General features: G+C 68.5%; 58 protein-coding genes and 1 pseudogene (2 of these 59 cut by a window edge). 38 read left to right on the top strand and 21 right to left on the bottom strand.

What is annotated here, in order from left to right; translation table 11 throughout:
- Window positions 1-615, top strand: the end of a protein-coding gene (locus RUR_RS12575; protein WP_283135180.1) for a M14 family zinc carboxypeptidase. Its footprint begins 720 nt before the window's first position; the window shows 615 of its 1,335 coding nt (coding positions 721-1,335); its start codon lies off the left edge, out of view; the stop codon is at window positions 613-615.
- A gap of 33 nt (window positions 616-648) precedes the next feature.
- Here the strand turns inward: RUR_RS12575 and RUR_RS12570 are convergent, their stop codons facing one another.
- Window positions 649-825, bottom strand: a complete 177-nt coding sequence (locus RUR_RS12570; RefSeq protein WP_283135179.1) for a hypothetical protein — start codon at window positions 823-825, stop codon at window positions 649-651.
- 211 nt (window positions 826-1,036) lie between these two features.
- Between RUR_RS12570 and RUR_RS12565 the strand changes: the two genes are divergently transcribed.
- Window positions 1,037-1,618: a TIGR03086 family metal-binding protein gene (locus tag RUR_RS12565; RefSeq protein ID WP_283135178.1), complete on the top strand. Its 582-nt coding sequence runs from the start codon at window positions 1,037-1,039 to the stop codon at window positions 1,616-1,618.
- A gap of 160 nt (window positions 1,619-1,778) precedes the next feature.
- The gene (locus tag RUR_RS12560; protein WP_283135177.1) at window positions 1,779-2,309 is read left to right on the top strand and encodes a hypothetical protein; all 531 of its coding nucleotides are present in this window, start codon (window positions 1,779-1,781) and stop codon (window positions 2,307-2,309) included.
- A 98-nt stretch (window positions 2,310-2,407) separates the two neighbouring features.
- Here RUR_RS12560 and RUR_RS12555 read toward each other — a convergent pair whose 3' ends face one another.
- Window positions 2,408-3,274 (bottom strand): SDR family NAD(P)-dependent oxidoreductase, encoded by an 867-nt coding sequence (locus tag RUR_RS12555; protein WP_283135176.1) that lies wholly within the window; start codon window positions 3,272-3,274, stop codon window positions 2,408-2,410.
- A gap of 62 nt (window positions 3,275-3,336) precedes the next feature.
- Here RUR_RS12555 and RUR_RS12550 point away from each other — a divergent pair, with 62 nt between their 5' ends.
- From RUR_RS12550 to RUR_RS12500, 11 genes are all read left to right on the top strand, one after another.
- Window positions 3,337-3,747: a winged helix-turn-helix transcriptional regulator gene (locus tag RUR_RS12550; RefSeq protein WP_283135175.1), complete on the top strand. Its 411-nt coding sequence runs from the start codon at window positions 3,337-3,339 to the stop codon at window positions 3,745-3,747.
- Window positions 3,748-4,368: 621 nt separating this feature from the next.
- Window positions 4,369-5,571 carry a dipeptidase gene (locus RUR_RS12545; protein ID WP_283135174.1) on the top strand — a complete coding sequence of 401 codons (1,203 nt, stop codon included), beginning with the start codon at window positions 4,369-4,371 and terminating at the stop codon, window positions 5,569-5,571.
- Entirely contained in the window at window positions 5,568-7,205 is a 1,638-nt protein-coding gene (locus RUR_RS12540; protein ID WP_283135173.1) for an ABC transporter substrate-binding protein, read from the top strand. Before RUR_RS12545 ends, RUR_RS12540 begins: the two co-directional genes overlap by 4 nt.
- A gap of 30 nt (window positions 7,206-7,235) precedes the next feature.
- Window positions 7,236-8,189, top strand: a complete 954-nt coding sequence (locus RUR_RS12535) for an ABC transporter permease (protein WP_283135172.1) — start codon at window positions 7,236-7,238, stop codon at window positions 8,187-8,189.
- Window positions 8,186-9,058 carry an ABC transporter permease gene (locus RUR_RS12530; RefSeq protein ID WP_283135171.1) on the top strand — a complete coding sequence of 291 codons (873 nt, stop codon included), beginning with the start codon at window positions 8,186-8,188 and terminating at the stop codon, window positions 9,056-9,058. Before RUR_RS12535 ends, RUR_RS12530 begins: the two co-directional genes overlap by 4 nt.
- Window positions 9,059-9,062: 4 nt before the next feature.
- Entirely contained in the window at window positions 9,063-10,238 is a 1,176-nt protein-coding gene (locus tag RUR_RS12525; protein ID WP_283135170.1) for a M24 family metallopeptidase, read from the top strand.
- Window positions 10,235-11,131 carry an alpha/beta fold hydrolase gene (locus RUR_RS12520; RefSeq protein WP_283135169.1) on the top strand — a complete coding sequence of 299 codons (897 nt, stop codon included), beginning with the start codon at window positions 10,235-10,237 and terminating at the stop codon, window positions 11,129-11,131. The genes RUR_RS12525 and RUR_RS12520 overlap by 4 nt, the downstream gene beginning before the upstream one ends.
- Window positions 11,128-12,117, top strand: coding sequence for an ABC transporter ATP-binding protein (locus tag RUR_RS12515; RefSeq protein ID WP_283135168.1), 990 nt, complete (start codon window positions 11,128-11,130; stop codon window positions 12,115-12,117). The genes RUR_RS12520 and RUR_RS12515 overlap by 4 nt, the downstream gene beginning before the upstream one ends.
- Window positions 12,104-13,114: an ABC transporter ATP-binding protein gene (locus RUR_RS12510; protein ID WP_283135167.1), complete on the top strand. Its 1,011-nt coding sequence runs from the start codon at window positions 12,104-12,106 to the stop codon at window positions 13,112-13,114. Before RUR_RS12515 ends, RUR_RS12510 begins: the two co-directional genes overlap by 14 nt.
- Before the next feature lie 49 nt (window positions 13,115-13,163).
- Window positions 13,164-14,369 carry a dipeptidase gene (locus RUR_RS12505; protein WP_283135166.1) on the top strand — a complete coding sequence of 402 codons (1,206 nt, stop codon included), beginning with the start codon at window positions 13,164-13,166 and terminating at the stop codon, window positions 14,367-14,369.
- 87 nt (window positions 14,370-14,456) lie between these two features.
- The gene (locus RUR_RS12500; protein WP_283135165.1) at window positions 14,457-15,179 is read left to right on the top strand and encodes a GntR family transcriptional regulator; all 723 of its coding nucleotides are present in this window, start codon (window positions 14,457-14,459) and stop codon (window positions 15,177-15,179) included.
- Window positions 15,180-15,322: 143 nt separating this feature from the next.
- On the opposite strand, the gene RUR_RS12495 is transcribed toward RUR_RS12500, so the two are convergent.
- Window positions 15,323-16,120 (bottom strand): TetR/AcrR family transcriptional regulator, encoded by a 798-nt coding sequence (locus tag RUR_RS12495; RefSeq protein ID WP_283135164.1) that lies wholly within the window; start codon window positions 16,118-16,120, stop codon window positions 15,323-15,325.
- A gap of 70 nt (window positions 16,121-16,190) precedes the next feature.
- Here RUR_RS12495 and RUR_RS12490 point away from each other — a divergent pair, with 70 nt between their 5' ends.
- From RUR_RS12490 to RUR_RS12480, 3 genes and pseudogenes are all read left to right on the top strand, one after another.
- Window positions 16,191-17,135, top strand: coding sequence for an ATP-binding cassette domain-containing protein (locus tag RUR_RS12490; protein WP_283135163.1), 945 nt, complete (start codon window positions 16,191-16,193; stop codon window positions 17,133-17,135).
- Window positions 17,132-17,986: an ABC transporter permease gene (locus RUR_RS12485; protein ID WP_283135162.1), complete on the top strand. Its 855-nt coding sequence runs from the start codon at window positions 17,132-17,134 to the stop codon at window positions 17,984-17,986. The genes RUR_RS12490 and RUR_RS12485 overlap by 4 nt, the downstream gene beginning before the upstream one ends.
- A 5-nt stretch (window positions 17,987-17,991) precedes the next feature.
- Window positions 17,992-18,177 (top strand): annotated as a pseudogene (locus RUR_RS12480) (cytochrome P450); the annotation flags it as partial.
- 78 nt (window positions 18,178-18,255) lie between these two features.
- Here the strand turns inward: RUR_RS12480 and RUR_RS12475 are convergent.
- A complete protein-coding gene (locus tag RUR_RS12475; RefSeq protein ID WP_283135161.1) occupies window positions 18,256-18,675 on the bottom strand; it encodes a MarR family transcriptional regulator in 420 nt (139 codons plus the stop codon).
- A 63-nt stretch (window positions 18,676-18,738) separates the two neighbouring features.
- Here RUR_RS12475 and RUR_RS12470 point away from each other — a divergent pair, with 63 nt between their 5' ends.
- The 3 genes from RUR_RS12470 to RUR_RS12460 all read left to right on the top strand — a co-directional run bounded on the left by RUR_RS12470 (window position 18,739) and on the right by RUR_RS12460 (window position 20,205).
- A complete protein-coding gene (locus tag RUR_RS12470; RefSeq protein WP_283135160.1) occupies window positions 18,739-19,203 on the top strand; it encodes a MarR family winged helix-turn-helix transcriptional regulator in 465 nt (154 codons plus the stop codon).
- A 135-nt stretch (window positions 19,204-19,338) separates the two neighbouring features.
- Window positions 19,339-19,488, top strand: a complete 150-nt coding sequence (locus RUR_RS12465) for a hypothetical protein (protein WP_283135159.1) — start codon at window positions 19,339-19,341, stop codon at window positions 19,486-19,488.
- Window positions 19,489-19,497: 9 nt separating this feature from the next.
- The gene (locus tag RUR_RS12460) at window positions 19,498-20,205 is read left to right on the top strand and encodes a GNAT family N-acetyltransferase (protein WP_283135158.1); all 708 of its coding nucleotides are present in this window, start codon (window positions 19,498-19,500) and stop codon (window positions 20,203-20,205) included.
- A gap of 334 nt (window positions 20,206-20,539) precedes the next feature.
- Here RUR_RS12460 and RUR_RS12455 read toward each other — a convergent pair whose 3' ends face one another.
- Both RUR_RS12455 and RUR_RS12450 read right to left on the bottom strand, forming a co-directional pair.
- Complete coding sequence (locus tag RUR_RS12455; protein WP_283135157.1) at window positions 20,540-21,193, bottom strand: response regulator transcription factor; 654 nt, start codon at window positions 21,191-21,193, stop codon at window positions 20,540-20,542.
- Entirely contained in the window at window positions 21,181-22,290 is a 1,110-nt protein-coding gene (locus tag RUR_RS12450) for a sensor histidine kinase (RefSeq protein WP_283135156.1), read from the bottom strand. The genes RUR_RS12455 and RUR_RS12450 overlap by 13 nt, the downstream gene beginning before the upstream one ends.
- A 345-nt stretch (window positions 22,291-22,635) precedes the next feature.
- On the opposite strand from RUR_RS12450, the gene RUR_RS12445 reads away from it, so the two are divergent.
- The 4 genes from RUR_RS12445 to RUR_RS12430 all read left to right on the top strand — a co-directional run bounded on the left by RUR_RS12445 (window position 22,636) and on the right by RUR_RS12430 (window position 26,496).
- Window positions 22,636-23,298 (top strand): tetratricopeptide repeat protein, encoded by a 663-nt coding sequence (locus RUR_RS12445; RefSeq protein WP_283135155.1) that lies wholly within the window; start codon window positions 22,636-22,638, stop codon window positions 23,296-23,298.
- Between the two features lie 369 nt (window positions 23,299-23,667).
- Window positions 23,668-24,573, top strand: coding sequence for an ABC transporter ATP-binding protein (locus RUR_RS12440; protein WP_283135154.1), 906 nt, complete (start codon window positions 23,668-23,670; stop codon window positions 24,571-24,573).
- Window positions 24,573-25,511: a hypothetical protein gene (locus RUR_RS12435; protein ID WP_283135153.1), complete on the top strand. Its 939-nt coding sequence runs from the start codon at window positions 24,573-24,575 to the stop codon at window positions 25,509-25,511. Before RUR_RS12440 ends, RUR_RS12435 begins: the two co-directional genes overlap by 1 nt.
- 457 nt (window positions 25,512-25,968) lie before the next feature.
- Complete coding sequence (locus RUR_RS12430; RefSeq protein WP_283135152.1) at window positions 25,969-26,496, top strand: DinB family protein; 528 nt, start codon at window positions 25,969-25,971, stop codon at window positions 26,494-26,496.
- 210 nt (window positions 26,497-26,706) lie between these two features.
- Here the strand turns inward: RUR_RS12430 and RUR_RS12425 are convergent, their stop codons facing one another.
- Window positions 26,707-26,976, bottom strand: a complete 270-nt coding sequence (locus RUR_RS12425; protein WP_283135151.1) for a hypothetical protein — start codon at window positions 26,974-26,976, stop codon at window positions 26,707-26,709.
- Window positions 26,977-27,289: 313 nt separating this feature from the next.
- Here RUR_RS12425 and RUR_RS12420 point away from each other — a divergent pair, with 313 nt between their 5' ends.
- Window positions 27,290-27,610 (top strand): hypothetical protein, encoded by a 321-nt coding sequence (locus RUR_RS12420; RefSeq protein ID WP_283135150.1) that lies wholly within the window; start codon window positions 27,290-27,292, stop codon window positions 27,608-27,610.
- A gap of 118 nt (window positions 27,611-27,728) precedes the next feature.
- Here the strand turns inward: RUR_RS12420 and RUR_RS12415 are convergent, their stop codons facing one another.
- The 8 genes from RUR_RS12415 to RUR_RS12380 form a co-directional block, all read right to left on the bottom strand.
- On the bottom strand, window positions 27,729-28,169 hold the full coding sequence (locus tag RUR_RS12415; protein WP_283135149.1) for an acyl-CoA thioesterase: 441 nt from the start codon (window positions 28,167-28,169) through the stop codon (window positions 27,729-27,731).
- A gap of 1 nt (window position 28,170) precedes the next feature.
- On the bottom strand, window positions 28,171-28,803 hold the full coding sequence (locus tag RUR_RS12410; protein ID WP_283135148.1) for a TetR/AcrR family transcriptional regulator: 633 nt from the start codon (window positions 28,801-28,803) through the stop codon (window positions 28,171-28,173).
- 349 nt (window positions 28,804-29,152) lie between these two features.
- Window positions 29,153-30,001, bottom strand: coding sequence for an ABC transporter permease (locus RUR_RS12405; RefSeq protein ID WP_283135147.1), 849 nt, complete (start codon window positions 29,999-30,001; stop codon window positions 29,153-29,155).
- A complete protein-coding gene (locus tag RUR_RS12400; protein WP_283135146.1) occupies window positions 29,998-30,927 on the bottom strand; it encodes an ABC transporter ATP-binding protein in 930 nt (309 codons plus the stop codon). The genes RUR_RS12405 and RUR_RS12400 overlap by 4 nt, the downstream gene beginning before the upstream one ends.
- A gap of 243 nt (window positions 30,928-31,170) precedes the next feature.
- On the bottom strand, window positions 31,171-31,653 hold the full coding sequence (locus RUR_RS12395) for a Clp protease N-terminal domain-containing protein (protein WP_283135145.1): 483 nt from the start codon (window positions 31,651-31,653) through the stop codon (window positions 31,171-31,173).
- A 2-nt stretch (window positions 31,654-31,655) separates the two neighbouring features.
- Window positions 31,656-31,886, bottom strand: a complete 231-nt coding sequence (locus RUR_RS12390; protein WP_283135144.1) for a hypothetical protein — start codon at window positions 31,884-31,886, stop codon at window positions 31,656-31,658.
- Window positions 31,887-32,419: 533 nt separating this feature from the next.
- Window positions 32,420-33,904, bottom strand: a complete 1,485-nt coding sequence (locus RUR_RS12385) for an alpha/beta hydrolase (protein WP_283135143.1) — start codon at window positions 33,902-33,904, stop codon at window positions 32,420-32,422.
- A 485-nt stretch (window positions 33,905-34,389) separates the two neighbouring features.
- A complete protein-coding gene (locus RUR_RS12380; protein WP_283135142.1) occupies window positions 34,390-35,229 on the bottom strand; it encodes a TetR/AcrR family transcriptional regulator in 840 nt (279 codons plus the stop codon).
- A gap of 51 nt (window positions 35,230-35,280) precedes the next feature.
- On the opposite strand from RUR_RS12380, the gene RUR_RS12375 reads away from it, so the two are divergent.
- On the top strand, window positions 35,281-36,963 hold the full coding sequence (locus RUR_RS12375) for a right-handed parallel beta-helix repeat-containing protein (protein ID WP_283135141.1): 1,683 nt from the start codon (window positions 35,281-35,283) through the stop codon (window positions 36,961-36,963).
- A 162-nt stretch (window positions 36,964-37,125) separates the two neighbouring features.
- Here RUR_RS12375 and RUR_RS12370 read toward each other — a convergent pair whose 3' ends face one another.
- Together RUR_RS12370 and RUR_RS12365 are read right to left on the bottom strand one after the other, a co-directional pair.
- Window positions 37,126-37,632: a hypothetical protein gene (locus RUR_RS12370; protein WP_283135140.1), complete on the bottom strand. Its 507-nt coding sequence runs from the start codon at window positions 37,630-37,632 to the stop codon at window positions 37,126-37,128.
- A 190-nt stretch (window positions 37,633-37,822) separates the two neighbouring features.
- Window positions 37,823-38,548 carry a PP2C family protein-serine/threonine phosphatase gene (locus tag RUR_RS12365; RefSeq protein WP_283135139.1) on the bottom strand — a complete coding sequence of 242 codons (726 nt, stop codon included), beginning with the start codon at window positions 38,546-38,548 and terminating at the stop codon, window positions 37,823-37,825.
- A gap of 158 nt (window positions 38,549-38,706) precedes the next feature.
- On the opposite strand from RUR_RS12365, the gene RUR_RS12360 reads away from it, so the two are divergent.
- The gene (locus RUR_RS12360; RefSeq protein ID WP_283135138.1) at window positions 38,707-40,704 is read left to right on the top strand and encodes an ATP-binding protein; all 1,998 of its coding nucleotides are present in this window, start codon (window positions 38,707-38,709) and stop codon (window positions 40,702-40,704) included.
- 50 nt (window positions 40,705-40,754) lie between these two features.
- Here the strand turns inward: RUR_RS12360 and RUR_RS12355 are convergent, their stop codons facing one another.
- Genes RUR_RS12355 through RUR_RS12340 form a run of 4 tightly spaced genes read right to left on the bottom strand, consistent with a single transcriptional unit; the run spans window position 40,755 to window position 44,144 of the window.
- A complete protein-coding gene (locus tag RUR_RS12355; RefSeq protein ID WP_283135137.1) occupies window positions 40,755-41,141 on the bottom strand; it encodes a universal stress protein in 387 nt (128 codons plus the stop codon).
- Entirely contained in the window at window positions 41,138-42,637 is a 1,500-nt protein-coding gene (locus RUR_RS12350; RefSeq protein ID WP_283135136.1) for a tripartite tricarboxylate transporter permease, read from the bottom strand. Before RUR_RS12350 ends, RUR_RS12355 begins: the two co-directional genes overlap by 4 nt.
- Window positions 42,637-43,146: a tripartite tricarboxylate transporter TctB family protein gene (locus RUR_RS12345; protein ID WP_283135135.1), complete on the bottom strand. Its 510-nt coding sequence runs from the start codon at window positions 43,144-43,146 to the stop codon at window positions 42,637-42,639. The genes RUR_RS12350 and RUR_RS12345 overlap by 1 nt, the downstream gene beginning before the upstream one ends.
- Window positions 43,143-44,144 (bottom strand): Bug family tripartite tricarboxylate transporter substrate binding protein, encoded by a 1,002-nt coding sequence (locus RUR_RS12340; RefSeq protein WP_283135134.1) that lies wholly within the window; start codon window positions 44,142-44,144, stop codon window positions 43,143-43,145. The genes RUR_RS12345 and RUR_RS12340 overlap by 4 nt, the downstream gene beginning before the upstream one ends.
- 97 nt (window positions 44,145-44,241) lie before the next feature.
- Between RUR_RS12340 and RUR_RS12335 the strand changes: the two genes are divergently transcribed.
- From RUR_RS12335 to RUR_RS12285, 11 genes are all read left to right on the top strand, one after another.
- Complete coding sequence (locus tag RUR_RS12335) at window positions 44,242-45,876, top strand: sensor histidine kinase (RefSeq protein WP_283135133.1); 1,635 nt, start codon at window positions 44,242-44,244, stop codon at window positions 45,874-45,876.
- Complete coding sequence (locus tag RUR_RS12330) at window positions 45,873-46,550, top strand: response regulator (protein WP_283135132.1); 678 nt, start codon at window positions 45,873-45,875, stop codon at window positions 46,548-46,550. The genes RUR_RS12335 and RUR_RS12330 overlap by 4 nt, the downstream gene beginning before the upstream one ends.
- A 234-nt stretch (window positions 46,551-46,784) precedes the next feature.
- Entirely contained in the window at window positions 46,785-47,810 is a 1,026-nt protein-coding gene (locus tag RUR_RS12325) for an alpha/beta hydrolase family protein (protein WP_283135131.1), read from the top strand.
- Between the two features lie 351 nt (window positions 47,811-48,161).
- The gene (locus RUR_RS12320) at window positions 48,162-49,010 is read left to right on the top strand and encodes a PaaX family transcriptional regulator C-terminal domain-containing protein (protein ID WP_283135130.1); all 849 of its coding nucleotides are present in this window, start codon (window positions 48,162-48,164) and stop codon (window positions 49,008-49,010) included.
- 681 nt (window positions 49,011-49,691) lie between these two features.
- A complete protein-coding gene (locus RUR_RS12315) occupies window positions 49,692-50,720 on the top strand; it encodes a M23 family metallopeptidase (protein ID WP_283135129.1) in 1,029 nt (342 codons plus the stop codon).
- A gap of 48 nt (window positions 50,721-50,768) precedes the next feature.
- Window positions 50,769-52,232 (top strand): N-acetylmuramoyl-L-alanine amidase, encoded by a 1,464-nt coding sequence (locus RUR_RS12310; protein WP_283135128.1) that lies wholly within the window; start codon window positions 50,769-50,771, stop codon window positions 52,230-52,232.
- An 841-nt stretch (window positions 52,233-53,073) separates the two neighbouring features.
- The gene (gene tsrT, locus RUR_RS12305) at window positions 53,074-54,798 is read left to right on the top strand and encodes a tryptophan 2-C-methyltransferase (protein WP_283135127.1); all 1,725 of its coding nucleotides are present in this window, start codon (window positions 53,074-53,076) and stop codon (window positions 54,796-54,798) included.
- A gap of 367 nt (window positions 54,799-55,165) precedes the next feature.
- A complete protein-coding gene (locus tag RUR_RS12300; protein ID WP_283135126.1) occupies window positions 55,166-55,318 on the top strand; it encodes a hypothetical protein in 153 nt (50 codons plus the stop codon).
- A gap of 90 nt (window positions 55,319-55,408) precedes the next feature.
- Window positions 55,409-55,573 (top strand): hypothetical protein, encoded by a 165-nt coding sequence (locus tag RUR_RS12295; protein ID WP_283135125.1) that lies wholly within the window; start codon window positions 55,409-55,411, stop codon window positions 55,571-55,573.
- A gap of 82 nt (window positions 55,574-55,655) precedes the next feature.
- Window positions 55,656-55,820 carry a hypothetical protein gene (locus tag RUR_RS12290; RefSeq protein WP_283135124.1) on the top strand — a complete coding sequence of 55 codons (165 nt, stop codon included), beginning with the start codon at window positions 55,656-55,658 and terminating at the stop codon, window positions 55,818-55,820.
- Between the two features lie 44 nt (window positions 55,821-55,864).
- Window positions 55,865-55,932, top strand: partial view of an MvdC/MvdD family ATP grasp protein gene (locus RUR_RS12285; protein ID WP_283135123.1) — the start only. It continues 925 nt past the right edge of the window; the window shows 68 of its 993 coding nt (coding positions 1-68); it begins with the start codon at window positions 55,865-55,867; the stop codon falls past the right edge of the window.

The raw sequence follows: 55,932 nt of genomic DNA, 5'->3' as shown, positions 1-55,932 counted from the left end.
CTGGAATCCCTAGGCCAAGACCCCGCCGAGCACATCACCGGCGCGGCCAGCGACTCCTACATCAAGAAGTACGGCACGCTGAGCGTGGTCGCCGAACTGCCCTACTGGTCCAACGCCGCGGCCGACGACCCCACCCCCGTCGAGCGCAGCTACCGCGACGTACTCCTGGCCCAGGCCGCGGAGACCCGCGCCACCCACGAGATCCTCGACCGCACCCTGGCCGGGGTCTCGCGCGACCTGGTGACGGACTCACCCTTCGTCCGGGCCAGCCGCTCCTTCATCCCCATGTTCGCGGGCCTTGCCGACCTCGACGAACGGCGGGCCAAAGCCGAGGAGAACGACCGGCCCGCCACCGTCGCCGAGGTGTTCTCGCTCCGCAGCAACCTGGACAGCTTCCGGCTGCGCTTCGGCGGCATCCTGCTGCGCGCGCTCAACGGCGAGCTGGCCATCGGGAACGGCACCCCCGCGATCAGAGCGCATGCACGAGCGCTCGACGAGGTCTACACCCGGTGGTGCGACGAGGCGGAAACGGGCAGCGGCGACGAGATCATCCCGATCCGCCACCTCGTCGCCATCCAGTACGGGGCCATCCTGGCCGGTGCCCGACGCGCCTGACATCCGTTCCGCCGTCGCCGACGAACCCGGCGATCACCCGGTCGATGTTTCGGCGGGCCTGTCCCGGCTGAGCCGGGCCTCGCCCGCCACCCGATCGGGGATCGGCCCGAAGGCGACCACCGCGGGCGGCGGCCGTACTTCTTTCACCGGCTCCGCGGTGAACGGCTCCGCCCGATCCGCCGCGAAGAGGTTCACCGGGTGGCCGAGCATGCGATCGGACGCCTCAGGCCCGCAGCCTGCGCTCGCCGTACCACGACATCCTGGTCAACCCCGGCCTCGGCCCGCCCAGCGCCGTACCGGATGTCGCGGCCCACCGCAGGCCGCCACTCAGGGGTACGGATCAGCCGGCTTCCCGCCGAACGGATTCTGTCGTAGGCGTCCGATAGCTTTCCCTGGCACATCGAGCCGGAAGAGGTATGCCATGAGTGAGATCGCGGACCGCTATCGGAAACGCGCCGACGTGTTCGCGGCCAAGATCACCGCTGTCGAGCCCGGCCGGTGGTCCAACCCGTCCCCGTGCGAGGAATGGACCGCGGCGGACGTGGTCGGCCACATCGTCGACATGCACGGGGCGATGCTCCACCCTCTGGGCAGGGCGCTGAGTCCGGCTCCGTCCGCCGCCGAGAACCCCGTGGCCGCCTTCACCTCGGCCCGAGCCGACGTCGAAGCCCTGCTCGCCGACCCGGACACCGCCGCGAGCATGGTGGACACCCCCGGTGGCCGGGTCTCCGTGGAAGAGCACATCGACCGGGTGGTCAGCGAGGACATGGTGCTGCACGGCTGGGATCTCGCCCGGGCCACCGGCCAGGACGACACGATCGACCCAGCCGAACTCGAAAGAATGTGGCCGACCGCCCAGCAGATCCCCGACGAGATGCGCATCCCCGGACATTTCGGCCCCGGCATCGTCGTCCTCGGCCCCGAGGTCAAAGTCCCCGAAGACGCTCCCCTCCAGGAGCGCATCCTGGGCCTCCTCGGCCGCGACCCCCACTGGACCCCCTGACGGATACTCCGGTACGGCCTTCGGCGGCTCCACCTCAAAGCCGTAAGAGCCCATCACGGAACGCAGCGAGGACGCCGGATAGCGAATGATCATCCGCGATAGCCCTGAAGCCATCCGGCTCCAACCCGTTTACAAGTAGGGCAGGCCATGCTCCTGAACCATGAGTGACGACAACGCCGAAAGGGAGGAATCGCGCGGCCGGGTGCGGATCGGCCGGTGGAGCCTCCCCTGGCATCGCGCCTGGTGGTTCACCGCCGCTTTCCTGACGATGGCCATGGCGGGCGTCTACCTCCGGATAGTGCTTGAAGAGGACGAGTACGATCTGGCCCCGCGCAAATACACGATCTTGGTCTTGCTCGCGCTGGCAGCCTACTTCTGGGCCTACGGTCAATGGCGCCGCCGCCGCGACTTCGAACTGGTGTCATCCGAAGCGCAGCACTGGCTGGTCCTGCTCTTTGCGGTAATCCTGGCAAGAACCTTGTGGCCGCTCGGGTGGAGCGACATAGACAGCTGGACATGCACGCCTATCTCGACAGTGCTCCCGTTCGTTGATGACATGCCCAGGGCTTGCCAGGACGACCTGGGAGTCAGGACAACCGAGATAGTGGTTCTAGGCCTGCTCGCCATTCCCCTGGCGATCGCCACGGCCGTCAACCGCACCCGCGAGCGGCTCTCCCTCGACGACTCGTGACCGACTCGCCATCCTCCGGCGGGCGCACCCGCCGACCGTGCACGGAACTCATCCTCGTCGCCACGCCTCCCGGATCATCCCCGAGACGCCGGGGGTTGTCAGCGATCCGGTGAGCCCGGCCGGCGGAGACGGTGAAGAAGGTCCTCGGTATAGGCGGCCAGACGCATGGCATCGGCACGGTTGAGGGTTTTCAGGGACTTGTCGACCGGCTTGCCCCGGTCAATCGCCGAAAGCGGGTCGGGCGGCGGATGATCGATCCACTCGACGATCGGCCGGACCGCGTCGGGAACCGGGCGCGCGAAGACGGCCGCGAGCAGCTTGAGCACCCTGCGGATCACCGGATTCGGATAGCCGTCGACCCCGCTGCGCGTGAAACCGGGGTGATAGAGAACATAGCGCGCCTTGTTCTCGGCCTGCGCGGCGAAAGCGACGCCCAGCAGGTCGTTCGCCCGTCCGCCCTGGAGTTGGGCGCGCACCTGGCCGTACTTGCGCGTCAGCTGGACGTCCTCCCAAATGATCCCGCCCGCGGTGTTGCCGACTCCGGCGATGTTGATGACAACCGGAGCGGGAGCGGCGTTCAGCAGCGGACTCAACAGCGAACCCAGCAGATAGCGGCTCAGGTAGTACAGGGCGAAGCTGGACTCCAGCCCGTCCACCGTCTCGATGCGCTTGGGGTTCACCCGATTGGCGAACAAGGCCAGTGCGTCGACGGCGTCGTGGTGCTCGACGATGTCGGCGACGACCCGCTCTACCTCGGCGATCGAGGACAGGTCCGCCCGCAGGAACCGCAGGTTCGGATTCCCGGCCTGGCTGAGTAGTGCGCGCCCCTTGGCCTCACTGCTGCCGATCACAGTGACGCGGTCGCCCCTCGCCAGCCGTTCCAGGGCGGTCGCCCGCCCCATCCCGTCGGTCCCCCCACTTATGATCACTGTTTTCTTTCTTTGGCCTGGCAACGCGTCCTCCATAGGCTGACAATCGGCGTGTCCATCCTCGGACTGCCGCGTCATAGGCGAAAGAAGGCAGTTTCATGTCCGATACGCACACCGGTGTTCCCTCGGTGCTCGCTTTCGACTTGCCTCGTCCGGTGCCCGTCGACGACCTCGACGCGTGCCCGGTCGGGGACTTGTTCCGCCGCCTGGGTGACAAATGGAGCATGCTGGTCCTGATCCTGCTCGGCAGCCGTCCCCACCGGTACAACGAACTGCACCGCGCGATCGCCGGCATCAGCCAGCGCATGCTGACCCGTACGGTCCGCGCGCTGGAAGCCGACGGCCTGGTACGACGCGAGGTACTCCCCACCGTGCCCCCCAGCGTCGAGTACAGCCTGACCCCCCTCGGCCAGACCTTGCTGGAACCCCTGTCGGCCCTGGCCGACTGGGCGGTACGCCACGGGGCCGAAATCAGCGAAGCCCGCTCCCAGCGGGCCAAAAGCGCCTGATCCTGTGATCGCGGTTTGCATACCAAGCCATAGGTGCTTGATCCGGTGCGGGTACGGCCTGCGGCTTAAGTGATATCCGGTACGGCCGCAGTCGGCCTGGGCTGTGTCCCAACGGCCTGCGGCTTGAGCTGTGCTCTGTATCGCCTTCGGCGGGCTGCCCCGAAGCCTTACCGGCTCCCTTCAGAGGCAGCGTAGCCCGTACCGGACCCGGGTCTGGCCGTCGTGGGCGGTTCACGGGCGGGTGAGCGTGAGCAGTCTCGTGAGAATCGTCACTGGGCTGCGACTCGACGGGCTTCCGTGAGGTTCGCCGCGGACGCCATACCGAATGTGGGGAACAATCGCGGTTCGCCCGGGCAGCGTTGTAGTGGTTGAACCTCTCGCCGGGCCTGCGAACCATGACGATCCGGTTTCGCCGTTGTCACCGATCGTGGTCGACAAGACGGGCACCTCTCTATCGAACCCCCGTTTCAACAGCGAAAACCACTCGTGGTAAGGGGATCGATACCAGAGCCCTTGTAATCAGAACGTGACCAAACCAGCAGAAACCGGACTTGTAGGATCCTCGTGCCGAATGAGAGATTCAACCTCTGACGTATAAGGTCCAACCTCTAGGAGCGGTCTATGCAGCCCCCCAATCCCCGTTACCGCGGGTACAGGTCGTTTGACTATCTGGAGCCACACGTCGACTACAAGGTCTTCGAGCTGGCCCCCGAGATCGACCGGGTTCCCGCGTACGACCTGGGGCTGTCGGAGGAGCAGGCCGCACGGGTGAGCCGGATCCTGACCGAGCACATGGCGATCTCGCTGCACGAGCACCCCAAGGTGCTCACCGCGGACGTGTCGCTGCTCCGTGACTACAACCGGACCGGCCGGAACGCACTCGGGTACGAGGGCCTGGCCCGCTCGGGCATGACGGCGCTGTTCGACAACTTCATGAACGGCACCAACTGCGTCACCAGCGAGCACGGCTGGAAGTGGGACGACGTCATCTATGACCTCGGCCTGCGCTTCGCCGACATGGCCAAGCAGGACTTCGTGGTCCTGGTCAAGACCGTGGCCGAGATCCACGCGGCCAAGGCGAACGGGCAGCTGGCGCTGGTGGCCGGGCTGGAAGCCGCGACGATGATCGAGAACGAGCTGGATCGGCTGGACATCCTGTACGGCTTCGGGGTCCGGCAGATCGGCATCGCGTACTCGATGGCCAACCAGCTGGGCTCCGGCCTGGCCGAGCCGGGCGACGCGGGCCTCACCAACTTCGGGCGGCGCGCGGTCGAGCGGATGAACAAGCTCGGCATGGCCATCGACATCTCCCACTCGGGTGACCGGACCAGCCTGGACGTGATCGAGCACTCCTCGGTCCCGGTGTTCATCACCCACGCGGGCTCCCGTACGGTCTGGCCGACCAACCGGATGAAGCCGGACGAGGTCATCCGGGCCTGCGCCGAGCGCGGTGGAGTGATCGGGCTGGAGGCCGCGCCGCACACGACGCTCTCCGAGGCGCACCCCCACCACTCGCTGGACTCGGTCATGGACCACTTCGTCCACTGCGTCGACCTGGTCGGCATCGACCACGTGGCGTTCGGTCCGGACACCAACTTCGGGGACCACGTCGGACTGCACGACTCCTTCACCGGCCACCTCTCCATCGGCCAGGCGCACGGGCACGTTCCGCACGAGCGGGTGCCCTACGTCGCCGGCATGGAGAACCCGGCGGAGAACTTCACCAACATCGTCGGCTGGCTGGTCAAGCGCGGCTACAGCGACGAAGAGATCAGCAAAGTCATCGGCGGGAACATCCTGCGCGTACTTGAGGAGGCCTGGTGAACAGCCGAAACTTCCGTCCCCGTCACCTGAGGGGCGCCGTGGTGGCCACCGCGGTCGCGGCCCTGCTGGCGGGCTGCGGCCTCAACGAGGGCAACGGCGACTCGGGGGCGTCCGGGGGTGGCGGCGGATCCACGACGCTGCGCATCGGCACCACGACCGACGTGGCGAACTTCAACCCGCTGCAGTCGCTGAGCAAGACCGACAGCTGGATCCTCAACGCGATGTATCCGCATCTGCTGCGGATCGACGGCGACGCCAAGAAGGTGCCGGACCTCGCCACCGGCTACACCTACGAGAACGACGGCAAGCGGGCCGTGTTCACCCTGCGCGAGGACTTCGTGTGGAGCGACGGAACCCCGGTGACCTCGGCCGACGTGAAGTACTCGGCTGAGACGATCATGAAGTACAAGCTGGGCAACGTGGCCGCGAAGCTCACCTGGGTGGAGAGCATCGAGACCCCGGACGCCAAGACGGTCGCCTTCAACCTCAGCCAGGCGTACGCGCCGTTCGCCGAGGGTGTCGGCTTCTGGATGGCGGTCGTGCCCAAGCACGTCTTCGAGAAGGCGGGCGACATCTCCAAGTTCGCCAACGACTCCGGCTGGGTGGGCGCGGGCGCGTACATCCTGGAGAGCGCGACCCCGGGCCAGCGCTACGTGATGAAGCGGAACGACAAGTACCCGCACGCCCCCGCGGGCGGCGCCAAGGTCGAGACCGTCGAGTACCGGGTCTACCCCGACGTCAACACGATGCAGCTGGCACTGCGCAACGGCGACATCGACCTGATGGGCACCCCGGTGCCGGCTTCCGCGGTGTCCTCCTTCGCCAACGACTCCAAGATCAAGCTGCAGGAGGTGGGCTCGCTCGGCTTCGCCCACATCACCTACAACGTCACCAACAAGCACCTGGCCAAGCCGGAGGTACGGCGGGCGCTGTCCATGGTGGTGAACACCGACTCCATCATCAAGACGGTCCTGCAGGGCGAGGCCCAGCCGATGGTCGGCCCGATCTCCCCCACCTTCACCGACTACGACAACACCGAGCTGAAGGCGTACCCGTTCGACCCGGCCGGGGCCCGCAAGCTGCTTGAGGACTCGGGCTACGCCGACAAGAACGGCGACGGCATGCTGGACGACCTGGACCTGGAGATGGTCTGCGACCAGAGCAACCCGAACCTGACCCGGGTGGCCCAGGTGGTCCGGGAGGAAGCGGCCAAGGCGGGCATCAAGCTCACCGCCGCGTGCGTGGAGCGGAACACCTTCCTCAGCCGGACCAAGAGCGGCGACTACGACATCGACGTCTCGCAGTGGGCGGTCTTCGACAACCCGATGGACCAGCTGCGCAGCACGTACCTGTCCAGCAACCCGGGTGGCATCAACTACAACCTGGTCAAGGACGACAAGCTCGACAAGCTCATCAACGACACGGCGGGCACCACCGACCCCGAGCAGTTCAAGACGAAGATCAAGGAGATCGACGCCTACGTGCACGACCAGGCGCTGCTCACCCCGCTGTACGTGGAGAAGATCCGCTTCGCCTACAACGCCGGTAAGTTCACCGGCTTCGCCCCGTCCCCGAGCGACCTGCTCGGCATGGTGACCGGCTACTCGCTGGCCCAGGTCAAGCCGGTCGGCTAACCGGCTTAGGAGAGGAGGCGGGGTTACTTCATGGTCGAGTTCATCGTCAGGAGATCGATGCGTGCGATCCTGACCATCTGGATCGCGATCACCGTGACGTTCTTCCTGCTGCGACTGCTGCCTGGTGACCCCACCCTTCTGGTCGTCGAGGGGGACATGACCCCCGAGATGCAGCAGGCGCTGCGTGAGCAGTACGGGCTGGACAAGCCCATGCTCACGCAGTACTGGCTGTACCTGGTCGAGCTGGTACAGGGGAACCTCGGCACGTCGTTCCGGCAGCTCCAGCCGGTGACGGAGATCATCCTGTCCCGGCTGCCGTGGACGTTGCTGCTGGCCGGGTCGGCGTTCGTGCTGACGATTCTGCTGGGCATCCCGCTCGGGGTGTACGCGGCGGCCCACCGCGGCAAGCGCGTCGACCGGATCGTGCAGATGTTCGGCATCACGGGGCACGCGCTCTTCGTCCCGAGCATCGCGATCCTGCTGCTGGTGGTGGCGGGCTCGATGCTCGGCTGGTTCCCGATCGGCGGCGCCATCGACCCCGACACCCGGGGCCTGGCCGCATATTTCAGCCTTTTTCATCATTTGGCGTTGCCGCTGTTCAGCCTGGTGATCGTCCAGCTCGGCCCGTACGCCCTCACCCTGCGGACGAACATGCTGGAGGTCCTCGGCGAGGACTACATCAAGAGCGCCCGCGGCCGAGGCCTGTCCCCGCAGCGCACCCTGTGGCGGCACGCGCTGCGCAACGCGATCCTGCCCGCGCTGACCCTGATGGGCCTCCAGCTCGGCACGCTCGTCGGCGGGGCGGTGCTCACCGAGACCGTGTTCGCCTACCCCGGCGTCGGACGGCTCATCTACGAGGCCGTCGGCCAACTCGACTATCCGCTGCTCCAAGGAGCGTTCATCATGCTCGCGATCACCGTCGTCGTCGCGAACCTGATCACCGACGTGCTCAGCATGCTGCTCAACCCGAGGATCCGTACATGAGCGCGCCCACCGAGACCCCGGCGGCCGCCGTCAAGCCGTCGCCGATGAGCAGCCTCAAGCGTTTCGTCGCCAAGCCCAGCGGCGCGCTGTCGCTGGCGGCGCTGGTGGTGTTCGCGCTGACCGGCCTGATCGGGCCGCTCTTCGTGGACAAGCCGGGCGGGCTCGGCACCGACATCCTGCAGCCGCCGTCGGCCGAGCACTGGTTCGGCACCGACGACCTCGGCCAGGACGTGCTCGCCCAGGTGATCTGGGGGACCCGGATCAGCCTGACCGTCGGGGTGGCCGCCTCGGCCATCGCGATCGTGATCGGTACGGCCCTGGGCCTGCTCGGCGCATACGTCAAGCGGGCCGACACCTGGGTGACCATGGTGACCGACCTGATGCTCTCGCTCCCGCTGCTCCCCCTCATGATCATTGTGACCGCGATGGTCGGCCCGAGCGTCACCACCCTGACGTTCGTCATCGGGCTCTTCTCCTGGCCCGAGGTCACCCGGCTGATCCGTTCCAACGGCATGGTCGTGGTCGCGATGCCGTACATCGACGGCGCCCGCGCGCTCGGCGCGACCGGCTGGCGGATCGTCACCCGGGATGTGCTCCCGGCCGTGGTGCCGCTGATCGTGGTCAGCGTGCTGCTCACCGCAGCCAAAGCGGTCATCTCCGAGGCGGGCCTGAGCTTCCTCGGGCTCGGCGACCCCGACTCGTGGTCCTGGGGGCGGATCATGCTCAACGCCCAGCGCAGCGGCGTGATCTCCACCGCGTGGTGGCAGACGCTCTTCCCCTCGCTGGCCATCCTGCTGCTCGTGCTCTCGGCGACCGTCGCCGGAGTGCGATTCAACGACTCGCGCGACCCGCGGCTGAAGGACCGGTGACCCGATGCGCCTCTCCCCCGGCTACTACGCCGACGTCCACTCCGCCCTCCGGACCGCCCTCGACGAGCAGGGCCTGGACGGCTTCCTCGCCACGGCGCCCGCCGACGTGGCCTACCTGGTGGGCTTCTTCTACGCCGTCACCGAGCGGCCGGTCTACCTGTGGTTTCCCCGCGAGGGCGAGCCGTTCTGCCTGGTGCCGCAGCTCGACCAGGAGTACGCCGAGCTTCAGCGGATCACGGCCGACATCGCGGTCTACGCCGAGTACCCCGGGGTGGACCCGGCCGAGCAGGTGCTGGCCCGGGAGGTACGGCGGCGCGGCCTGCCCGCGAACCGAATCGGCGTCTCGGGCGGGCTCACCCTGGCCGCGCACCGCAAACTCACCGGCGTGTTCCTGGGAACGGAGTTCCGTACCAGTCCCGCCGTGTCGAACCTCCGGCTGACCAAGCACCCCGAGGAGCTGGCCTGGCACCGGCAGGCCGCCGGGATCTGCGATGAGATGCTGGCCGCGGGCCGCGAGCTGATCGAGGACGCGCTGCGCTCCGGCACGGAACCACCGAGCGAGGGCGACATCGCCCGGCACGTGATCAACTACGGCTCGGACGCGATGTACCAGCGGTACGAGCACGTCATCTACACCACCAAGCTCGCCGGCGGCCTGGTCTACGCCGGGCCCAACTCGGCCCACCCGCACGGCCTGCCCAGCCGGCGCAGGCTGGAGGTCGGCGACACGGTCATCCTCTCCCTGGGCGCCGCCGTGGGCAGCCGCTTCGTGGAGAGCGAGCGGACCTTCGTCATCGGCGAGCCCAGCGCCGACCAGCGGCGCTACTTCGCGGTCGCCGAGGAGGCACAGCGGGTCGGCACGGAGGGCCTGCGGGCCGGACGGACCTGCGCCGAGGTCAACCGGGAGTGCCTGGACGTGATCCGCGGGTACGGGCTCGGCGGCCACATCCGGCACCGCCAGGGCCACGGCATCGGCGTGCAGAACCACGAGCCGCCGTGGGTGGAGGACGGCGACGACACGGTCCTGCGGCCGGGGATGCTGCTCTCCAGCGAGCCCGGGGTGTACGTGCCGGGGCACGGCGGCTACCGCATCTCCGACACGGTGCTGGTGACCGCGGACGGACCTGAGCGGCTCACCGCCTACCCGCGGGGCCTGGACGAGAACGTGATCGCGCCGTGACGACGAGACGGGAGCAGAACAGAGTGGACACCGTGTTCGTGGAGATCAACGGCAACCGGCTCGCCGTGGAGCTCACCGGCCCCGAGGGCGCGCCCGCGATGATCGTGCATCACGGCGCCCCCGGCCTGGGCAGCCGCGCCGAACCACGCCGGTCGTTCGGCCCGTTCGCCGACCGGATGCGGGTGCTGGTCTTCGACGCCCGCGGGTCCGGGGAGTCGGGCGACGCGGAGCCGTACACGCACGCCCAGTGGGTGGCCGACGTGGAGGCCCTGCGCAGGCACTTCGACCTCGGCAAGATCGTCATGGCCGGTGGTTCCTACGGTGGTTTCATCGCGATGGAGTACGCGCTGGCCCACCCCGAGAACGTCTCCGCGCTGATTTTGCGGGACACCGCGGCGAACACCAAGTACGACCACCTCGCGGTGGAGCGGGCCAGGACCACCGACCGGGTGACCATCCCCGAGTGGATCATCGAGCGGATCGGCACCGGGAACTTCACGGGCAACGAGCAGTTCCGGGAGTACTGGCAGGGCATCCTCCCGCTGTACGACCACGACTACGATCCGGCGGTGGTGGCCCGGCGGGTCGCCGAGACGCCGTACCACTACCGGACGCACAACGCGGCGTTCGGGGAGAACATGCCGAAGTACAACCTCACGCCCCGACTGCCGGAGATCTCCTGCCCGGCGCTGGTCGTGGTGGGACGGCACGACTGGCGTACCCCGGTGCCCGCAGCCCAGGAGATCGCCGATCTGATCCCCGCGGGCGAGCTGGTGATCTTCGAGAAGTCCGGCCACTCCCCGCAGCTGGAGGAGCCCGAGCTGTTCCAGAGCGTCGTCCGCGACTTCCTGGCCCGCTCCGGCGTGCTGCCCCCGGAAGCGGATCGGCCGTGACCGCGCCGATCCTGCGGGTGGCGGACCTCACCGTCGAGTTCACGACCGGGGAGGACACGGTCCGCGCGGTGAGCGACGTCAACCTGGAGGTGTACCCGGGCCGGACGCTCGCCGTCCTCGGTGAGTCCGGCTCGGGCAAGTCGGTGACCGCCCAGACCGTGATGGGCCTGCTGGACACCCCGCCGGGACGGATCGTCGCCGGAAGCGTGGTGTTCGACGGGACGGATCTGCTCAAAGCCAAGGAGAAGGTCCGGCGGCAGGTCAACGGCGAGGGCGTCGCCATGGTGTTCCAGGACGCGCTCTCCGCGCTCAACCCGGTGTACACGGTGGGCCACCAGATCGGCGAGTTGCTCCGGGTACGCCGCGGCATGTCCCGGGCCGCCGCGCGCAAACGGGCGATCGAGCTGATGGAGCGGGTGCGGATCCCCGCCGCGGCCCGCCGGGTGGACGACTACCCGCACCAGTTCTCCGGCGGGATGCGCCAGCGGATCATGATCGCGTTGGCGGTCGCGCTGAACCCGCGGGTGCTCATCGCGGACGAGCCCACCACCGCGCTGGACGTCACCGTGCAGGCGCAGATCATGGAGCTCCTCACCGACCTGCAGCGGGAGAACGGGATGGGCCTGGTACTCATCACCCACGACCTGGGCGTGGTGGCCGAGGTCGCCGACGATGTGGCGGTGATGTACGCGGGCCGGATCGTGGAACGCGGCACCGTGCAGGAGCTGTTCGCGAGCGCGGCGCACCCGTACACCAAGGGCCTGCTCCGGTCGATGCCCCGGCCGGACCGGGAGGCCGACGAGCTGTGGGCGATCCCCGGCGCTCCCCCGAGTCTGGTACGGCTGCCGCCGGGTTGTGCCTTCCAGCCACGCTGCGACGTGGCGGTCGAGCTGTGCTCCGTACAACGTCCTGAGTTGACGGCGGTCGCGGCGGGGCGGAGCAGCGCGTGCCACCGGAGGGAGGAGGTGTTCCATGGCAGAGCGTGAGACGGTGCTGGAGGTCGACTCCCTGGTTCGGTATTTCCCGATCCGGACAGGTCTGCTCCAGCGACACAGCGGTGACGTCCGGGCCCTGGACGGGGTGTCGTTCACGCTGGGCCGGGGCGAGACCCTCGGCATCGTGGGCGAGTCGGGGTGCGGCAAGTCGACGCTGGCCCGGACGGTCGTCGGGCTGGACAAGCCGACCTCGGGGAGCGTGCGCTACCGGGGGACGGATGTGCACCGGGCCTCGGGTTCCGCGCTGCGGAAGCTACGCCGCCGGGTGCAGATCGTGCTGCAGGACCCGTACACCTCGCTCAACCCCCGCAAGACCGTCCGGGACCTGCTGACCGAGCCGTTCGAGATCCACCGGGACGTGCTCCCCGGGCCGAAGCGCCTCCCCCGGGTGAAGGAGCTGATGGACCTGGTCGGGCTGAACCCCGACCACCTGGACCGGTATCCGTTCCAGTTCTCCGGCGGCCAGCGCCAGCGCATCGGGATCGCCCGCGCGCTCGCGCTGGAGCCGGAGGTGGTGGTCTGCGACGAGCCGGTCTCCGCGCTGGACGTGTCCGTGCAGGCGCAGGTGGTCAACCTGCTCCGGCGGCTGCAGCGGGAGCTCGGCCTGTCCTACCTGTTCATCGCGCACGACCTGTCGGTGGTCCGGCACATCTCCGACCGGGTGGCGGTGATGTACCTCGGCAAGGCGGTGGAGCTGGGCGATCGGCGGGACGTGTACGACCGGCCCGGGCACCCGTACACCCGGGCGCTGCTGGAAGCCGTGCCGATCCCGGAGCCGGACGGCCGGGACACGCGGCGGCGGACCCTGCTCTCCGGCGACCCGCCGAGCCCGGTGGACCCGCCGTCGGGCTGCCGGTTCCGCACCCGCTGCCCGAAGGCGCAGAGCCTGTGCGCCGAGACCGAGCCGCTGCTGCGGATCGGATCCGCCCCGGCGAGCGAGGTGGCCTGCCACTTTCCCGAGGGCATCCCGTCGTCCCGTGGAACCTGACCCGGCCGCTGACCGTCGATATACCGAAATATCTGGAGGAATCTCTACCATGCAGCCCCAGTCCGCCGCCTATCGCGGCTATGAGGCTTACGGCTATCTCGAACCGGGCGTCGACTACGTCGAGTTCAAGCTGGCCGAGCAGATCGGCCGGGTGCCCGGCTACGACGGCGGACTGTCGGCCGAGCAGTCCGAGCGGGTGGCCAAGATCCTGCGCGAGAACATCGCGATCTCGCTGCACGAGCACGCGGTGGTGCTCCCCGAGGACATCGGCGAGCTGCGCCGCTACAACCGGACCGGTCGGCAGCGCACGGGCTACGAGGGGCTGGCCCGTTCCGGCATGACCGCCGTGTTCGACAACTTCATGGCCGGGGCGTCCTGCGTGACCAGCGAGAACGGCTGGAAGTGGAGCGACATGATCTACGCTCTCGGCTTCCGCCTCGCCGACCTGGCGAAGCAAGACTACGTGTTCCACGCGCTCACCGTGGCCGACATCCACGCGGCCAAGCGGGACGGCAGGATGGCGCTGGTGGCCGGGCTCGAATGCGCCACGATGATCGAGAACGAGCTGGACCGGCTGGACATCCTGTACGGCTTCGGCCTGCGGCAGATCGGCATCGCCTACTCCCAGGCCAACCAGCTCGGCTCCGGCCTCTCCGAACCGGGCGACGCCGGGCTGACCAACTTCGGGCGGCGCGCGGTCGAGCGGATGAACAAGCTCGGCATGGCCATCGACATCTCCCACTCGGGTGACCGGACCAGCCTGGACGTGATCGAGCACTCCAAGGTCCCGGTGTTCATCACCCACGCCGGGGCCCGCGCGGTCTGGCCCACCGACCGGATGAAGCCGGACGAGGTCATCCGCGCCTGCGCCGAACGCGGCGGGGTGATCGGGCTGGAGGCGGCCCCGCACACCACCCTCTCCCCCGCGCACCGGGAGCACTCGCTGGAGTCGGTCATGGACCACTTCGTCTACTGCGTGGACCTGGTCGGCATCGACCACGTCACCTTCGGCCCCGACACCATGTTCGGCGACCACGTGGGCGTGCACACCACCTACGCGGGCAACTACGCGCACGACCGCGAGCGCGACGCCACCCCGGACCACCCGCGCGTCCCCTACGTGGACGGGCTGGAGAACCCGGCGGAGAACTTCACCAACATCGTCGGCTGGCTGGTCACGCACGACTACTCCGACGACGAGATCGCCAAAGTCATCGGCGGCAACACGCTGCGGGTGCTCGATCATGTTTGGTAGCAGCGCCGTGCCCGGAACCCCGATCCGGTGGTCACCGGTGGCCGTGGCCACCCCGACGGCGTCTCACTGACCTTACGAGGAGCGACCATGGGCCGACGCGACACCGCCGTGCAGACGACCCTGCACCGCCTGCGAACGCTGCTCGACGAGAAGTTCCAGCCCGGCGACCGGCTCCCCGCCGAACAGGATCTCGCCGACACCCTGGACGTGAGCCGCGGCACCGTCCGCGAGGCCCTGGGCACCCTCGCCCTGGAGGGCGCGGTGACCCGCCGCTGGGGGGTCGGCACCTTCGTGTCCAGTGCCGGCACCAAGGCGCCCCTCAGCATGTCCAAGATCGTTTCGTTCCGGGACCGGATCCAGGCGGCCGGGCACACCGTCGACCTGGTCTCCGCCTCGTGCGACACCGTGCCCGCCCCGCCGCCCGCCGCGCAAGCCCTCGGGCTGGAACCCCGGCAGCCGATCTGGCTGGTCAAGCGGCTCTTCAACGTGGACGGCGTCCCCGCCTCCTACATGCGGGACCACGTCCCGTTGAAGATCGGCACCGACGACGTGGACCCGAATCCGATGCTCGACGTGGAAACCGACCTGTTCACCTTCCTCGGCCGCGTCGCCCGCTACCCGGCGCTCAGCGCCACCACCGACCTGGAGGCCGTCCTCGCCTCCGACCACGGCGCCGAAGCACTCGGCGTCCAGGCCGGCTTCCCGCTGGCCCGGACCCTGCAGACCGTCTACGGTTACGGCGACGTCCCCCTCGCCTACAGCGTCAGCCTCCACCGCACCGACGTCGTCCGCATCCGCATCACCCGCTGACCCCGTGGCCCCCACGGCACCACCAAGACCACAGGCTCGGTACGGGCTGCGCTGAACCCTCGCTCCGGCTCGCTCCCGCGCTCGGGCGGCCGCAGGCCGTACCCACCTTCGATCCGGACCGGGTACGGGCTGCGCCGGGCCCTTCACACGTCCGGCTCGCCGGCCTCCACCGGAGGCTCGGCCTGTGCCGGGAGGGCCGCGGCGATGCAGTCGAGAACGCGCTCCAGTCCGTGGCGGAACCGGTCGTCGCGGCTCAGGTGCGGCTGGCGGGCCTCTATCACGACCTTGGTGAAGATCGGGTGCTCCCCGCTCGCCAGCAGTTGCCGGACGCGCGGGGAGCTCCGCGCCATCCACTCCGGTTCGCTGACCCCGCTGCGGCGGACCTCTTCGGCCAGGCTGATCTCCTCACGGACGGCGCTTTCGACGTAGCCGTTCAGGATGCCCATGAGGGCGAGGTTCTCGTCGATGGGAACGTGGGCGTCGAGGGCCCCCACCACTCGCTCGATCAGCAGCAGCTGGTTGGGGCCGAAGCTGGGGAGCGACCGGTTCACGGTGACGATCCACGGGTGCCGCAGCCACATCGCCCGCAGCCCGTGGGCGTAGCGTGTGAGGTCGGCGCGCCAGTCGCCGGAGGGCATGCCTTCCACGTCGATCTCGCCCTGCAGCCGGTCGGCGATGAGTTCGATGAGGTCGTCGCGGCTCGGGACGTAGCGGTAGAGGGACATCGCGCCCGCGCCGATCTCGGCGGCGATCCGCCGCATGGTGGCGGCCTCCAGCCCTTCGGCGTCGGCGATCCGGATCGCGGCCTCGGTGATCTGCGCGCGGCTGTAGGCCGGCTTCGGGCCGCGGGCCGGACGCTCGGGGCGCATCCAGATGCTCACGTACTCGGCGTCGGTCACCGTCTCACCCCCTATGGCTGCGTACATGGTACCCAGTGCCACTTGCGTACAAGGTACCCAGTAATTTAACCTGGCCACCATAACCGCGTACAACGTACCCAGTGGAGGCTTGATGGCGGATCCGATCGTGCTCGCGGAGGGACTGCACAAGTCCTTCGGCGGCACCCACGCGCTACGGGGCCTGGACCTGAGCGTCCCCCAAGGAACGGTCTGCGGCGTGCTGGGACCCAACGGCGCAGGCAAGACGACCGCCGTGCGCATCCTGGCGACCCTGTCCGACCCCGATGCCGGGCACGCCCGCATCGCCGGATACGACGTCGTCCGCGAGGCCGACCAGGTGCGGGCCAGAATCGGGCTCGCGGGCCAGTACGCCGCCGTGGACGAGAAACTCACCGGCCGCGGCAACCTGCGCATGTTCGGGCGCCTCTATCACCTGTCCCGGCGTGAGGCGCACCGACGGGCCGACGAGCTGCTCGAACGCTTCGGCCTGATGGACGCCGCCGATCGGCAGGTCACCGGCTACTCCGGCGGCATGCGGCGCCGCCTGGACCTGATCACCAGCCTCATCCTCCGCCCCGAGGTGCTCTTCCTGGACGAGCCGACCACCGGCCTGGACCCGCGCAGCCGCGGCGAGATCTGGGACAGCGTCCGCGAGCTCGTGGCGGAAGGCACCACGGTGCTGCTCACCACGCAGTACCTGGACGAGGCCGACCGGCTCGCCGACGACATCGCGGTCATCGACCACGGGCAGGTCGTCGCCACGGGCACCCCCGACGAGCTGAAGGCCACGATCGGGGACCACCTGGACGTCGTTCTCGAAGACCCCGCCGCGCTACGCCCGGCGGCCGCCGTACTGAACGCCCTGACCGGGACCGATCCCACAATGACCGGCGACGACGGGCTCAGCGTCGCCCTGCCCGGCGGCGCTTTCCGGCTTGCCGGCATCGTGCGTGAGCTCGACCGCGCCGGGATCGCCGCAGCCGACGTACGGCTGCGCCGCCCCACCCTCGACGAGGTGTTCCTGCGCCTCACCGACCGGAAAGAGAACGTCGCATGACCGAGCTTGCCGAGGTCGTCAAAAGGCACAGCACCGAGGTGACCCCGTCGATGGGCCACCGCCTGCGCTGGACGTTCACCGACGGGCTGACTCTCATCGGCCGCGAGCTGGGGCGGTTGCGGCAGGAGCCCGGGGAGCTCATCACCGCGCTGGTCTTCCCGGCCATCATGGTGGTGCTGTTCGGGTACGTCTTCGGCAGCGCGATCGGTGTGCCGGGCGGCGGTGACTACCGCGAGTACCTGATGCCCGGGCTGTTCGCGATGGTGACCTTCTCCGCGGTGATGGCGGTCATGACACGGACGGCCGCCGATGCCTCCCGCGGTGTGATGGACCGGTTCCGCTCCATGCCGATGGCGCGCTTGGCGGTGCCGTTCGGGCAGACCGGCGCCGACCTGCTGACCGGCCTGCTGATGCTGGCCATCATGGTGGGCGCGGGCCTGCTGGTGGGCTGGCAGCCGCACCGCGGCCTGATCCCCACGGCCCAGGCGTTCCTGCTGATGATCGTGCTGCGGTACGCGCTGAGCTGGGTGGGCGTCTATGTGGGCCTGGCGGTGAAGAACGACCAGGTCGCCGACGCGATGGTGCCGCTGTTCCTGCCGTTCACCATGCTGTCGAACGCGTTCGTCCCGACCGAGGGAATGCCGGGGTGGCTGCGGTTCCTGGCCGATTGGAACCCGGTGAGCGCGCTCACCGCCTCCTCCCGGGAGCTGTTCGGCAATCCGGGCGTCCCGTCCGGGGAAGTGGCCTGGCCACTCGCGCATCCGGTGGCCACCGTCCTGCTCTGGTCGGCCGCGCTGCTGGTGGTGTTCGTCCCGCTGTCGATCCGCGCTTACCGGCGCCGGGGACGGTGAAGGCCCGCCACGGCATCCACCAGTGCCTGGGCCGGCAGCCGGCCCGCGTCGAGATGCGGGTCGCGCTGCCTGCGCTGCTCACCCGCTTCCCCACCCTGCGCCTGGCCATACCGGCCGAGGAGGTCGCCCTGCGCCCCGAGACCGCGGACTTCTTCGGGGTGAAAAGCCTGCCTGTCACCTGGGGCACCTGACCGGTGAGGGCCACCGCGCACGCTGAACATCGCATCGGCTCCGGAATGTCCGCGGTGGCAACCGCCACGGCGAGGACCTCACCCCGCGTGAGGTCCTCTGGCGTTTGCGGCCATGCGCTCCAAGGTCGCGATCGTGGTGTGGTAGTCGGACGCGCTCACCCCGTCCATCACCCGGGCACGGACGGCCTGGACCGCGCCGCGCAGCCTGGACAGGGCGGCCGTGCCTCCGGCGGTCAAGGCCAGGCGGCCCTCGGTGTCGGTGTGGACCCACCGCCTCGCGGTCAGTTCGGCCACGACTTCGTGGACGGTGACGGCACCGGTGACCAGGTACGGGCGGAGCGCATCGGCCAGCCCGGCCTCCGGCCGTACCCCCTCCGACAGCGTGGTCATGGCCTGCCAGTGCCGCCGGGCCAGCCCTTCCTCGGCCAGGGTCCGCTCGAACGTCTCCTCAAGGGCGCGGTCGAGCTCCTTGACGTGGTATCCGATCCGCTTGGTCACGGCACACTCCTATCTATATAATCTAAGACAACTATATGTCTTTTATTATACATGGGGGCACCGATGGCCGACCAACCGTTGGAACTGATCGAGCGGGCGATGGTCGCCGTCCGGCGCAGTCAGACTCGCCGCACCCTCTCCCTGGCCGCAGGGGTGACCTCGGCCGGATTCGACGTGCTCGACGTCGTCGAGGCGGCCGAGCAGTCCGGGACCCCGGCGACCGTCGCGGCCGTCGCCGAGGCGCTCGCCGTCGACCAGCCCCGCGCCAGCAAACTCGTGGCGACCGCGGTTCAGGTGGGCCTGGTCCGCAGGCAGGCCGACCAGACCGACGGACGGCGGTCGTTCCTGGTGCTGACGGAGGAAGGCCGCACCGCCGTGGCGGAGATCAGCAGATTTCGCCGCGACGTCTTCGCCGCCGCCATGCGGGACTGGCCGGAGTCCGACCGAGCCGAGTTCGCCCGCCTTCTCCACCGTTTCGTGTCAGCCCTCCCCGCACGACCCTCCCCCACCAACGACCACGCGCCCTGACGGCGTGAGCGCTCCGGCTGAGCCGAGGAGGTCCACCTGTCGAAGCCGCCCGTCAAAGCTAGAGCCGTGATCGAAGTGGCCGGCCGACCGCAGATTCATCCCGGCGACCTGGCTGCACTACTTCGATGGGACCTCATGAGCATCACCACTGAGGAGATCCGCTCGACCGTCACCCGGTACCTCGCCCAGCGCCCGCAGGAGGCCGAGCACCTGGCGCCGTTGACCCGAGTGTTGATACGCGGCGCAGACCTCACCTCACGGAGGGAGTTCGACGGCGGACACTAGCCTTTTGCCATGAGCTGGGACGAAGGACGCCTGCTGGCCCTGGAGATCGATGCGAACTACGGCCTCGCGCCGGATCCGGACTCCCCTCAAGCAGCCCTGAGAGATCCTTCCCTGATCGCCGTATGGGCATGGTCCCCCCGCGCACGTCTCCTGGCACTCGCGCCCGGACTCGCGCTTCCCAGCTCCATCGACAGCATGGAGCAGGAGTACAGCCCTGGCCGTCTACCCGACGCACTTCACTGTCTGGTCGCATCCCTCGACGACCGGACAGTGTCCGTCGAAGGCGGCCCGTGTTTCGTCTTCCCGGACCGTCTCGCCGTCCCAGACTTGACCCCGCTGCCCATCATCGCCTCCACCACCGACGGCCAGCGCACCGCTCGACACCTGATCCGGCCGGACAACTGGCAGCCAGACGAGTGGAACGAACTGATCAACGGCCGCATGGGTGAGTGGGCCATGGCCGTCCACGACCGGGAGCCGGTGTCGATCTGCTTCACACCCGCGTCGAACGCCGCCGCCGCAGAGGCAGGCATCTGGACCCGCCCCGACTTCCGCGGCAAGCGCCTCGCACCGACCGTCGTAGCCGCCTGGTACCAGCGTGAGCACCGCACCAAGACCGTGCTCTTCTACAGCACCACCGCAGACAACCATGCATCCCAATCCGTCGCCCGCACTCTCGGCCTCACCCCACTGGGCTGGATCTGGACCGCACGTTGAACAACAAGCTGAACGATTACCGAAGAGTCGCCCGGCAGTGCGGGCTGGGGAGGCGGGTGGCGTTCCCGGACGCTCCAGTTCCTCCCGGGCCGAAGTTTAAGGTCGAGTTCGACGACGATCCACCGCAGTGCGGAGGTGACGGCTCGCTCTCTCGCGAGCTCCTCTGTGACGGCTGCCGGCTTCTCCTTGCCCCCTGAAGCCTGCCCGCCGCAGGCCATACCAACCCTGGATCAACGCGCGAACCAGCCGATCCGGATGGGTACGGGCTGAGCTCGCCTCTCACCGAGCGCCGGTCGGCAGTCGGACAGCGGCAGGCCGTACCCCTGTGGACGGGTCAGCCGGGTTCGGCTTCGAGGTAGGCGAGGACGGCCATCACCCGGCGGTTCTGGTCCTCCGACGGCGGCAGGCCGAGCTTGGCGAAGATGTTGTTGGTGTGTTTTCCGATCGCCTTGTCGGTGACGAACAGGCGGGCGGCGATCGCCGCGTTCGACAGGCCCTCGGCCATCATCGACAGGACCTCGCGCTCCTTGGGGGTGAGCGCCCCGAGCGGCTCGTCCCGGACCCGGCGGGTGAGCAGCTGGGAGATCACCTCGGCGTCCATCGCGGTCCCGCCCGCCGCCACCCGACGAACCGCCTCGACGAACTGCTCGACGTCGCCGACCCGGTCCTTGAGCAGGTATCCGACCCCACCCGAGCGATCCGAGAGCAGCTCGCGGGCGTAGAGCTGCTCGACGTACTGGGAGAGGATCAAGACTGGCAGACCGGGCAGCCGCCGCCGCGCTTCCAGGGCCGTCTGCAGACCCTCGTCGGTGAACGTCGGCGGCAGCCGTACGTCGATCACCGCAACATCGGGCCGGTGCCGGAGCAGCGCCATCAGCAGTGACGGCCCGTTGTCGACGGCCTCCACCACCTGGAAGCCGTGTGCCGAGAGCAGCCGGACCAGGCCGTCCCGGAGCAGGGCGAGATCTTCGGCGATCACAACACGCACGGGAGCTCCATGGTGAGTTCGGTGGAGCCTTCAGGGGGACTGTCCAGCTTGAGTCTGCCGTCGAACGCCGACAACCGACTCCGGATGCCGTCCAGGCCGGTCCCCCGCGCCGGGTCGGCACCGCCGCGCCCGTCGTCGCCCACGGTCAGCCGGAGCATCCCGGCCGAGTGGCGCAGCCTTACCCATGCTTGGCCGGCCCCGCTGTGTTTGGCCACATTGGTCAGCGCCTCGGCGGCGGCGAAGTACATCGCGGACTCAACCGGCGCGGCCGGACGGGCGGGCAGCACAATGTCCACCTCCACCGGGACCGGGCAGAGCAGAGCGGTGGCCTGAATCGCCCCTGCCAGCCCTCGGTCGGCGAGCACCGGCGGATGGATGCCCCGGACCACATGCCGCAGGTCGGCCAGGGCCTGCCCCGCCGACTCCCATGCCTCGCCCGCCAGTTCCCGCATCCGGTCCGGGTCCTTCTCGCCTTTGATCATGCCGAGGCTCATCCGCATCGCGATCAACCTGGCCTGCGCGCCGTCATGCAGATCTCGTTCGATCCGGCGGAGCTCGGCCGCCAGCGTGTCCACGGCCGCCGCCCGGGACTCGGTCAGCTCCCTGACCCGCTCCGCCAGCGAGGGTTCGCATCCCAGCATCAGGTGCGCCAGCCGTGCCTGAGCCGTATGCAAATACGACGCGGTCATCCACCCGGCGATCATCAGAGCCAGCAGCGACAGAGTGAAGGTGAGGGAGATCGGCCGATCGGGCTCCACCACCCGGACATTCCAGATCACATCAGCCGCGGCCGGAAACGCCGCCAGCAAGATCAAGCAAGCCGGTCCTGCCACGGAATGGACGGCGAGCCAGCCCACCTCACGCCGGATCCCATCCGGCCGGTACGGCCCGGCTCCATGCCGGTCGAGCACCCGGACCGCCCGTCCATGCTGAAAACCGGCAAGGGTGTGGACCATGCCGAGCAACCGGTCGAGCGGCCGGCGATCCAGCCCGGTCAGGTGGGTCAGCCCCGCGTAGATCCCCAGGAGCACAAGGAGCGGCCACGCCGCAAGACCGGTGGCGGCGTTCACCAGCAGCCCCACCACCGGCTCGAACAAACGGCGAATCCTTCTCACCCCGCCAGTCTGCCTGGCCATAGCCACAAAGACAGTAGGCTCAGCCCTACCTCGCAGCGGCCGTCTTCAAGAACCGGCAGCACGGCGAACAGCACCTTCGGCACCGATCAGGGTCATTCACGCATCACTTCATTCATCCTGCCCGTCGAAGGCGGATCACCCCGTCAGGCAGGATGAACGCTCGCGCCCACGCAGCGGCAGCGCGCCGTGAAGACAGTCCCAGAGGCGGCCAACGCACTCATCGCTGATCGTCGACATGATGATCCTGGGCCGGAGTACTCTACTTCTGATCCAGCACGTGGTGACGATGCCAGGGCGGGGGCGGCGATGAGCGCCGAAGACCGGATCGAACGGGCCAGGACGCTCTATGAACAGGCGGTGTTCAGCGGCGACGCCGGCGTGCTGACCGACGCCGAACGGGGCCTGGACGCGGTGGAGGCCGATGCCGCGCTGGCCCGCGGGCGGATCCTGCACGCGCGGTTTCTCAACGAGCGTGCCGTCACCGGTTCGTCACCCGTCGAGGACCCGGACGAACTGCCGTTGTTCAAGCGCGCGATCGAGCTGTACCGGGCGCTGGGCGACGTGCGCGGCGAGGCCGAGGCGTTGTTCTGGATCGGCTGCCTCCATCAGGTCATCCGGCGTGACAACGAGACCGCGGTTCCGGAACTGGAGGAGTCCTGCCGATTGGCGGCGCAGGTCGGCGACAAGCCGACCTGGTCCGAGGCCCTGCGGCACTTGGGCATCGCGGCACACATGGCCGGTCGGCTGGATGAGGCGCGCGAGCGGCTGGAGGAGTCGTCGCGGCTGCGCCGGGAGGTCGGGGCCCTGCCGGGCGTGGCCGCCAACATGGTCGGGCTGGCCTACATCGCCGCCGCCCAGGACCGCCGGGCGGACGCGCTCGCGACGCTCGACAAGGCACACGCCATCGCACAGGCGCATGGCGCCCATGCCATCGTGCGGCAAATCGAGCAGGCGAGAACGGAGATCTAGGCGCGCGATCACACCAGGCACCCAAGCCGCCAACGCCAAGACCAACCACGACCGATACCGACGCCACCTCGACCATCGACCAAGGTCCGCATAACGACCCCAGGCTGGAGTACTAGATCAGTTCTCTCGTCGTATGGGTAGCCCAAGGTGGGTCGGGTGGACCGTCTGGTTGCCGATGCACACCGCCACTTGGCAACCGGAACCCGACCTCGGGCCGCCGCCTTGCCCAATGGTCGCTCCTCCAGGGGCTGATCCGACCGGCCCTTTGGGGACGGTAGGCCTACCCCTACCTCCCAGCGGGCGAAATCCCACCCGGTGGGTGGGTGGAGGCCGATGGAGGACGACGCGCAGCTCGCCGAAGCTTAAGCCATGATCGAAGTGACTGGCTTGACGATGCGATACCGCGACAAGCTCGCGGTCGACGACTTGACCTTCTCCGTGAAACCGGGCATCGTGACCGGGTTTCTCGGGCCCAACGGTGCCGGGAAATCCACCACCATGCGGATGATCCTCGGGCTGGAGGTCCCCGACCGGGGGACGGCGCTCATCGGCGGCACGCCGTACACCTCGGTGAAGACACCGATGCGGATGGTCGGCGCGCTGCTCGACGCGGGCGACGTGCACGGCGGACGGACCGCCGCCGCCCACCTGTGGAGCCTGGCCCGCAGCAACGGCCTGGCTAGGGCACGGGTGGCGGAGGTGCTGGAGACGGTGGGGTTGACCGAGGCCGCGGATCGGCGGATCGGCGGGTTCTCGCTGGGCATGCGGCAGCGGCTCGGGATCGCGGCCGCCCTGCTCGGCGACCCCGGTGTCCTGATGTTCGACGAGCCGATCAACGGGCTCGACCCGGAAGGCATCCGCTGGGCCCGTGAACTGATGCGGCGCCTCGCCGACGAGGGCCGGACCGTCCTGGTCTCCAGCCACCTGATGAACGAAATGGCTCTCACCGCCGACCACGTCGTGGTGATCGGACGCGGCAGGCTGATCGCCGACACCACCATGGTGGAGCTGGCCGAGCGGTACCAGCGGGGTGTCCTGGTCCGGGCGACCGACCAGTGGACGCTCACCGAGGTGCTGCGGTCGGGGGGCGCGACCGTGCGCGAGGAGGACGGCGCACTGTCGGTGAGCGGAATGGACGCAGGCCGGATCGGTGAACTGGCCCTGGCCCGCGGGATCGCGCTCCGCGAACTGACCCCGCGCAACGCCTCCCTGGAGGAGGCCTTCATGGAGCTGACCGAGGACAGCGTCGAGTACACCACGAGGAGGGCCGCCTGATGTGGCACGTGATCGCTTCCGAATGGCTCAAGTTCCGCTCACTGCGGTCGAACCTCTACCTCCTCGCGTCCTCACTGATCTCGATCCTGCTCTGCGTCGGCGTGGCCTACCTGGTCTCCCGAGGCTTCGACGGGCAGAGTGCGGAGGACCGGCTGCGCTTCACCAGCCTCGGTGCCGGTCTGGGCACCGGGCTGCCGGTGGCCTACTTCATCGTGGGGGCGCTCGGCGCACTTTCAATCACCCATGAGCACGCCTCCGGCCAGATCCGTACCAGCCTGACCGTGGTGTCAAAGCGACAGCTCCTCCTGTTTGCCAAGGTTCCGGCGCTGGCGCTGATCACCCTGGTCGCCGGGCAGATCCTGGTGTTCGGCATGCACTTCGCCACGCAGGCCGTCCTGGGCGACCGGGCCGAGCAGGTCGTGGGCGGCGGACGGGCCTTGGGTCCCTCGCTCGGCGATCCGGGGGTGGCGGCCGAACTGCTGACAGCCGGAGCGATCATGCCGCTGATCGCCATGGTTGGGCTGGGTGTGGGCGCGTTGATCCGCTCCACCGCCGGTTCGCTGGTCACCCTCGTCATGATTCTCCTGGTGCTGCCGATCGTGTCCGGCGCGCTGCCGACGCCCTGGCGGTCGCGGATCAGCTCCGTCATGATCGAAAGCCTGCCGACGCAGATCGCCTCCGGTGAAGGGACAGGCGTCTTCGCACTCCTCCTCTCCCCGCTCGCCGCGGCGGCGGCCTTGATCGCTTACCCGGTCGTCGCGCTCACCGCGGGGGCCGTGGCGACAGCCGTCCGGGGCCGCAGGATCCGGCCGCTCGTCGTCGGCGGGCTGATCACCGCCCTGCTGGCCACGGTGATCGCGATTTCGCCGGGCGCCGGCGCCGGCAGCCTGGCCTGGCAGCCGCACCACTCGAGCGTCGAAGTCCCGGTGGCTACCTGACGCTTCTCCGACTCCCTTCGGTACACGAGGTGCGAGCGTTCGCCCACCGGCTGACCAACCCGGCCATTCCGCTCTCGGCCCCCGCCGAGGGCGGTCGCCGTTTCACGACACTGTTCCCCCCGCACCGGTATGGGCAGCGCCGGGCCGATCTTGGGCGTGTCCCCGGACTTGCGGGGCCACGGCCCGTACATCGCCCGAGTGATCCTTGCCGTGTGCACTCCTGCATGTGCGGACGATCACCCCATGCCGGGGTACGGGCTGCGCCGGGCCGATCGCGGCCACGAGGTTCGAGGCCCACGCCGCCTCCGGCCGTACCCGCTTCCGGCATGCGCCTATTCCCGAGGGCACAGACGCCACAGGACCTTGATCGCCCTGTTTGTGCTGCTCAGGGGAGGTCGGGTAATCGGTCTGCCGGAAATCGGTCTCGCCGACGCGAGCGGGGTGACAGGGTTGACCGGTGTCTGTTTCCCGTTGTGACCTGTTGCGTTGGCAGTTCGACCTCACCTGGTCGCTGTTTGAACTGCACCTTGAGCAGCTCAAACCCGAGGATTTCCTCTGGGAGCCCGGCCCGTACTGCTGGACGGTACGGCGGGGGGTCGACGGGATGTGGGTGCCCGACTGGGCGGAGACCGAACCCGACCCGGTGCCGGTCCCCACGATCGGCTGGATCTCCTGGCACATCGGCTGGTGGTGGTCGATCGCCATCGACCACGCGCAGGGCCGGACGCCGCGGAACCGGGTCGAGATCGGCTGGCCCGGCGACGGTCAGGCGGCCATCGAATGGCTCCGCGGCCTGCGCTCGGAATGGCTGGCGGTGCTGAGTCGGCTTAGCGAAGCCGACCTGGACGCCGTAGCCCCCTTCCCCTGGGCGTACGACCCTGAGCACTCTATCGCCCACATGATCGCCTGGGTCAACGCCGAACTGATGAAGAACACCGCCGAAATCGGCCAACTCCGCATCCTCCGCGCAGCCGCCCTCAGCTGACCCGCCACCCGCGAACACCTCAACGCCCTGGCCCCGGCGTGGGTCGCCGCCCCTTACCCAATCCCACTCAAAGCAGCGGCGATACGACGGTGGGCAACCTGCACACGGGTCACCCGGTCAACCCAGGGCGTCGAGGTTTCAGAGATACCTGTCGTTGTCCTTCAGGTGGATCCGACGGTTAACCGTCGGATCGTGTTCACGTGGAGAAGCTCACGAATCTGGTATGTCACCCTTCGCTGCCATGAGCATGATCCGCGGGATCACCACGAGTTTCTCGTCGTGCGCCATGGTCATGCTCGCGGGAAGCCTCGACGCATAGGCGGCCGTGAGATCCCGCCCGACTATCGCGATGTCGCCGTTGTCGAGTTCCCAGATATCCGGACATCCACTGTCCCCACCTGAGCATTCAAGCTCGGCAGCCGACCGTCCGAGTCGACGCTTGAGTGTGGCTGATGGATCCGCCTCCCATGCCCGTGTCATGAATTCTCCTTTCTAAGAAAGTCAGGCACTTCTATCTTTGGCGCTGTTCCCGTCGCCTACCGAGCGAGCAATTCGGTTGCGACCTCGCCGATCGTCCACACCAGGATCTACCCGGCGGAGCAGGCGAGATCCCGGTACTCCTGGCATATCTCGACCGGGCCTTCGCGTCCATCCCTGCCGCCCTGGAGCCGTCTCTCCGCGAGTGAGACGTCGACCAGGTCGAACCCATTCCCGAGCTTGCCGGAAGCGGGACTTTCCCGGAGATCCGGCCGATGTCCGTAACGAACGAATGACTCCGCCGATGAGCGAATCGATGAACGCAGACGATCGGCCCCTCGTTCGTGAGCTGTTCCCTGACCTGATCAACGAGTTGATCGCATGTCTGAGGGAGGAAGAGGAGGAACAGCTCGCCGTCCACGCCTGGGACCTCAGGTTCTACCAAGGGTGTGAATGCCGTGATGACTTCTGTCAGAGCTTCTACACAGCCGAACCCCCGGATGGCGCCTTCGGCCCCGGGCACAGAAACGTGGCCCTTATCCCGGCGAGAGGCGATCTGATCCTGGACGTGGTCAGGGGACGGATCATGTATGTGGAGGTGCTGTACTACCCCAGGCTGCCGCGGTCGGCGAGCTGATCCCATGCCCCCGTGGCGCTTACGCGGTCTGCAACCGTACCCAACGGTGTGGCCACAGGTCCGGAAACAGATCCGGTACGGGCTACACCGGGCCGGTCATCTCGCCCGCCGAGTCCGGTCAGCCCGCGGCGGCCCCGGTGAGCAGCAGCGGCTGGGCGGCGATGCGCAGTTCGTCGCTGAACGGGGTCGGCCGGAACGTGCCGGGGTCGAGGTTGACGTTGACGCGGTACCCCTCGGCGTGAACCGTCGAGCGGTCCGCCGAAAGCACGCGGAAGCCGTACACCCCGCTGGTGTTGCCCAGGCGGTCGATCCAGAAGTGCACCCAGGGTTCGCCCACCCCGGCGATCGGCACGTGGTAGGTCACCTTGAGCTCGCGGACGGCCAGGAACACGTCCTTGAAGGACGATTGGGCGGGGTCGGGGGCCCAGCCGAGCCTGCGCCAGTACGCGGTGATCGCGCGTTCCACGAGCAAGGCATAGCGGGCGTTGTGCAGCAGCCCCATGGCGTCCAGGTCATCGAAATACACCTGAACCGGCTCGAAGTGTCCGCCGTCAATCATGTCAATCCTCCGGGAGCAGTGAGGGATCAGGGCAAAGTCCACGCAGACGGTGGAGTACGGCCCTGCGGGCGTGGCCGAAGGCGTCGCGCCCGTCGAGCAGCTTGGAGTGGGTGACCACCATCTGGCCCAGGGCTTCGATCTCGAAGACGAGTTGATCGGGGTCCACGTCCGGCGAGAGCTCGCCCAGCGCCACCGCCTCCTCCACCAGGCGGCGGATGAACGCCTCCCAGTCGACGAGGGCCTGCGCGACGCGGGTCCGGACCGGGCCGGGGTGATCGTCGAACTCGGACTGGACGGCGCAGAAGAAGCAGCCGCCCGGGAGCACGCGATCGGTGTAGAACGTCATTCGCGCCTCGTGCAGGGCGAACAGCCGTCTGACCCCTCGGGGCGCGGTCAGGGCGGGGGCGATGACGCGCTCCCGCCATTGCCGGACCGCCCACTCCACCGCATCCAGCTGTAGTTCCTCTTTGTCACGCCAATGCGCGAAAAAACCGGATTTGCTGATGCCGATGGTGGCCGCGAGCCGTCCCAGGGACAGGCCGTCCAGCCCTTCGACGGAGGCCAGGCCGACCGCCTGTTCGAGCATGGTTTCGCGACTGCGCAACCCCCGCAACCTGCGCCCGTCCTGTGTCATGCCGCCATACTATATGAACGACCGGTCGTTTATTTAACTCACCGGGTTCACGTCTTCCGCCTCCTCCGGCCTGCACGATCGGTGACATCCTCGACCTGCGTCGGGACGCGGGCGGGCACCTGGCCTTCGGCCATGGCATCCACTTGTGCCTCGGCCACCAGTTGGCCCGCGTCGAGATGCGGGGCACCTAAGCGAACGCCGTCACCAAGTCCGTCGGCGGCCCGTACCGTTCCATGGCGTCCGGATGCTCGGCGGTGATCTGCACGACGCGCTCGGTGAGCGGTGTCAGCGCTGCTGTCCCACTCATTCAGAATTGAGGGTGTTTTGTAGGAGGGGCGGTCGGTTCGCCTTACCCGATCCGCTGCAGAGCCTTCTCGCGGCGCTCGGCCACGCTGGAGCCCGACTCCCGGCGCGCCATCCGGCGCAGCACGATCGGCGCGAGGAGCAGGCCGAGCACCGCCCAGGCCCCCAGCATCCCGACGGTTTCAAGATGCCGCCAGGACTCGCCGATCTCGACGGCGGCCGCGCCGTCGGGCAGCAGGGCCGAGCGCATGCCGAGGCCGAGCCAGTAGATCGGGAACGTCTGGGCGATCCACTGCACCCACTCCGGCAGCACCGTGAGCGGGAAGAAGATCCCGGAGATCGCGATCATGCCGAGGATCGGCAGCGTGAGAAGTCCCTGGCTGCGTACGCTGACGAACACCGATCCCAGCACCGCGCCGAGCGGCAGGGTCGCCACCAGCCCCAGCGCCAGCACCCAGGTCAGGGTCAGCCAGGAGCCCGGATCGCCGATCGCAAGGCCGGAAATGAGGAACATGCCGGGAATCAGGAAGATCGCAAGGTCGACGACCAGGCCGCCGGACACCGAGATGATCTTGCCGAGCAGGTAGCCCGCCATTCCGTTCGGCGTCGCCTTCGACCGCAGCAGGGTCCCGTCCTCCCGGTCGGCGGTGAGCTGCTGGCTCATGCTGACCATGGACATCGCGGCGTTCATGCCGAGGATGCTCGGCAGTGCCAGGGCGCCGAGGGAGAATCCGCTCTGCCCGAAGGACACATCCCGCAGGAAGAACACGGCGATCAACATCAACACGGGCCAGAAGAAGTGGTTGAACAGATCCCCTCCGTTGGTGAGGGACTGCCGCAGCTCGATCAGGCCGCGGGACCAGCCCGCACGCCACGCCATCGCGGTCGGATTCACCGGGCCACCTCTTCCGCCTTGTTGGTCTTGCCTGCCTGGCCCGTGCCGGATTCCGCCTGCCGCACCAGGGAGAGATAGGTGTCCTCCAGCGAGGCCCGGCGGACCTCGAGGTTCTCGATCGCCTCGCCGTGCTGCTTGAACAACTCGAAAACCAGCCGGGTCGACTCGGAGCTCGACTGCCGGAAGGTCTGCCCGTCACGAGTCCAGCGCACCTCGTCCTGGCCGGCGATCTGCCGTGCGAGTTCCGCCGTTGTGCCGTCCGCGACGATCCGCCCTCCGTCGAGGACCAGGATGCGGTCGGCGAGTTTCTCGGCTTCGCTCAGGTCATGGGTGGTGAGCAGGATCGTGGTCTCGCCCTCGTCGACAAGTCCTTCGATGAGTTCGTGGAAGCCGCGCCGGGCCACCGGGTCCAGCCCGGCGGTGGGCTCGTCGAGGAACACCAGCTCCGGGCGGCCCACCAGGCCGATCGCCACATCCAGCCGGCGCCGCTGCCCGCCGGAGAGCATCCTGACCTTCTTGTCCGCCTGCTCGGTCAGGCCGACCGCCGCGATGAGCTGCTCCGCGTTCCACGGCCGCTCAATCGACGTGGTGGAGTAGGCGGCGTAATACAAGCCGAGATGCTCCAGCAGTTCACGGACCCGCCATTTGCCGTGGTCACGCCAGGACTGCAGGACAATCCCCACTCGTGCCCGCCAATGCTCGTCGCCGCGTGCCGGATCGGTGCCGAGCACCTCGACCCGGCCCGCCGAGCGCATCCGGAAACCCTCCATGATCTCGATCGTGGTGGTCTTCCCCGCGCCGTTCGGCCCGAGCAGGCACAGCACTTCTCCTTGCTTCGCCTGGAAGTTCACGTCGTGCAGGACGTCGGTCGTGCCGTAGCGCATGCGCAGGCCGCCGACATCGAGCACGACTTGGTTCGTCGCCATCGTCTCGCCTTTCCTGTGGTTGACGCCTCGCGTTGCGGGCGCCTGGAAGTGGTGGTGGGGCCCGGGAGGGTTCTCACGAAACCTTGCCGGGCGGGTTTCCGCCGCCAGGCTCGGCGCGGCCGGATCCGGCCGCGCGCGCGACGCATCGCGGCCCGTTCGAGGGACTCGCCGCGCATCGCCGTGCGGGCGACCGCTGCGGAGCCTGGCCTTGGGGGATGGAACGGCCTCAGCCGTGTCTGCCGGCTACTCGCCCGCGTTGGTGAGCGTCCGCAGGACGCGCGCCTTCAGATCGGCTTGGTCGACACCCGCCAGGGCGAGCGCGCGCGGCACGGTGCCGACCTCTGCTTGCAGGATCCCGAGCAGCAGATGCGCGGGCCGCAGATCCTTCTTGCGGTCAACGGATGTGAAGCCTCGTTCGAGCGCGAGCTTGGCTGATGCGCCCAGCTGCGACGGAAGGTCGGGGGCGCTGCTCGGCCGCGGGAGGTCGAAGGCGGCAGCGGACACGCCGACCGCGTTCAGGCTGTGCTCGAACTCCCGGTTCAGCGCGTCGCGGATCGCTCGATGATCGAGCCCGGCCGAGGCAAGGGCCTGATGGGTGGTGGTTTCCCGCTCGGCGGCGATCGCCAGCAGGAGATGGTGCGCCTCGATCGTCGCCGATCCGTCGGTGTGGGCTTCGCGTGCCCCCTGGTCGATGATCGTGTTGATGTAGTGGTCGATGGCAGCCATCGTCAGCGCCTCCTCAACGTCACGCCGGCGGCGATGAGCCGCTTGGCGTGCTTCTTGTGGACCGCTTGGCGCGTCACGCCGAGCGCCTCGGCGACCTGCGGCCAGCTCCAGCCCCCTCGCATGGCCTGCTCGACGGCGGCGTCCTCTATCTGGTCAGCCAGGCGTCTCAACGCCGCCACAGCCGCCAGCGCATCGGCGGGCTCTTGAGGAACGGGAGTTTCAGCACTGGACATGCAAGCAACTCTAGTTGACTAACTGGGGGTTGGTCAACACGAGTTGCTTAATGCGAGTGACCGCAAGCATCCGGATCCTCAAACAAAACGCTGCGCCGCCGGGTCGAAGCCTGTGATCCTCAGAGTTCTTCTTTACCGGCGTTCCAGGCCCCGGCTGGGGAGGCCATCTCGCCCAGGCCCTGGCTAACGGACCAGCACGACGAAGCGCATCCCGTCCGCCGACGCCACCAGCCCGCCGCCCCAGTCGCCGGTGATGTCGATGCCGCCGCGCCGATCAGCTCGCGGGCGCGCGCGGCGGTTGTGGGCTACGCGTCGGCGAATCGGGATCCGGGCTGCGTATCGAGGTGCCGCTCAACACCGCGCACCCTGCCCGGACGACCTCGCGTGATGCCGCGTTCGGTGAACGCGGCATCACGGGCCAGGCCCGGCCGAGTTGCCGGTCAGGTGTCTCCCGGCCGACCGCGTCATCCCTCTGCCGACAGGACAGGACGCCTTGATCGCGGCCCACGTGTCCTGTTGAACGGGTGTGATGTTCAGTCCGCGTGGCAGGTGAGTCCGGCGGCGGGCAGGGTTCCGTCGCGGAAGTAGGTGTTCACCGCGTTGCCCACACAGGCGTTCGGCAGGCGGCCGAAGATGCCGTGCATGCGCACGTCCTGCAGGGTGACCAGGCGGGAGCCGGACATCGCCCGGTGCAGGTTCACGCCTTCCCGGTAGACGGTGCGGGTGTCGCGGGTGGCTTGGACGATCAGGGCGGGGATGCCGTTGCGCACAGTGGTCCTGGGCTCGCGGGGCGACGGCCAGAACGCGCAGGCGTTGATGTTGTTCGCGTACGGCCCGAACACCGGCTGGCTCGCCCGGCTGCGCCGGATGTTGCGCCAGTACCACTGCGGGTCGCGGGGCACGGCGGCGTCACCGCAGATCACGGCCGCCTGGCCGGACAGGTCCTGGGGCCGGCCCGTGAGCGTGAAGCGCAGTTCGTCGTCGAAGTCCTTGGTCGGCCGGACCGGTTTACCCTCGGCAGCGTCGGCGATCTGCCGGACCCGCGCGGCCAGGTGGGCGTCGTAGCGGGCATCGGGCAGCAGCGTGAACAGCGTCATGGGAAGGAAGTGCTCGTCCAGGAGGTGTTCGCCGATGCGGATCGGCGAGTCGGCCGCCTGCCTGATCAGGCCCTCGACCCGGGCCCGCACCTGTCGGCCGGTCGTGCCGAGGTGGTAGTCGGCGTCGCGGGCCGCGGTCCAGTCCGCCCACTCGTCCAGGGCGGCCTCGTTGATCGGCCCTTGGTTCCTGATCGACCCGGCCATGTACGCGGCCGGGTCGATCGCGCTGTCCAGGACGATCCGGTCGCTGCGATGCGGGAACATTTGGGTGAAGACCGCGCCGAGGTAGGTGCCGTAGGACATGCCGAAGTAGGAGAGCTTCGCCTCGCCCAGGGCGGCACGGACGACGTCCATGTCCCGCGCGGTGTTGCGGGTGGTGATGTGGGCGATCCGGTCCCCCTCCTTGCGCGCGCACCGCCGCGCGAGATCGGCCTGGGTCCGTACGGCGTCGCGGAATCCTGCCCGGTCCAGCCCCGCCGACCAGAGCATGTGCCCGATGGGCCACGCACAGTTGATCGCCGCGCTCCGCCCGATGCCCCGCGGGTCCATACCGATCAGGTCGTAACGGGAGGAGACCTCAGGGGTCATCGCCCCTCGGATGTAGAGCATGAAGTGCAGGCCTGCGCCGCCGGGACCACCGGGGTTGGAGAGCATGATCCCGCGGCGGCGCTTGGTATCGGTGGCCTTCAGCCGCGAGATCGCCACCTTGATCGTACGGGCCTGCGGCTCGGAGTAGTCCAGAGGCACCGTGATCTCGGCGCATTGGGCACCCGCCTGGTCCAGCGCGGCGTCCCCGCAGGCCTTCCACTCGACGGCTTGTTCGTAGAAGCGGCTCAGAGTCTCGGCGCCGGCAACGCCGGTCCCGGTCAGCACCCCGGCTCCCACCGTCAGCGCGGCGAGTACAGCAGCTACCCGTTTCATTCATCGTCCTCGGATAAGGGGAGTTCGCAGGCGCGCCACAGCCTGCAGTTGGATCGACCGAGGCGCGCACCACAAAGGGAATGAAGCAACCGTAGTTGACTAATCCGAATTTAGTCAATCCAAGTTGCTTATCCTTTGACGCCTCGCCAACCTGCCGATTCGGCCATCTGTTCGGGTCCGGCACATGCGTCACGATGTGCCGTCCTGTGACCCCCACCCGAATCGCCTCGGAAGCCGACGGGTCATGGAACCGCTATGCCCCGGGCGACCACGCGCAGTGACCGGCTCAGGAGCCAGACGAGCTGACGTACCCGCGAGCTGCCATCAGCCGCAGGCCCGGGAGCCGCTCAGCGCAGTTCCGCGGGCCACCGACATGTCGCCGCGCTCAACAAGTGAATCGACTCACGCAAAGTGCTTGGCCTCGGGAAAAGGCGCTCGTTTGGGGCTGGTTACACAGGCGTCAACAGCACCCCACCAGACGCGGTTCAGCCCTTGCGCTTCCGGTAGGCGCGCTGCCGGCAGGCTCGCGAGCAGTAGTCCCTCGGCCGGCCCGTGGCAGCGGCGGCAACGGCCTCACCGCAGACCACACACCGACTTTCGTCACGCCTTTCGTCACCAGTTTCGTCACGCACGAGGACCTCAATGCCGTCGAGCACCCGCTGCAGGCCAAACTCAAACGGATCCAACGGCGCGTCGTACCCCCCGTCCAGGTAGATGCGGTTGAGCGTGGGATACCGGTCCAGGTGCGCATAGAGCGAGTCGCGGGCCCCCCACCACTCCTGTTCGCTGACACCGGTGCGCCGTTCGGCGAGCTCGGTCTCCACCACCTGCCGCGCCGCGCTCTCCACGAAGGTGCCGACCATGGTGACCACGGCCACCACCTCGGTGGGAGGCAGCCCGGTCCGCGACACCGTCTCCAGCGCCCACTCGAAGGCCGCCACCGCGTTCGGCCCGGGTACCCGCCGGGCACCGGGCGACTCGATCATCCAGGGATGCCGCCGGTAGAACGCCAGCTGGGCCCGCGCCCACGCCTCCACCTCGGCCCGCCAGCCCTCCTGGGGCCGGATCTCCTCCGCCTCCCCGATCACCTCGTCGCGCATGAGGTCGATCAGCTCGGCCTTGCCCGGGACGTGACGGTAGAGCGCCATGGTGGTGAAGCCGAGACGTTCGGCGATCCGACGCATGGAGACCGCGGCCAGGCCGCCGGCGTCGGCCAGCTCGATCGCGGTCCGCACGATGCGCTCCAGGGTGAGGCCGCGCCCCGGCCTGCGCCCCCACAGCAACTCGGTACTGCGCTCCGGATCCACCATCTTGCCCCCTTCCATGTATATGCTGTATATCAAATGTATACAGCGTATACACGAGAGGACACCTCCATGCTCTTCGTCGATCCGGCGGGAGACGACTCAGGCCCAGGCACGATCGAGCACCCCTTCGCCACACTCGGCCGGGCTCGCGAGACCGCCGTACCCGGCACCGTGGTCAATCTCCGGGCCGGCACCCACCGCCTCACCGAACCGCTCCGGCTCTCCGCCGCCGACTCCGGCGTCGTCTACCAGGCCTACCGCCACGGAACCCCCGAAGCGGAAAAGGTCGTGATCAGCGGAGGCCGGCGGATCACCGGCCGGTTGGACGACGACGGCGTCTGGCGGGCCGAGGTCCCCGGCCTCGCCACCCGCCAGCTCTACGTCTCCGGGCGCCGAGCCGAACGGGCCGCCGTCACCCTCGACGTCATGCCGACCAGGACCGAGACCGGCTACCTCGTCGACGGCACCGGCGCACAGCGCTGGAGCGGGCAGGTGGAATTCGTCTACTCGGGCGTCTACCCCTGGTCCGAGGCGCGGATCCCGGCCTCGAAGATCACCGCCGGGGATGGGGGCGCGACCGTCGTCACCATGGCACAACCCGCCTTCGACTGGGCCACCCGGCTCTACCGGTCGGTTCTCTCCTGGGAAGGCCCCGGCGAGATCTACGGGGTGGACAGCCCGACCAGGGCCGAGAACAGTCCGGCCTTCCTGACCGAGGGCACCTTCGCGCTGAGCGACGGCGTCCTGCACTACCTGCCGTTCCCCGGCGAAGACCTCGACGACGTGGTCGTGCCCGTTCTGGAGACGCTCCTGCACGCCCGGGAAGCCCGCGACGTGGTCTTCCGCGGCATCGTCTTCGCGGAGGCGACCTGGCTGCGGCCCGGCACGCCGGAGGGGTTCCTGCACTACCACGGCAACGGCTATTACGACGGCGGGCCGCTGCAGACGGTGGAGTTCGGGGGCGACGACGGAGGTCATGTCATCGTCCCCGGCGACGCCGTGGCCATGCCCGGGAACGTGGTCTTCGAGAACTGCTCACGCGTCACCCTGGAGAGCTGCCGGTTCACCCGTCTGGGGACGGTCGCGCTGGAGTTCCGCGGCGACGGGACGGACAACGTGCTGCGGGACGCCGAGATCGACGACGTGTCCGGCGGCGGTGTCGTGATCGGTACGGGCGCCCGCGGACACCGCATCGAGAACACCCACATCCACCACATCGGCCGCGACTACCGCGGCTCCCCCGCCGTTCTGCTGTCCGGGACCCGGCACACCGTCCTGGCCCACAACCAGATCAACGACGTGCCGCACAACGGCATCGTGGTCAACGAGGGCCACGCCCCGCAGGTGCTGAACAACCTCGTGCACGACACGATGCAGGTGCTGGCCGACGGCGGCGGCATCTACCTGTCCGGGAATCAGGGCACCTCGGACACCGAGGGAGCATTGGTCCAGGGCAACGTCGTCCGCGACGTGATCACGCCGTACAACTTCGGCCTCTACACCGACTACGGCGCCACCTGGGTCACCGTCAAGGGAAACGTGGTCCACCGGGCCGACAAACCGGCGGTGTTCACCGTCTATCCACCCATGGAGAACGTGACCTACACCGGCAACATCTGGGACGCCGACCCCGGTGAAGCCCCCGAAGGCGTAACCGCCTCCGGCAACACCGTCCTGCCGGCCGAGAAGTTCGACGACGATCCCGCGGTCGCCGACATCGTGGCCCACGCCGGGTTGAAGCAAACCCACTGACGCACCACAGGGCAGGCTCTGAACCTCGGGGGCTCGGAGCTTGCCCCTCCTCCGACCCGCGTCCAAACCCGCTTCACGACGTACGGCCTGCGGCCGCAGGCCGTACCCGAACAATCTCCTTTGACCCCGCCGGCCTCCTCGACTTCTGAGCTCTCATCGTCGTCAAGCCGCTGGAGGCGGCCAATTGAGGTACGGCTGACGCTGAGCGCGATGAAGCTCGACGATGAGACAGACGGCAACGATGATGTAGATGATGCCGACAACGAGCCAGACGGCTACGTATTGGGGCAAGAAGAAGGCGCTCAAGCCTCCCAAGAGCCCAAAAGGAAGCAACGTCCCGCGGATCAGGTGAAAAGTCGAGGCGACATACGCGTCTCCGAAATCGCGTGCTCTGTCGATGAGGGCTCCGGCCACCAGCCAGATCACGGCCAGGGAGAGCGATCGGTAGAGCAAGCCGATCACCGGGTTCGCGGTGAATCCGAAAAGATCGCCGAGCGAGAACACGCAGACGACGACGGCGAGGCGCCTCGCTTGGGTGAACGCGGGGCCCACCACCGATTCCATTCGTGACAGGCCGGAGACCACAAGGGCCCATCCCGCGAAGTCGACCAGCACATCGAATACACCGATACGCAGCGCGAATAACGCGAGGATCAGCCCGATGGCCACTCTCTGGAGCGGAAGCATGACAAAGATATTCTCATCCCGCACCGGATAAGTCCTGAGATTTAGTGAACTGCTCAAATATCGCCCATAGATGGCATGACAAAAGCAACCTGCGACAATTGATTCCATCAAATGGATATCTGGACCATTCAGGGGTTACAGACTGATAACCCAGACAACACGGTCCGGGGAGTCAGCGGCGACGTTCGCCCTGCGGGGGGCGGCGTCCGCCAAGTTCGGCCTGGTACAGCTCGTGCCGCAGGAGGAGCAGGGCGACGTCGTCGTTGAGGTGACCGTCGCTGTGGGCCAGCAACTCGGCCTCCAACCTGGCCGGCAACCCCGCCGCATCCTCGGCGCAGAGCCCGGCTAGCCGGCTCTCAAGGGGGTAGGTCTTCCCCGTACCGTCCCGCGCGTCGATCGCGCCGTCGGTGTACATGAGGAGAGCGTCACCCGGGGTGAAGCCGAAGGTCGTCGGCTCGGAGCCGTTTCCGCCGGTGAGCCGCCACAGCCCCAGGGGGAGCGCCACGTCCAGCACACCGACCGGCCACACCCGGCCGCGACGTACCATCAGCGGAACCGGATGACCGCACACCAGCAGGTCGGCGGTGTCCCGGCCGATCTCGACGAGCGCGGCCGACACGAAGGTCTCATACGACCGGCCCACCCGTTCGGTGACGAACGAGTCGAGCCTGCGGGCCAGCCCCAGCAGCCGGGGCTCGGACGGCGCGAGCTCGCCGAACGCCTTCCGCGCCTCCCCGGCGAGCGCCGCCGCGAGTCTCCCGTGGCCCGTCACATCGGCGATGATCGCGCGGACGCCGTACATCGTGTCGATCACGTCGTACAGGTCGCCGCCGACGGGGGCGCCCTCCGCAGGGGTGTGGCGCGCCTCCACGCACAGTGAACCGCAGCGCTCTGGCATCGCTGGCGCCACGGCTCGCCTCCGGTCCGGAAGGAGTTGCCTCGCATCCCTTATTCAAATCGCGCGATGGAACCGCTCTCTGGAATCGACCAGTGACCAATGGTAACTATGCGTACCATCCGCTGTGGGCCTGATACGCAACGAAGCCGAGGAGAAGCATGGACACGACGGCCGGCAGCCTGCCCACCGAGCTTCCCCGCTTCATCGGACGCCACGAGGAGCTGCACGAGATCGACCGCCTGCTCCGTATCTTCCGGCTGGTGACGCTGACCGGCGTCGCGGGCGTGGGGAAGACCCGTACCGCGCTGCGCGCCGGAGACGAGGCGACCGAGCGGTTCCCCGACGGGGTGTGGCTGGTGCCGCTCTCCCCGCTCCGCGACGGCGCCCTCGTCCCGCACGCCGTCGGGCTGGCGGTCAAGGCGCGGGACCAGACGGCCAGGCCGATGATCGACCTGCTGGTGGAGCATCTCGCCGGACGGCGGTGCCTGCTCATCCTGGACACCTGCGAGCATGTGGTGGGCGAGTGCGCGCTGCTGGTCACCACGCTGCTGCGCTCCTGTCCGGACGTCCGGATCCTGGCCACCAGCAGGCAGCCGCTGCGGGTCGGGAACGAGGCCCTGGTGGAGCTCGCCCCCCTCCCCGCTCCCCCGGAGGAGGCGGACCCGGCCGGCTACGACGCGGTGACGCTGCTGGTCGACCGGGCCCGCCGGCACGTCCCCGGCTTCGCCCTGACCTCGGCCAACGCCGACGCCGTGGCCCGGCTCTGCCGCAGACTGGACGGTTTACCGCTCGCGCTGGAGCTGGCCGCCGCCCAGCTCCGGGACCGTACGGCCGACGAGCTGGCCGGTCGGCCCGGCCCGCCCGCGCACGGGGAGTCGACGGTGCTCGCCCCCCACGGGAGCCTGTGGACCACCATCGGCTGGAGTCACGAGTTGTGCACCCCGGCGGAACGGCTGCTGTGGGCCCGGGTGTCGGTGTTCGCCGCGGGCTTCGACCTGGAGACGGCGGAGCGGGTCTGCGGGGGCGGTCCGGTGCGGGATGTGCCGGGCACGCTGGCGAGCCTGGTCGCCAAGTCCGTCGTGGTCCGCGGCGGCGGGCGGTACCGGCTGCTGGACAGCCTGCGCGAGTACGGGGCCGCCTGGCTGGGCGAGCTCGGGGAGACCCAGGCGCTGCTGACCCGGCATCGCGACCACTACCTGGCCTTGGCCCGCCGCGCCTTCCCCGAGTGGACCGGCTCCGGGCAGGTCGGCTGGTACCACCGTTTCGCCGACGAGTATCCCGACGTGCGGCTGGCCATGGAGACCTGCCTGGCCGAGCCGGGTTCGAGCGCGCTGGAGCTGGCCGGTTGCCTCTGGTTCTTCTGGTTCTCCTGCGAGTATGAACGCGAAGGCCGCGCCTATCTGGAACGGGCGCTCGACCACGACGCCGCGCCGGGCCCGCTGCGGGTCAGGGCGGCCTGGGCGCTCGGCCTTGTGATGATCTTCCAGGGTGATCTTGAGGGGATCGGCCGCTGTATCGGCGAGTGCCGTTCGGCGGCGTCCGATCCCGCCGCGACAGGGGCCGCCGACTACATCGAGGGCACCCACCGGACCATGGACGGGCAGCCCGGCATCGGCTTGGAGCAGCTCGCCTCCCTGACGGTCCGCCCGTGGCGCGAGGGCATCCAGGAGGCCGTCTGGCTGCTGGCCCGAGCCGCCCTGGTGTTCGCCCAGGTCGTCACGGCCTCGTACGGCGACGCGGCTGCCCTGGCCGAGGACATCAGGGCCGACGGGCTACGCCGGGGCGAACAGAAGTTCCACTCCTGGGGGCACTATATGAAGTCGCTCGTCCACTTGGCCGCCGAAGACCACGCCTTAGCCGCCGTGCACGCCCGTACCGCCTTCGAAGGCAGCCAGCAGCTCAACGACAGCTCCAACATGGCGCTCGCCCTGGAAGCCCTGGCCATCGCCGTCACCGCCCAAGGCGACCCCGAGCACGCCGCCGTCCTCCTCGGCACCAGCGGACGCCTGTGGACCCCCTCGGGCGGCCGGGACCGCTTCACCGCCCCCGAAGTCGCCGCGGCCCGCGTCGAATGCGAACAGCGCATCCTCGCCGCCATCGGCAAGGAGTCCATGGAATCCCACTACCACAAGGGCCTCCACTCCACCTGGCCCTGACCTGTGTTCGGCTGACTCCGCGGACTCAAGACGCGCGCCGGTCGCACCGATCAGTGGGATTTGACGGCGAGGACGGGGCAGGGGGCGTCGAGGAGGACGCGCTGGGCGGTGGAGCCCATGATGAGTTTGCCGACGGGGCTGCGGCGGCGAATGCCGATGACCAGCACGGAGGCGGGCAGGTCCGCCGCCAGCTCGACGATCTCCTCGGCCGGGTCCCCGGCGACCTGGCGCAGGTCGAAGACGACCTCCGAATGGTTGAGGATCCGCATGACCCGGTCGAGGTCCTCCTCGGGGGCCAGCCGCGGGTCGGCCGGGATGTCGCCCCTGGCGGTGTTCACCACCACCAGGGGTTCGGCGCGGCGCCGGGCTTCGGAGATCCCGGCGTGCAGGGCGGCTTCGCCCTGCGGGGACGGGACGTAGCCCACCAGGACCGTCATGCGGGCCTCCTTGGCTTGGTGAAGATCGGCAGCCTTCTGAGCAGCGGCCAGAGGAGGATCAACGCGATGATCGCGTAGATCGTGTAGGAGACGGGTCCGCCGATCAGCCCGGACAGCTCGCCGCCGGACAGCTGGAGGGAGCGCCGGCCCTGCAGCTCCGCCCGGGGACCGAGGATGACACCGACGATCAGCGGGAGGACGGGGAATCCGAACCGCCGCATGCCGAAGCCGAGCAACCCCAGGAGCAGGAGCAACACCAGGTCCAGTGGCTTGGCGTTGACCGCGTAGGCCCCCATGGAGGCGAAGAAGAGAATGCCGGCGTACAGGTAGTGGCGGGGGATCCGCAGAAGCCGGGCCCAGGCCGGGGCGAGGGGCAGGTTGAGCACGAGCAGGAGCAGGTTGCCGAGGAAGAGGCTCGCGATCAGCGTCCAGACCAGGATGGGCTCCCGCTCGAAGAGCAGCGGGCCGGGCTGGATCCCGTACGACTCGAACGCGGCCAGCATCACCGCGGCGACCGCCGTCGTGGGCAGGCCGATGGCCAGCATCGGGACCAGCGAACCCGCCGCGGAGGCGTTGTTGGCGGCCTCCGGCCCGGCCACCCCCTCGATGGCGCCCTTCCCGAACTCCTCGGGGTGCTTGGTGAGCTTCTTCTCCGCCGCGTAGGAGAGGAAGGTGGGGACCTCGGCGCCTCCGGCGGGGACCGCGCCGAACGGGAAGCCGAGGGCGGCCCCGCGGAGCCAGGGTTTCCAGGAGCGCCGCCAGTCCTGCCGGCTCAGCCACGGACGGCCGACCGGGATGACCGCGACCGACTTGCGGCGCAGGTGGGCGGCGACCCAGAGCGCCTCGCCGACGGCGAAGATCCCGACGGCGACGACCACCACGTCGATGCCGTCGGCCAGCTCCGGGATGCCCAGGGTGAGCCGCTGCTGCCCGGTCACCCGGTCGATCCCGATCAGCCCGATCACCAGTCCGACGAGGAGCGACGCGAAGCCGCGCACCCGCGAGGTGCCGAGGACGATCGACACCGCGAGGAAGGCCAGCATCATGATCGCGAAGTAGTCCGGCGAGCCGAGGCCGACCGCGAAGTCCACCACCACGGGGGTGACGAACACCAGGGCCAGGGTGGCGAGGGTGCCGGCGACGAACGAGCCGATCGCCGCCGTGGCCAGGGCCTGGGCGGCGCGTCCCGCCTTGGCCATCAGGTTCCCCTCGATCGCGGTGACCACCGAGGAGGATTCGCCGGGCGTGTTGAGCAGGATGGACGTGGTCGATCCCCCGTACATGCCGCCGTAGTAGATCCCGGCGAACAGGATGAACGCCTGGGTCGGCTCCAGCCCGTACGTGATGGGCAGTAGGAGGGCTACCGTCATGGCGGGACCGATGCCGGGGAGCACCCCGACCGCGGTGCCCGCGACCACCCCGATCAAGGCCATGAGCAGGTTGATCGGGGAGACGATGTTGGCGAACCCGTCGAGCAGGTGACTCAGATTCTCCACTAGAGGATCCCCTGCAGAACTCCGGCCGGCAGGTTGACGCCCAGACCGATCGCGAATGCGTAGAAGGTGCCGAGGGAGAGTGCCCCCGCGATCACCAGGCCGCGCACGTGGTGCCGGTTGCCGAGGGCGAACGCCGAACCCCAGAACAGGACGGCGCCGCTGATCACCCAGCCGAGCGGCTCGATCAGGGCGGCGTTGGCCAGGAAGAAGCCGACCAGGAGCAGCACGGTACGCCGGTCCACCGGGGTGGTCAGGTCGACGTCCTCACCCGCCTCCGGCTCCCCCCGCCCGCCGCGCGCCACGTCCACGGCGTAGATCACCGCCGTGACCAGCAGCGCGATCCCCAGGATCACCGGTACGGGCCGTGGCCCGATCGGGTCGTTGCTGCTGGTCAGATGGGTGATCCGTAGGGCGTCGAAGATGACCGCGACACCGGTCAGGGCGAGGAACGCGCACACGCCGTACTGTGCGCGGTCCTTGCCCCGGATCTCCTCCGCTTCGAGGGTCACGTCAACCCGAGTTCGCTAAGGATGGCGGCGACGGCCTTGTCCTGTTCCGTGAGGTACGCGGCGAACTCGTCACCGGTGATGAAGGAGTCGGTCCAGCCGCGCTTGGTCAGTTCGGCCTTCCACTGCGGGGTCTGGTGCATCCGGGTGAAGGCGTCGATCCACATCTTCTTGTCGGCGTCGCCGATCCCCGGCGGGGCGACGATTCCCCGCCAGTTGGTGAAGACCAGGTCGATGCCGGCGGCCTTCAGGGTCGGCACGTCCTTCAGCACGTCGATGGGCTGCTCACTGGTGACCGCGAGGACCCGCACCTGCCCGGCCTCGACCTGGTCGAGGAACTCGCCGAAGCCGCTCGCGCCAAAGCCGATCTTGTTGCCCAGGATCGCGGGCAGCAACTCGCCGCCCCCGTCGTAGGAGACGAAGTTGACCTGCTTGGGATCGATCCCGACGGCCTTGGCCAGCTGCATCGGCAGCAGGTGGTCCGGCCCGCCGGGTGAGGAGCCGCCTCCGACGGTGACCTTCTTCGGGTCCGCCTTCCACGCCGTGACCAGATCCCCGATGGTCTTGTACGGCGAGTCCTTCGAGACCACGATCGCGCCCGCCTCCTCGATCAGCTTGGCGATCGGTGTGGTCTGGGGCAGGGTCGCGGAGGACTTGGCGGAGTAGGAGGCGCCGACCACACCTAGGCCCATCTGCATGGCCAGCTTGCCGTTGCCCTTTTCGTTGATCGTGCGCTGAAGGCCGACGGTGCCGCCGGCCCCGGGCAGGTTGAACACCTGGATCCCCGAAGCGATCTTCGCTTCCTCCATGACCTTGGCGGCGGTCCGGGCCGTGGTGTCGTAGCCGCCGCCCGGGGTGTTGGGCACCATGATGCGCAACCCGGTGAGTGACCCGCCGGCCGCGCTCGGCGCCGTACCGGGCTCCTTGGCCGCGGTCGCCCCGCAGCCGACCGCTCCGAGCAGGGACAGCGCCGCCACGAGGGCGGTGAGACGAATTCTCATGGGCGTCTCTTTCACATTGACGAGTCCGGCGCCATGATTGTGCGGACCCGGCAACGTACCGGTCACCCTTGTGTGACCAGCGGAGATAGAGTTCATTGTGGTCGTAAAGCGCCGTCAGCCTACCCTCGCCGGTGAACTGCTGGTCCTTCAGTTCGCCATCGTCGTGGTGGTTCTGGCTGCCGTGGGTGCCATCTCCCTGACCCAGTCCGCGGCGACCTTCGACCGGGTCGAGGGCCGCCGGGTGACCGCCTTGGCCGAACAGCTGTCCTGGAATCCGCTCGTACGCGAGCAGCTCGAACAGCCCGCCCCGGCCGAACTGCTCGCCCCCTTGGTGCACTCCACGCTGACCCAGTCCGGGGTTTCCTCGGTGACGATCGCCGACGTCCGCGGAAAGATCGTCAGCTCCACCAACACCACGATCATCGGGATGCCGCTGCCGCTGGGGGATCCGGGGGTCGCGGAGGCGCGGGGCTGGACCGGCTATCTGCTGATCGACGGGGAGCAGGAACTGTCCGCCCAGGTCCCCGTGCTGGACGCCTCCCCGGATCACCACGGCCGCCACGTCGGCACCGTGATGATCGGCATGGCCGCCCCCACCGCCTGGCAGCGGCTGGTGGGCGCGTCGTCCTACCTGGCGATCTACCTGGGTGTGGCCAGTGTGCTCGGCGGCATCGGTTCCTGGCTGCTCGCCCGGCGGATCAAACGGCAGACGCTGGGCATGGAACCGCGGGAGATCGCCGGGCTGACCGAGCACCGGGAGGCGATGCTGCACGGCATCGCCGAAGGCGTGGTGGCGCTCGACCCCCAGCTCCGGCTCACCCTCGTCAACGACGTGGGCCGCAGGCTGCTGGACCTCCCGGAGCACGCCGTGGGGATGAGCCTGGCCGCCCTCGGTGTCGAGGGACGTCTGCACGACGTGCTGGCGGGCGACGGCGAAGCCCGCGACGAGATCGTCATCCATCGGGGCCGGGTGCTGGTGATGAACCGGATGACCATCGTCAAGGACGGGCGTGGCCTGGGTACGGTGACCACGCTGCGGGATCGGACCGAGCTGGCCCAGCTGGAGCGGGAACTCGGCTCCTTCCGCAGCTCCACCGAGCTGCTGCGGGCCCAGGCGCACGAGTTCGCCAACCAGCTGCACGTCATCTCCGGTCTGATCCAGACGGACGAGCTGGGCGAGGTGGTCCGCTACATCCGCGCCCTGCGCCACCACCGGGAGTCCTTCGATCTCCGGCTGTCCAGCCTGATCCGCGACACCGCCGTGGAGGCGCTGCTGATGGCCAAGTCCTCCCTGGCCGCGGAGCGCCGGGTCCGGCTCCGCGTGTCGGAGCGGAGCTCGCTGGACCGGCTCGACCCCGTGGACGCCGCGGATGTGGCCACGGTGACCGGCAACCTGGTGGACAACGCCATCGACGCGGCCTGTACGGGCGACGCCGGGGATGGGGCGTGGGTCGAGGTGGAGCTCCGGCAGGACACCTCCAGCGTGGAGATCGTCGTACGGGACTCCGGCCCCGGCGTCGCCCCGGAGCTCGCCCAGGAGGTGTTCACCCGCGGCTTCACCACCAAGGCCGCCCAGGAGGGGCAGCGGGGCATCGGCCTGGCGCTCACCCAGCTGGTCTGCCGCCGCCGGGGCGGCGAGGTGGCCGTGACCAACACCGCCGACGGTGCCATGTTCACGGCGCGGATTTCGGTGGGCAACCCCACCCGCGAGCCGACGGAGGCGTCCCGGTGATCGATGTGCTTGTCGTGGACGACGACTTCATGGTCGCGAAGATCAACAGCGGATTCGTCCGCAAGGTCGAGGGCTTTCAGGTGATCGGTGTCGCGCACTCGGGTGAGCAGGCTCTCGCCGCGGTCGGTGACCTCCGCCCCGACCTCGTCCTGCTCGACCTCTACCTCCCCGATCTGTTCGGGCTTGAGGTGATCAACCGCATGCGCGCCACCGGGCACGACTGCGACGTCATCGTGATCAGTGCGGCGCGCGAGATCGAGACCGTACGGCGCGCGGCCCGCCGCGGGGTGGTGGGCTACCTGCTCAAACCCTTCGAGTTCGACGATCTGCGGGTACGGCTGGAGCGCTACGCCGCACAGCGCGCGGGCCCGGGCGACGGGGTCATCCACAGCCAGGCCGACGTGGATCGGCTCCTGGCCGGCGGCGGACCGTCCGCCGCTCCGGCGCTGCCCAAGGGCATGAGCGTGGAGACCGTGAAACTGGTCAAGCGCGCACTGGCCACCACGGACGGGACACTGTCCGCGACCGAGTGCGCCACCCGGGTCGGCATCTCCCGGGTGAGCGCCCGCCGCTACCTCGAACACCTCACCGCGATCGGGCAGGTCGTGGTGTCCCTGCGTTACGGCTCCACCGGACGCCCCGAGCGTCGCTACCGGTGGCACCCGCCGAAGTGACCCCGTCACGACACGCCCCGCGTGTTCGGTGGAACCGGCGTTCCGTACGGTCGGCGAGACGGCTTCGGGTGGTGAAGGAGAGGACGCCCACGACAGGCCACCACGTGCGAGGCGGACATCGACAAACGTTCCCGGCGTCGGTGGCGGGGAGCCGCCGACGGCCGTGACCCCCACGACCACCCCCGACCATCATTTCGTATATCATGATACGATCGAATCAACTACGATAGTTTCATGAGCGAGAGAAGACGGATCAAGCGCTGGCTCATCCTCACCTGCACGATCGTGCTGACTGCCGTGGGTGCCGTGGTGTGGGTCGAGGTTCAGCACGACTTCGGCTTGCGGGAGAAGTGGGTGACCATCCCGGGTCCGAAGCAGCCGTTGAAGGCGCTGCTCGCGATGCCGGAGGAAGGGAAGGGCCCACGGGGCCTGGTGGTCTTCGCCCATGGGGATGGCCCTATGGAGGCCACCGGGGACGAGTTCTACCGGCCGATCTGGGAAGCGCTCGGACGGGCCGGATACGCGTCGCTGTCCTGGAACAAGCCCGGCGTCGACGGCGCACCGGGGAACTGGCTGGACCAGAGCATGAGCGACCGCAGCGCAGAGGTCGACGCGGCGCTGGACTGGGCGAAGAAGCAGCCCGAGATCGACCCGGCCCGGCTCGGCCTGTTGGGGTTCAGCCAAGCCGGCTGGGTGTTGCCGAAGGTGGCGGGGCATCGCGCAGATCTGCGATTCATGATTCTTACAAGCCCGGCGGTCAACTGGTTGCGCCAGGGTGAGTACTACCTGAGTGCCAAGCTCCACGATCAGGGCGCATCAGCCGAGCAGCTCAGCGCGGAGCTCCGCCGGCAGGCCGCCCGGACCCGCCTCATGGAGAAGGCGGCGAGCTACGACGAGTACCTCGCGTCCGGACTGAACAACCTGCCGATGAGCAAGGATCGGTGGCGGTTCGCACTCCTGAACTTCCGGGCCGATGTCACGGACCAACTCCCCAAGGTGCGCACCCCCACCCTTCTCGTCCTGGCAGACCACGACCGGAACGTCGATGTCGAGGACACGGAGGCCGCCTACCGCGCGGGTATCCCCGCCGGCCTCCTCACCGTCAAGAACCTGATCGGCGCCGCACACAGCTCGGCAAGGCACGAGCTGGACCCCGACAGTACCTGGGCCCTGATCACGGCCGTTGCCGCGCCCCGGTCCCTCTTTGCCCCCGGCTACCTGGACACGCTCACGGCATATGTGAAGGAGCACGGACGGTAGCCCTGCGACGGCACCCGGTGCTCTCTCGCGTTCGCGGGGGAGCACCCCGTTCAAGAACTCCTTCGGCAACGTGACCGGCCACCCGCGGGTACGGAACGCTCCGCCTCGGGCGGTACCGCACCTGCCGACCCACCACCTGTCGAGGACACGGTGGTCACCGACGCAGCGGCCCGGACAGCCGGCAGGTGATCTTCTCCGCTTCAAGGGCATCGCCGCCACATGCCTGGCGGTACTGCCGACACCCTGTAAGACCGACGTCACCGTATCTTGCCAAGTGCGGTGGCGGCTGTCATCGGGCCATACGATCGCAATCTTTCTCCGACAGGTGAGTCCACAGATGGAGGCTGCGGCATGGACGTGCACGTCCCTACCCGAATGCTCGTCGAAGCGCTGGTCCGCGCCGACCTCACGGTCGACGCCGGTGAGCTGTACACGATCGGCGAGCTGCTGGGCATGACCGACCAGCAGGTGCGCCTGTGTGTCAAACGGCTGGTGGCGGAGGGGCGTTTCGTCCAAGAGGGGCGTGGGCGCAAGGCAACCCTGCGTGCCACCGGCCACACCGAGCGGTCGCTGGGGCTTAACGTCGAGTTCGTCGTCTATGCCTACCGGCAGGACGCCGGCCTGGCCCCCTGGGACGGCGTGTGGCATCTGATCGGCTTCGCCGTGCCGGAGAGCTCCAGGACCGGCCGCGACGGCCTGCGTGCCGCGATCATCGCTCTCGGCGGGGCGCCTGTCCACGGCGGCCTGTATGTCAATGCCAACCCGTGGGAACCGTACGTCGAGGAGCACGCCCGTCGGCTCGACGTCCTCAACTACGTGACCTTTCTGACAACCCGTGATCTACGTCGCGGTGAGCAGGACGACCCTGTCGTTTTGGCCCGGACCCTGTGGCCGCTGACCGAGATCGCCGAGCGCCACCACCGGCTCGCCGCGGTCGCCCAGGCCCGGCTCGACCGGCTGCGCGACACCCGGCTCACCGAGGCGATGCGGTTGACCATCGCGGTGGAACTGGCCGCCGAGTTCGCCCGCGCGATGGAACCCGACCCGCTGGTGCCGCCGGAGTTGCTTCCCCAGCCCTGGCCCGGAACCCACGCCCGCGAGTTGTTCGCACGCTGCTGGTCACTGTTGGCGGAACAAGCCGATGCCGACAAGGGCGGCATCCGCCTGTTCCGCCATTACGGGAGACTGGCCCACATGTGATCGTTGAAGCATCCTGACCAAAAACGCCGTGCCCGACGCCTGTCGCCGCACTCGGCCGTACCGGACGATCACCTGCGCCCGAGGGCATCGCGAAACCCGCCCAGCGGTCCGTTTCGCGCTCCGCCGCATAGAGGGACCAGCCGGGCGCCACCGATTTCCGTGCTGTACGGCGGCACGCGGGCTCACCGGAGTACGCGATCCGGGACCGCCGGGGCGGCTCAAAGCCGGGGAGCACGGACACGCCCCAACAACTCCAAAACTGCCATACATCAACAAACTGCCCATATCTCCCTGATATGCGTGCCGAAGTTTTTCGGATGCGCACCGTGATTTCAATGACAGACGGCGCCGCTACGTGGACCGATTTCACTTGCCCAAACGCTCGATTGGTAACTCCGTCCATACGACGTGCTGTCAATACAGTTGTCACAAAATATTTCGACAAATTGTGAAACTTCAACACACGTTCGTCGATCACGTGGCAAGCTGACCACCACTTCAGCCCCAGGAGCCCCATGCCTTGATCGGTCGGACGACCGTGACGGGTTCCGCCGCCTCATGCGCGCCGCGCATCAGGCGGGTGACCGGGTCACCGGGTGGTCGCCTTCGCGCCATCCACACCGACCCGGATCTTGATCGCCGGCGGGTGCGTATACCTGTCGGCCTTTGGAAAGGATCGACATGAGACTGAAGCTGATGGTGGTCGCCGGCTGCATGGCGTTGCCCGGCCTGCTGCTCACCGGCGCGACCGCCGCGGCCGCCAACCCGGCCACGCCGTCGCCCTCGACGACGCCGTCCCCGCCGCCTTCGGCCACGCCGAGCGCCCCCGGGCACGAGAACGACCCGCCGAACGAGGTCGCATCAACCGAAAGCTACTCCACGTTCAGGTCGTCCCCGGGTTTCCAGCTGCCCTTCCCCTGCGGCCAGGCCTGGGCCGGCAACAACAGCGGGAGCAGCGCCCACCGGGGCTACGAACTCGACTTCAACCGGGGTAACACGGCCTCCGCCGACCTCGGTGACACGGTGGTCGCCGCCGCCGCGGGCAAGGTGGTCATCTCCTCCCACCAGGGCTCGCAGAACGGCTTCGGCAACCTGGTCAAGATCGACCACGGCGGTGGCTGGACGACGTTCTACGCCCACCTGAACGTGCGCTCGGTCAGTGCCGGCGACACCGTCGCGCAGGGCCAGAAGGTCGGCACGGTCGGCAAGACCAGCAGGCCCGGCAACAACATCTCGCCCCACCTGCACTTCGAGGTGCGGCAGGGCGCGGGCTACCCCGGCAACATCCGCAAGGCCGTCTTCAACGGGGTCACCTTCGGGTACCCGATTCAGACCGTGACCTCGAAGAACGCCTGCAGCGGCGGCGGGGGTGGCGGCGGTGGCGCCAACCCGCACACCCCGCAGTCGGTCTGCGGCAACGGCTACCGGGTGGTCGACTCGGCCGCCCTGGGCGCCGGCGGCACGGTCTACCTGATGTACAACTCCGCCAACCGCAACAACTGCGTCACCACGATCAAGAAGAACTCGCTCGGCAAGGCCACCGCCGTCGGCGCGTACCTGGAAGTCAAGGGCAAGCCACGCGTCACCGACAACGGCAACTTCACCTACTTCGCCGGACCGGTCCGTGCGGCCGCTCCCGGCAAGTGCGTCAAGTGGGGCGGCAAGGCGGGCACGGCCGTCTACAACAGCCCGTTCGAGCACTGCGGCTGACGTGTGCCGGATTCTTCGATCGATCCCCCCATCCCTCAAGGACAATCTGTGAAGGCTCGACTCCGCGTATCGGCCGCACTGGCGGCCGGTTCGCTCCTCCTCTCCGCCCTGGTGACCGGCCCCTCGGCCGTCGCGGTCGCCCCGGAGACCATGACCGAGGCGTTCACCCGCGCCGCCGGCGCCTATGAGGTTCCGCGTGATCTGCTGGTCACGCTCGCCTACGCCGAGACCCGCCTCGACGGCCATGGCGGCGAGCCCAGCGCGAGCGGCGGCTACGGGGTGATGCACCTGGTCAGCAACCCCACCACCCAGACGCTGGAGCGTGCGGCCACGCTGACGAACCAGCCGGTCGCGGCGCTGAAGACCGACGACGCCGCCAACATCACCGGCGGCGCGGCCGTCCTGCGCGCCTACGCCGACGATCTCGGCCTGGACGCGACGGCCCGCAAGGACCTGGGACGGTGGTATCGGGCGCTGGCCAAGTACGGCAACGCCGCCTCGCCGGAGGTGGCCAGGCTCTACGCCGACACGGTGTACGACCTGCTGGCGCAGGGTGTCACCGCCCAGACGCCCGACGGCGAGACCGTCACCGTGCCGCCGCAGTCCGTCCGGCCCGACCGCGGTGCCTACGCCTCGGCCCGGGACCTGAACCGGAGCGCCACGGCCGCGGCCGGCTCCGTGGACTACCCGTCGGCTCGCTGGGTGCCCGCCCACCCGAGCAACTACGCCGTCGCCAACCGCCCGACCAGCGCGGCGATCGACCGGATCGTCATCCACGTGACCCAGGGCTCCTACGCCGGGGCGATCTCCTGGTTCCAGAACGGTCCCCGTCCCAACCCCACCTCGGCGCACTACGTCATCCGTTCCTCCGACGGTGACGTCACCCAGATGGTCAAGGAGAAGAACCGGGCCTTCCACGCCGGTTCCTTCAACAACCGCTCGATCGGCATCGAGCACGAGGGGTACGTGAGCAACCCCTCCTGGTTCACCGACTCGATGTACCGGGCCTCCGCCGCGCTGGTCCGCAACATCGCCGGCCGGTACAACATCCCCAAGAACCGCACGACCATCGTGGGGCACCACGCGGTCCCGGGTGCCACCCACACCGACCCCGGTCAGCACTGGGACTGGAACCGGTACATGCAGTACGTCAACGCCGGTGGCGGCGGTGGCGGGGGCGGTGGCACCAACCCGCACACCCCGCAGTCGGTCTGCGGCAGCGGCTACCGGGTGATCGACCAGGCCGCGCTGGGCACGGCGGGCACGGTCTACCTGCTGTACAACTCGGCCAACCGCAACAACTGTGTGGCCACCGTCAAGAAGACCTCGCTGGGCAAGGCCACCGCTGTCAGCGCCTACTTGGAAGTCAAGGGCAAGAAGCGAGTCACCGACTCGGGCAACTTCGAGTACTTCGCCGGCCCGGTACGGGCGATCGCCGCCGGCAAGTGCGTGAAGTGGGGTGGCAAGGCCGGCTCGTCGGCCTACAACAGCCCCTTCGAACACTGCCAATAACGCAAAACCCCGGGTGGTACGGCGTGCGCCGTGCCACCCGGCACGCTGTCCCGCTCCCTTCGCCGGTCAGCGAAACCGTCGCGGTCCCCGGCCTTTGCGCCGTACCCGGCCGTCGGTCTTCAAACGGTCTTGACAATCCGCCGTCGGGGTCGCGGACATCCGCGGACCCTGATTCGCGATGCGGATGGCCCCACCGCCCTTGACTGGGATCGCGTTCCCGTCCGCCGGACCCGGTGGACCGTTTCACCCTCTCCACCGTGGTGGACGGCGCCGTGTGCCCGTACCGCTCGGCTCAGGTCAGGCCCCTCTCACCTTGAGCTCGGCGACGAGAAAAAGCACGATCATCCGGGACCGGAACCCAGGTTTTGTTCGCCTTCGACAGGGATATGTCAAAGATCAACCGTTCATCCGCAAAGTTACCGGTGAAGCGGTACTCTGTCGGGCTGTTCCGGGTTTTTGACAGCCGTATCTAACGCGACCATCGCGCGAAACGCGATGGGAGAGGTGGTGAACAGGTCGGCGATCGCCCTACCTTCGCCACCGGACCGGGAGTGCACGGCACCACCGTGCTCGCACGCCAGGGCACCTGTCACGCGACGCCTCGACCCATGGCCTCATCCACCCCTGGGATGTCGAGGCGGCGTCATGGTTCCCGGCGCCCGATCACCGTCGGGCGTTTCTCAACCTCGCTCTGTGCCGTCCGGCTTCGACGGTGGCTCCGGCAGCCACCCTGCCCCTGCCGATTCTCCCCGAATCGGGGCGCCTACCCACGCATCGGAGGTTTCCCCAGCTCTGCGCCACACCACCGCGCCGGACGTCTGACCAATGATGAAGGAGAGCTATGCAATGCAAAGGCGTTGTTGTGCTGGTCAACCCCAACCAGGTACACCCTCCCATCGCCCCCTACGCATTGGACGTGCTGTCCACCGCGCTTGAGGCCGCCGGCTTCGAACCGCACGTGCTGGATCTGACGTTTCACCTGGACGACTGGCGGCAGGTGCTGCGCGCCTACTTCCACGGCAACCGACCGCTCCTGGTCGGCGTCACCTGCCGCAACACCGACACCGTGTACGCCTTCGAACAGCGCCCCTTCGTCAACCTGTACAAGTCGATCATCGATGAGATCCGCGGACTGACCGACTCCCCCGTCGTCGCCGGAGGCGTCGGGTTCTCCACGATGCCCTTCGCCCTCGTCGACTACCTCGGCGTCGACTTCGGGGTGAAAGGACCCGGGGAGAACATCGTCTGCGACCTGGCGGAGGCCCTGCACGCAGGCTGTTCCGCCGACGGCATCCCCGGGCTCCTCGTCAACCGGGGCTCCGGGCAGGTGGTACGGGTGCCGCCGCCCGCGCTGGGCGCGCGCCCCTCCGACGGTGCCGCCGCCCTGCCTTTTCCCACCGGCCACAACGAGAGCCGGGCCTGGCAGGTGGACGCCGAACGCCCCTACACCCGGCGATCGGGCGTGCCGTACCGGGTCGACAACCTCGCGTACTACCGGATGGGCGGCCTGGGCAGCATCCTCACCAAGAACGGCTGCGTCTACCGGTGCACGCAGTGCGTGGAGCCGGACGCCAAGGGCACCCGGCTCACCCGGCGGAGCATCGCCTCCGTGGTGGACGAGATGGAGTCCCTGACCGACCAGGGGATCCACGACCTGCACACGACGGACAGCGAGTTCAACCTGGCGATCGCGCACACCAAGGAGCTCCTCCGGGAGATCGTCCGGCGTAAGGACCGCGACGTCTCCACCTCGCTGCACCGCCTCCGGCTCTGGATCTACTGTCAGCCGTCCCCGTTCGACGAGGAGTTCGCGGAGCTCCTGGCGGGGGCGGGATGCGCGGGGGTGAACGTCGGCACGGACCATGTGCGCCCCGAGATGCTCGACGGATGGAAGGTCACCAAGAAGGGCACGAAGTACTACGACTTCGCGGACACGGTGCGCCTGGTGGAGCTGAGCCACCGGTACGGCATGCTCACCATGGTCGAAGCCCTCCTGGGGATGCCCGGCGAGACCCAGGAGACCATGCGCGCGTGCGTGGACACCCTGATGGAGCTGGACGCCACGGTCACCGGCTTCAGCCTGGGCCTGCGCCTGTTCCCCTACACCGACCTGGCGATCCGGCTGGCCCGGGAATGCGACGGAGTCCGTACGGTCCCCGGACTCCAGTCCAACAACGCCGTCGACCCGATCGTCTTGAAGCCGATGGCCCAATGCAGCGGCCCGGTCGAGTACGAACGGCAGTTCATGTTCGATGAGTCGGGGGATTTCCGGCTGGTCTGTTATTTCTCGCCGGATCTCCCCGAGGACCCGGCGACCGTGAACAGTCCGAACGGAATCTGGCGCGCCTCCGTCGACTTCCTCTGGGACCGTATCCCCAAATCCGAGTACTACCGGGTCATGCTCCCGACGATCGACGGAAGCAGCGAGAACGACAACAACTACGCCGACAACCCCTTCCTCACCAGCCTCAAGCGGAAGGGCTACACCGGGGCGTTCTGGGCGCATTGGCGAGACCGGGAAGCCATCATGAGCGGCACCAGCACCAGCGCCTTCCCACCGAACTGAGCACCGCGGGCGGGTCCGTACCCGGTCCCGCCCGTTCATTCGGGGGCGCGCCGAACCAGCTGACTGCGGCATCCATGGTCCGCAAAAACATCCCTATTTGGCGCCGAATCGGCGAGGGAATTACGGTCGGGGAAACAGCAATCATTGACAATCGTCATGACGGACGTATCCTCAACCATAATCGGAAGTTGTCACCGCCTGCGCGGCAATCGATTTCCAGGCCAACCACCTGACCTGGACAATGCGCCGTGGCAATCGCTTTCAAGTGACTTCAAGTGGCCCCAAGCAAGGGCCAAGTTCACCGCAAGTCCGGTCGTCGAGAATTTCCTTTGCGCGAGAAATCCGCAGAAAAAAGGAGTTCGAAAGAATGACTATTCGCATCGACGACCTCAGCGACAGCGCCGTAGAGCTCACCGACGACAACCTGGACGTTGTGATCGGCGGCCGCGAGCCTCAGCAGCCGAAGACCCCGCTCGGCGGCCCGCCCGGATGCTACGACCCCGTGATTTCCGGCATCTGATACGTCTCCGTCAAGTCGCCGATTTCACCGCGAGTCAGTCCGGCGAGGACCGGCCCGCGCGAAACCCATACCACAAAGGAACGTGAACCAATGACCGTTCGTATCGACGACCTCGACGCCTCTGCGGCTGTCGAGCTCACCGACGACGCCTTGGACACCGTCATCGGCGGTCGTGATGGCATGCTGGGCCCGAGCATGATCGTGTGCGCCGCCACCAACGGCCAGTCGGACAACTGCCGGGACTGGCAGGGCTGATCACGTGGGGTGGCACCGTCTCGCGGTGCCATCCCATCCCAAGCCGGCCCCCCGACAACGACGCGAGACAGGAATCAAGAAAATGACCATTCGCATCGACGACCTCGACGACGCTGCGGCTTTCGAGCTCACCGACGACGCCCTCGATACCGTCATCGGCGGCCGTCCGGGGATGGAGCCCGCGACCGGAAAGTACTGCACCTCGATCAACAACGGTCAGCCGGACAGCTGCAGGGACGTCAGCTAGCAACCGATCCGGGGCGGCTCCGCCCTACCACTTGAGGAAATCTGGTGATCCTGATACTCAGCAGCGAGGACGACCGATCGGTCGACCTCGTCCTCCGTAAGCTCCTCGAACG

It is taken from the genome of Rhizohabitans arisaemae, from assembly GCF_025996515.1.
GTDB lineage: Bacteria > Actinomycetota > Actinomycetes > Streptosporangiales > Streptosporangiaceae > Rhizohabitans > Rhizohabitans arisaemae.
Note: the sequence above shows the minus strand (reverse complement) of the source record. Positions and strands in the feature narration are given on the sequence as shown.

What these genes read in the sequence shown, in the direction of transcription:
- RUR_RS12525 (WP_283135170.1), top strand. Translation starts at nt 9,063, where the DNA reads ATGCGCCTCTCCCCCGGCTACTACGCCGACGTCCACTCCGCCCTCCGG.
- RUR_RS12530 (WP_283135171.1), top strand. Translation starts at nt 8,186, where the DNA reads ATGAGCGCGCCCACCGAGACCCCGGCGGCCGCCGTCAAGCCGTCGCCG.
- RUR_RS12560 (WP_283135177.1), top strand. Translation starts at nt 1,779, where the DNA reads ATGAGTGACGACAACGCCGAAAGGGAGGAATCGCGCGGCCGGGTGCGG.
- RUR_RS12300 (WP_283135126.1), top strand. Translation starts at nt 55,166, where the DNA reads ATGACTATTCGCATCGACGACCTCAGCGACAGCGCCGTAGAGCTCACC.
- RUR_RS12325 (WP_283135131.1), top strand. Translation starts at nt 46,785, where the DNA reads ATGAGCGAGAGAAGACGGATCAAGCGCTGGCTCATCCTCACCTGCACG.
- RUR_RS12565 (WP_283135178.1), top strand. Translation starts at nt 1,037, where the DNA reads ATGAGTGAGATCGCGGACCGCTATCGGAAACGCGCCGACGTGTTCGCG.
- RUR_RS12360 (WP_283135138.1), top strand. Translation starts at nt 38,707, where the DNA reads ATGGACACGACGGCCGGCAGCCTGCCCACCGAGCTTCCCCGCTTCATC.
- RUR_RS12415 (WP_283135149.1), bottom strand. Translation starts at nt 28,169, where the DNA reads ATGATTGACGGCGGACACTTCGAGCCGGTTCAGGTGTATTTCGATGAC.
- RUR_RS12355 (WP_283135137.1), bottom strand. Translation starts at nt 41,141, where the DNA reads ATGACGGTCCTGGTGGGCTACGTCCCGTCCCCGCAGGGCGAAGCCGCC.
- RUR_RS12550 (WP_283135175.1), top strand. Translation starts at nt 3,337, where the DNA reads ATGTCCGATACGCACACCGGTGTTCCCTCGGTGCTCGCTTTCGACTTG.
- RUR_RS12390 (WP_283135144.1), bottom strand. Translation starts at nt 31,886, where the DNA reads ATGTCCAGTGCTGAAACTCCCGTTCCTCAAGAGCCCGCCGATGCGCTG.
- RUR_RS12505 (WP_283135166.1), top strand. Translation starts at nt 13,164, where the DNA reads ATGCAGCCCCAGTCCGCCGCCTATCGCGGCTATGAGGCTTACGGCTAT.
- RUR_RS12420 (WP_283135150.1), top strand. Translation starts at nt 27,290, where the DNA reads ATGAACGCAGACGATCGGCCCCTCGTTCGTGAGCTGTTCCCTGACCTG.
- RUR_RS12490 (WP_283135163.1), top strand. Translation starts at nt 16,191, where the DNA reads ATGGCGGATCCGATCGTGCTCGCGGAGGGACTGCACAAGTCCTTCGGC.
- RUR_RS12445 (WP_283135155.1), top strand. Translation starts at nt 22,636, where the DNA reads ATGAGCGCCGAAGACCGGATCGAACGGGCCAGGACGCTCTATGAACAG.
- RUR_RS12440 (WP_283135154.1), top strand. Translation starts at nt 23,668, where the DNA reads ATGATCGAAGTGACTGGCTTGACGATGCGATACCGCGACAAGCTCGCG.
- RUR_RS12295 (WP_283135125.1), top strand. Translation starts at nt 55,409, where the DNA reads ATGACCGTTCGTATCGACGACCTCGACGCCTCTGCGGCTGTCGAGCTC.
- RUR_RS12510 (WP_283135167.1), top strand. Translation starts at nt 12,104, where the DNA reads ATGGCAGAGCGTGAGACGGTGCTGGAGGTCGACTCCCTGGTTCGGTAT.
- RUR_RS12380 (WP_283135142.1), bottom strand. Translation starts at nt 35,229, where the DNA reads ATGGAAGGGGGCAAGATGGTGGATCCGGAGCGCAGTACCGAGTTGCTG.
- RUR_RS12425 (WP_283135151.1), bottom strand. Translation starts at nt 26,976, where the DNA reads ATGACACGGGCATGGGAGGCGGATCCATCAGCCACACTCAAGCGTCGA.
- tsrT (WP_283135127.1), top strand. Translation starts at nt 53,074, where the DNA reads ATGCAATGCAAAGGCGTTGTTGTGCTGGTCAACCCCAACCAGGTACAC.
- RUR_RS12385 (WP_283135143.1), bottom strand. Translation starts at nt 33,904, where the DNA reads ATGAAACGGGTAGCTGCTGTACTCGCCGCGCTGACGGTGGGAGCCGGG.
- RUR_RS12315 (WP_283135129.1), top strand. Translation starts at nt 49,692, where the DNA reads ATGAGACTGAAGCTGATGGTGGTCGCCGGCTGCATGGCGTTGCCCGGC.
- RUR_RS12375 (WP_283135141.1), top strand. Translation starts at nt 35,281, where the DNA reads ATGCTCTTCGTCGATCCGGCGGGAGACGACTCAGGCCCAGGCACGATC.
- RUR_RS12500 (WP_283135165.1), top strand. Translation starts at nt 14,457, where the DNA reads ATGGGCCGACGCGACACCGCCGTGCAGACGACCCTGCACCGCCTGCGA.
- RUR_RS12545 (WP_283135174.1), top strand. Translation starts at nt 4,369, where the DNA reads ATGCAGCCCCCCAATCCCCGTTACCGCGGGTACAGGTCGTTTGACTAT.
- RUR_RS12365 (WP_283135139.1), bottom strand. Translation starts at nt 38,548, where the DNA reads ATGCCAGAGCGCTGCGGTTCACTGTGCGTGGAGGCGCGCCACACCCCT.
- RUR_RS12470 (WP_283135160.1), top strand. Translation starts at nt 18,739, where the DNA reads ATGGCCGACCAACCGTTGGAACTGATCGAGCGGGCGATGGTCGCCGTC.
- RUR_RS12410 (WP_283135148.1), bottom strand. Translation starts at nt 28,803, where the DNA reads ATGACACAGGACGGGCGCAGGTTGCGGGGGTTGCGCAGTCGCGAAACC.
- RUR_RS12400 (WP_283135146.1), bottom strand. Translation starts at nt 30,927, where the DNA reads ATGGCGACGAACCAAGTCGTGCTCGATGTCGGCGGCCTGCGCATGCGC.
- RUR_RS12395 (WP_283135145.1), bottom strand. Translation starts at nt 31,653, where the DNA reads ATGGCTGCCATCGACCACTACATCAACACGATCATCGACCAGGGGGCA.
- RUR_RS12340 (WP_283135134.1), bottom strand. Translation starts at nt 44,144, where the DNA reads ATGAGAATTCGTCTCACCGCCCTCGTGGCGGCGCTGTCCCTGCTCGGA.
- RUR_RS12460 (WP_283135158.1), top strand. Translation starts at nt 19,498, where the DNA reads ATGAGCTGGGACGAAGGACGCCTGCTGGCCCTGGAGATCGATGCGAAC.
- RUR_RS12465 (WP_283135159.1), top strand. Translation starts at nt 19,339, where the DNA reads ATGAGCATCACCACTGAGGAGATCCGCTCGACCGTCACCCGGTACCTC.
- RUR_RS12555 (WP_283135176.1), bottom strand. Translation starts at nt 3,274, where the DNA reads ATGGAGGACGCGTTGCCAGGCCAAAGAAAGAAAACAGTGATCATAAGT.
- RUR_RS12290 (WP_283135124.1), top strand. Translation starts at nt 55,656, where the DNA reads ATGACCATTCGCATCGACGACCTCGACGACGCTGCGGCTTTCGAGCTC.
- RUR_RS12535 (WP_283135172.1), top strand. Translation starts at nt 7,236, where the DNA reads ATGGTCGAGTTCATCGTCAGGAGATCGATGCGTGCGATCCTGACCATC.
- RUR_RS12485 (WP_283135162.1), top strand. Translation starts at nt 17,132, where the DNA reads ATGACCGAGCTTGCCGAGGTCGTCAAAAGGCACAGCACCGAGGTGACC.
- RUR_RS12320 (WP_283135130.1), top strand. Translation starts at nt 48,162, where the DNA reads ATGGACGTGCACGTCCCTACCCGAATGCTCGTCGAAGCGCTGGTCCGC.
- RUR_RS12570 (WP_283135179.1), bottom strand. Translation starts at nt 825, where the DNA reads ATGCTCGGCCACCCGGTGAACCTCTTCGCGGCGGATCGGGCGGAGCCG.
- RUR_RS12435 (WP_283135153.1), top strand. Translation starts at nt 24,573, where the DNA reads ATGTGGCACGTGATCGCTTCCGAATGGCTCAAGTTCCGCTCACTGCGG.